Origin of the sequence: Anaerotignum sp., from assembly GCF_031981185.1 — a bacterium.
Classification (GTDB): domain Bacteria; phylum Bacillota; class Clostridia; order Lachnospirales; family Anaerotignaceae; genus Chakrabartyella.
Window position 1 is genome coordinate 25,244 of the sequence record NZ_DALYUL010000012.1, and the last position, 52,143, is coordinate 77,386.

Here is a 52,143-nt window from a genome sequence, read left to right on the forward strand (position 1 = left end):
ATAGTTGCTGAGCAATCATCATGGTTTTTTGCGTTGCCATATTCAAATGTTTGCTGGCTTCCTGCTGCAAGGTACTGGTGGTGAAGGGAGCCACAGGCTTTTTCTGACGCACGCCAGTTTTCACGTCTGTCACCAAAAAATCTTGCCCATCCACGCCTTTTACAACTTCATCTGTGATTTCACCATTGGGCAGTTCCATCTTTGTATCGTCTTTTCCATAAAACTTTGCATCCAGATGCTTCGCATTTTTATCTGAGAGTTTTGCTGTCAGCGACCAATATTCTGTGGGAATAAAAGCCAAAATTTCCTCTTCTCTGTCACAAATAATACGCAACGCCACTGATTGTACACGTCCGCCGGAAAGGCCTTTTTTCACTTTTTGCCATAGCAAATCGCTGATTGTGTAACCCACCACACGATCAAGTACACGTCTTGCTTGTTGGGCATTCACCAAATCCATATCAATTTCTCTGGCTTCTGTAATGGAGCGCTTTACAGCCGTTTTGGTTATTTCGTTAAAGGTAATGCGGCTGATGTCCTTATCTTCTGCTAAATTTAGTGCATGAACCAAATGCCAGCTGATAGCCTCTCCTTCACGGTCAGGGTCAGTTGCCAGGAACACTTTATCAGCACTTTTCGCATCTCTGCGAAGCTTGCTTAATAAATCTCCTTTCCCCCGAATTGTAATGTATTTTGGTTCAAAATCATTTTCTACATCTATACCTAATTGGCTTTTGGGCAAATCTCGAATATGCCCCATGGATGCCTCTATTTTATAACTGCTGCCAAGAAACTTGCCAATTGTGGTGGCCTTCGCAGGGGACCCTACAATAACCAGAAATTTTTTTGATGCTTTTGTCCCCTTACCGTTGGACTTTGTTGTTTTATTCTTTTTTTCAACGCTTTCTTTTGTCATACTTCACCTCAAATTAACCTTCCCTGATATATCCCGCTTGAGGAATTTTTCGAACATATCCCGAAATTTCCAACAAGGAAAGTATATACTGCACTTCCTGTATATTTTTATGCAGTTTCCTGCAAATGGTTTCTGCCAAAACAGGCTCTTTATCAAGAATCTGATCATAAATTTCTTTTTCTTCCGCCGATAGCTTCCCTGCTAATTGCTTAGAAAAAATTTGCTTTTCATATTCTTTATAAGTAATCCCCAATTCAAACAAAATATCATTACTTTCTGTTACAACAGGACAACCCTGTTTGATTAAATTATTTGTCCCTTCGCTCAAAGCACTGGTGATGTTTCCGGGGACAACAAAAACTTCTCTTCCGCTTTCCAATGCAATATCTGCTGTAATCAGCGTACCGCTTTTTTTCCCTGCCTCTACTACCACCACAATTTTTGACAAACCACTGATGATTCGATTTCGATTGGGAAAATGATGAGGCGCAGGCTCAGTGCCTGGCGGATACTCGGAAATTACACAGCCATTTTTTGCAATGTTTTCCATTAGCTCTCGATTCTCCGCTGGGTAACAGATGTCTACTCCGCATCCCAAAACTGCGATGGTTTGCCCGCCGCCGTCCAATACGCCCTTATGTGCCATAGCATCAATACCTTTGGCAGGCAGTGTGCCTTTTACATAAATACCAATGGGTGGATTGTATATCTCTTTCAATAGGCTGGGATATAATGGATGCAAGAAAGAATAAAATTGAATTTCTTTTCTTTCCAATTCTTCAATCCAAAAATTTAATTTTTCCTCATCCCTTCCAAAGAGAATTGCATCTATGGTTTTTTCAGGAATTCCTTTCACATTGATGAGCTGCATACGGTGGGCATTCCAAACTGCTTCCGCACTTTGAAAATAATCCAAAAGCAAATGAATACGTTTGATTCCAACCCCTTCCATTCTTGAAAGCCACATCAAATAGTATTCTTCCATGCAAGCACACCTCCGTACATCGAGTTACGCCCTTAACTATATAACCATTTTTTTAAAAATTCAATAAGAAAATGTATAATCGACAGAAATTTCAGTAATTATGGCTATTTATTGGTAGTAAATTACTGGAATCATTGCAAATTTTAGTAATTATTGATATGATAATTTCATCTACTATGAGAAATGAGGCGTTAACATGCTTTCTATGATTAAAAGTTCCGCTTTGCAAGGAATTGACAGCTACCCAGTTTCCGTAGAGGTTGATTTAAGCAGCGGATTACCATCCTTTGATATTGTGGGCCTGCCCGATTCAGCAGTAAAAGAATCCAGAGAACGGGTGCGAACAGCAGTAAAAAATTCGGGATTCTCTTTTCCTGTCAAACATATTACGGTAAACCTAGCTCCTGCGGATACACGCAAAGAAGGAGCTTCCTTCGATTTGCCCATTGCATTGGGCATTCTTTGTGCCTGTGGCGCATTGGAAAGCGAAGCCGCCACCGACTATTTTGTAACGGGAGAACTTTCTCTGGATGGTTCAGTAAGACCTGTGAATGGGGTGTTACCCATGGTTTATGGCGCAAAACAAAACGGAATGAAAAAATGCTTTGTTCCCGAGGAAAACATGGAGGAAGCCGCTCTAATTGATGGCATTTGCGTTTATCCCGTACATAGCTTAAAACAAATAGTAGCCCATTTAACCGGTAAGGATAAAATACCACCTTACTCCGTGGATTTAAAAGAGTTGTTTCGCCAAAAAAAAGAATCTGACATCTTAGATTTTGCCCATGTAAAGGGACAGGAAAATGCAAAACGAGCTATGGAAATTGCAGCAGCAGGTGGACATAACTTTCTAATGATTGGGCCACCCGGTTCAGGCAAAACCATGCTTGCCAAACGTCTCCCCACGATCTTGCCTGACTTGACCTTTGAGGAAAGCATTGAAATTACTAAAATATATAGTATAGCAGGTCTTTTGAGAAACAAAAGTTCATTAATTCGTACCCGTCCCTTCCGTTCCCCTCACCATACCATCTCCGCATCTGCTTTAACTGGTGGTGGACGAATTCCTAGGCCGGGAGAAATTTCCCTTTCCCATCATGGGGTGCTGTTTCTAGATGAATTGCCGGAATTTCAGAGAGCCGCATTGGAAATTATGCGTCAACCCCTTGAGGATGGACAAGTTACCATTGCCCGTGTAAATGGAACACTGACATTCCCCTCAGATTTTATGCTGGTTGCAGCCATGAATCCTTGTCCATGCGGATATTTGGGTGATGGAAACAAATGCCACTGTTCTATGAACGAAATCATACGGTATCGAAGCAAAATCAGCGGCCCTCTTTTGGATCGCATTGATATTATGGTAGAAATGCCGGGGGTTTCTTATGAGGATTTAGAAATTGTAGAACAAAGTGAATCTTCCTCTAACATAAAGAAAAGAGTGCTGACGGCACATCAAATTCAGCTGGAACGTTATAAAAAGGACGGTATTTATTTTAATGCCCAGCTTAGTGCGGCGCAAATAGAAAAATACTGTGCTCTGGGGACAAAAGAGAAAGAAATGCTGAAACAAGCCTTTGAGCGCTTAGACTTAAGCGCAAGAGCATATCACAAAATATTAAAAGTTGCCAGAACCGTAGCCGACTTAGCAGGCAGTGAAGAAATTGCCCTGCCACACTTGGCGGAGGTTTTGCAATACCGTTCGTTGGACAGAAAATATCTGCTTTAATCTATAAGGAGTTCAAAATGGGACAATGGAAAAATCAAATGTCGGAAAGCTTTCGAATTGGCGCCTTATTGGCCTTCGCTGGTGGGTTTTTCGATTCATATACTTATATTGCAAGAGGTGGGGTGTTTGCAAATGCGCAAACAGGAAATATGATTTTATTGGCAAATCGGTTGGTGCAAGGACAGTTTGTACATGCCCTGTACTATTTAATCCCTATAAGTGCTTTTGTTTGCGGTATATTCCTTGACGAATATATTAAACAAAGATTTTATCAAACTCATAAGCTACACTGGAGGCAAATTGTGCTTTTCATCGAAAATGTTGTACTCTTAATTGTTGCGTTTCTTCCTCTTGGAAAGGGAAATGTTTTAGCCAACGTACTTATTTCCTTCATTTGCGCAATGCAAGCACATAGCTTCCGCACATTACACGGTTTACCCTATGCAACAACCATGTGTACAGGAAATCTGCGAAGTGGAACCAACCAGTTGGTACACCTTGTATTTCATAAAAACAGTGATGCAGGAAAAAATGCGTTTCTCTATTTCGCCATCATTTTTGTTTTTATTACAGGTGCCGGCACAGGAGCAATAATAACGCCAATCATAGGCGCTAAATCAGTTCTTTTTTGCTGTATCCTTTTAGGCTTGGCATTTGTAATGCTTTCATTAGAAAGAAAAAGTTTAGAATAGCATGAATTAAAAAAAGATAGGGCCATTCTATGGTATCCCCTATCTTTTTTTATCACTTATATAAGGTTTTTAAGGCAATAATAAGTAAACTTTCATCCTTTAATTAAATTAAAGGGATTATTCAAACACGATAAAACCGCTTATCCCCTGATAGCAGAACAGGCCTCTTTTAGACAGTAAAATCATTTACAGATAGCTAATTTTTATTCTCCGTATTATCGTCATTATTGATTCGCTGCATGTCTTCAGAGAAGAGCTTGAATTTCCCTACAAGTTCTTTCAATGTTTCGGCTTGTCCACTTAATTCCTCTGATGTTGCGGCACTTTCTTCTGCCGTTGCAGAATTAGTTTGTACAACACTTGCAATCTGTTCAACAGCGAAGGTAACCTGATCTGCGCCTTGGGCTTGTTCATTAGAGGCTCCAGCAATGCGCTCAATCAATTTAGTAACCGCAGAAGTCCCTTCCACAACCACTTCCATGGCCTTCTCTGTTTTAGCTGCTATTACCGTTCCATCCTCTACTGCGTTGACAGTCTCTTCTATTAAAGTGGCAGTATTTTTTGCCGCTTCTGCTGATTTCCCAGCAAGATTACGAACCTCATCTGCGACAACTGCAAAGCCCTTTCCTGCTTCTCCTGCACGAGCTGCTTCAATAGCCGCATTTAATGCAAGAATATTTGTCTGGAAAGCAATGGCATCAATGATTTTTATGATTTCATTAATTTCATTTGATTTGGCATTGATTACCTTAATTGCCGTAACCATCTCTTTTAATTGCTCATTGCAATCTTCAACCTGATGTTCTGTTTTCGCTACCACTATCTTAGCATTTTCTGCATCTTCCGCATTTTGCTTCGTATGTTCAGAAATTATTGTAATTGTAGCAGAAAGCTCCTCAATGGAAGAAGCCTGCTCCGCTGCTCCTTGAGACAATGCCTGTGCCCCAGAAGCCACTTGATCAGATCCAAAGGAAACCTGTTCGGAGGCTTGATTAATTTCCGATAAAGTATTGCTGAGTTGGATTTTTATCCCTCTCATAGCAAGCAAAATTTCTCTGTAATCGCCCACATATTTATCCTCACATTGGGAGCCCACTTGGAAATCACCATCTGCCATTAGTCCAAGGAGATAACCAACATCCTGGATAATTGTCTTTAAATTCAATGCCGTCGTTTGAAATGTCTCAGCCAATTTACCAATTTCATCTTCAGAATTTGCTTCCAAATCAATATCAAAACAACCTAATGAAATATTTTCCGCCGCTTCCACTACATAATCAATTGGCTTTAACATCTTTTTCAGAAGTACCATAATAACAAGGATAATTGCAAACAGCGCCAGTACTGACAAAACCAGCATAATTGCCGTAAGTCGAAATACATCTTTATTTAAATCCTTCGTCTCCACAGATGTTTGTGCCCACCAAGTTTGCTGACCACATTCAATGGGATAAAAATATCTTGCGTATTCCTTGGTTTTCCCGTCCAAACCAATATATGGGGCGTCCATCTGAAAGGGTTCCCCCTTTGCAAACCCTGCCATTATTTTCTCATATACCTCAGCAGAGTTTCTTTCCTTCATGTCTGTTCCAGGCAACTCATCAGAGGTACTATCATAAACATAGACGCCATCCTGCGTCAATATATTGGCAAACATGGTGGGATACTTTTCGTTGACTGATTCAATTTTTGAAAAATTAGAAACAATGACATCAATATTGATATTTCCCTTTACTTCATTGTTATAAAGAATGGGATAACAAAGGGAACAGAGTTGTTTTCCTTCATATATAATAGGGTCAGTTATGTATTGTTGCTTTGTTTCCTTTGCAACACGATAATACTCTTCATTGGAATAGCTTTCATAATTTCCTTCCGATGTAACCACCTGATTCTGTGCATTCTCAGTATTAACATAAATTGCATAATCACGAATGCTAGGATCAAAAGCATATGGCTCAAAATAAATTCCCATTCCGGAGATATCCTGATTATTTTTTACCATAGGCCAAGCTGTATTTGCAAAAAAACTCTCTTTTGCAAAGTTCTTTTCCTGCAATGCAACGTTGTAAACAATGCTAGGCTTTGTAGGCACCTCAGCATCTGGATCTGGTGTATGCTTACTTTCTTTTTGGTATTGATCTTCGAAGTAGAATTGCAAATTTTTCGCAGTGGTATTTGCATCATCCATCATTGCTTGAACAATAAGTCCGTTTTGTGCTGCTAGTCCAGAAAATTCCTCGTTCGCTGTGGTTCTTAAGGCTTTATTGGCTTGAAAAACCGAGGTTGAGACCAATAAAGCAAGAAATACAATTAATGTGCCCCCAATATAAATTGCAATTTTTTTCGCCAGTTTCATCCTTCTTAACATTTTAGAACCCCCATTCCAAAAATAACAGGCACCTAATATTCAGCGCCCCAAAGTTGCTAGCATTCTTTTTAATCTACTTCTTATCTCTTGAATACCTTTCCCATATATTGAATAGTTCTGGCCATCTTCTTCAAAGAATTTTCAATACCACGCCCCTAAGCTTTTAGAATTTTTTTAAGCTTGAATTAGTCCTGCTAATTATTCATAATACAACTCTACCTCACCTCGCCTATTTGTTAAATACTTAGCAGTTTGGGAGTTTTGTAATCATGTAAAAACAGTCATACCTATCCCTTCCGAGAAAAGTTCGAAAACGAGTCGAATATTCTCGAAGTTTGTTAAATTATATATTATAGTATATACCTTTGTATGAATTATTTCAATATTTTCACAGTTAAATTATTCTATTTTTTGTATATAATGTTATATTTTTATAAAAAAAGATAAAAAAACACATAAAATATGAATGGAAGGAAGCTTTATTCTTTACTTCAAACCTCATATAATATGTGCCATAGCTCTGTCATTTTCCCTTAACAAACAGAGAATCATTTGCCACAAAAATTTGTATTAACATTGTGAAATATTATGTTATTATGTTTATGTTTTCTACCTATTTTCTTCAATTTTTTCTTTGTAATAGTATTATGTCTTTTAATTGTTCCTTTTTCCTATATTTTTCATATAAATGTGAAACAATATGCCATTGCTCCAATACCATTCTTCCAATTTCAAAATCATACATGACACCTAAATTCTTTTCAATTTCATTATAACAAAAATCGTAGGAATGAGCCTTTCGATAACTTCTATCTGATAACATAGCATCTATGGAATCGCAAACCGCAATGATTTTTGCTCCAAAAGGTATTTCATTGCCAAAAAGTCCTTCGGGATACCCTTTCCCATCCACTCGTTCGTGATGATATAAAACCATATCCTTTAGTTCATTCAAATGATGTGATTTGCTTAATATCTCAGCACCGATTTGGGGATGCCTTTTCATGCATTCCCATTCTTCATCTGTAAGTTTTCCCTCCTTATTTAATACAATGTCAGGAACACCTACTTTTCCGATATCATGAAGGTGGGCGGCGATATGTATTTTTTCTGCCTCTTTACTGCTTAATCCTAAAATTTTGCATACTTCTAAAGATAAATCGCTCACTCGTTGAGAATGTCCAGCTGTGTATGCATCCTTTGCATCCAAAGCACTGGTTATACATTCAATGATTTCATGATAATCTATTCCATTTCTATAAAAAGAATTTTTTTTTTTCATATTCACCCCGCCGTTCTATATAAAATTGAATACTTAAATTCAATAAGTAAAGGTTCTTGTAATAGTATTTAAGACCTTGCAGCAACCCTTTCCACAAATTTAAGTAAGAGTTCCCCGCCCATTATTATTTATCCAGTAAAGGTACAAATAAATGTCTAAATAGCAGTAAAAAGTCGTCGCTTTTTAGGAGAAAACATCTATCTATTTCATTGACTTGATTACGTAATCTCAAATCGAATACCTCAAAGGCTCTTTTAAGTAATTAGTTTATACTAACTTCCATGACATTGTCAATGTTTAGATTAATTTTTCTCAAAAAATCTAATTCTGCATTTCTATTTGCATTTGAAGATCTTAAGCTAAAAGGCCCCTTAAGCTAAAAGAAAAATAACAAATATCGTAAAGAATATTAAATTTACATGTAGACATAAAATGTATCAATCCCACTAAAGTTAAGAAATCCTATCAATACATACTCATTTTCAATTTCCCATAAACTTCACCAGCACATCCCTTCCCTCTATGCATGCATTTTTAAAGTTTTTTGCTAATATAATGTAAGAATACCAAAGGGAGGACGACGGTTATGTCATATCAATCATGCCATTTTAATGATGCCCAAAAATCTGTGTTAAAATATACGCCACAAAATCATCATCTTTTAGCTGAAAACTATATTTCCTTGCTAAAAAACCATACGAATACAATCGTTTACCTTACTTTAAAGAATAATTTAAATTACTGGTATTTCATAAAATCTTGTGACGACGATCAACTTACTGGCTTTGTAAAGCTTAATGAAAAGTGGGTTTATAAAATTATTCGTCTTTCTAACATCCTCGAATTCTGCTAAGCCAAGGAGTGAAATTTATGTCTAATGAACAAAGGAACATTCCCGCCTCTAAGAAAAACGATATATTTATGTCTGAACTGTCAAATGATGAATTTGAATTTCCTGAATTCATAGAAGCGGCCTCTGAAAAGATAGAGGTAATTGCAAAATTTAATGGCGATATCGTAAGGGTCGCACAATCTTTGGATGCAGAAGCGGAAATTATATACGAAAACTACGCAATCATCACAATTGCAAAAGACAAGATTAAAAGATTATCCTCCTATCCACAAGTAGAACACCTTGAGTTACCTAAAAACTTGTATTATGAATTAAGCAGCAGCCTTACAAGCAGCTGCATCCCTTCTGTGCAAAGAGTAGATGGATTCAATTTAAGCGGACGAGGCGTTATTGTGGCAATCATCGACTCTGGAATTGATTATATGCATCCGGATTTTCGAAACAGTGATGGCACCAGCAGAATTCTGTTTATTTGGGATCAAACGCAAACAGGAACGCCGCCAGTTGGATTTTCCAGTGGTGCGGAGTACAATAATCAGCAAATTAATAATGCCATCCTCTCTGAAACTCCATATCAAGTTGTTCCCAGCAGGGATACCAATGGGCATGGCACTGCTGTAGCAGGCATTGCCGCAGGAAATGGAAGGGCCAGCAATGGTACAAATCGTGGCGTTGCCTTTGAAGCGGATATTATTGCAGTAAAGGTTGGTTACCGAGGATACGAATCATTTGCAAGGTCTACAGAACTAATGAGAGCGCTGAAATATGTCATTGATAAGGCAAAACGCTTTGGCAAGCCTATCTGCATAAATATGAGTTTTGGTATGAACAACGGCTCCCATAGGGGGGATTCTTTGTTCGAAACTTTTATTACAGCGATATCATCAAATTGGAAAACGTCTATCGTTATTCCCACAGGTAATGAGGGTGCCGCTGGGCATCATTATCACGGTAAGATTCAGACCGATGAGATACAGGAAATCAATTTTTTCAGAGGACCCGGATTGGAAACATCTTATCTATCCCTATGGAAAAACTTTGCTGACAGCTTTGCTGTGGAACTCATTTTTCCAGATGGAAGCTCCTCCGGAGTAATCAATATTGAAAATCAGGCGAAAACAGTACGAAGGCCCGGTTTGGTTCTAAATATTTTTTATGGCCAGCCTTCTCATTACTCCTTAGAGCAAGAAGTTTTTTTCAATATCACAGCAACCCAAGGACCGCTACCTCAAGGAATTGTCAAGCTAAGATTAATTGCCAGAAACATTGTTGATGGAAATTACGATATATGGCTTCCCACAATTGAGGAGGTGGGTGAAGAGACTTTTTTTTCTGACCCATCCATATATAATACCATCACCATACCTGCAACCGCCGAAAAAGTAGTCCGTGTTGCAGGTTATAATGCGCGGGTGGGCAATATTGCGCTATTTTCAGGAAGAGGTGATCTTGATGACACTAACTCTTATCCCGACATTGCCGCCCCATCTATTGATATAATATCAACAAAATCCGGCGGTGGTTATGATTCCTTCACCGGAACCAGTGTTGCTGCACCCTTTGTTACCGGTTCAGCGGCCCTTATGATGCAATGGGGAATCATAAACAACAACGACCCCTATCTATATGGTCAACGAATTAGGGCATTCCTTCGTATTGGTGCAGAAAGAAAAGCGGGTATCATTTATCCAAATGCATCCTTTGGGTATGGTACCCTTTGCTTATACAATACAATGAACTATTTGGTTGAATATCAGTTAGGTGAACAATTCTGGTTAAATCTTACTTAGGAGGTGATTGTATTTGGCTGCAAATTTAGAGAATATCGATTTACCATTGTCAGAATTTGTGAAATTGCCCACAACAGTAGATTTCAGTATTATAAATACAGACCGTTTTAAGGTATATGTTAAAGATAAGCCTTTTATAAAGCTGGGGACTGAGATGGCGAATGAGCTGATTATTGTTTATACTCATAAAGATAATTTGCCCATTCTATTTGAAGATTTAGGAAATGACTTTAACGAATTTTTCCCTAAAATTATGTCTCCTTTAGATAGTAGAAGTAACGAAGACAGTGGAATCACCCAAATTCAGAACCAGCCTTTTCTAAGTCTTTCTGGAAGAAATGTGGTCATTGGTTTTGTTGATACTGGTATTGATTATACAAAAGATGCATTTCGCTTTGAAGATGGCTCCTCCAAAATACTCTATCTTTGGGATCAAACTATTGACGGAAACAGGCCCGACTATCTTTATTTTGGTTCGGTTTATACGCAGGAGGATATTAACCGCGCTTTGAATTCCGATGATCCACATTCTATCGTTCCTTCTATTGATGAGGATGGACATGGGACCTTTTTGGCATCTGTTGCTGCCAGTAATGAAAGAGGCGAGTACATTGGTGCCGCACCAAAAGCATATATTATGGCGGTTAAGCTCAAGCGGGCTAACGAATTTTATATTGAGCGATTTCTTTTGCCCAAGGATAATCCAAATCTTTACGAATCGACGGACTTTGTTTTGGGGCTAAAGTATATCTTTGACCGCGTTGAGGAACTTAATCTTCCTGTGGTTCAATGTATCGCAATGGGATCCAATAGCAGCTCACATGATGGAAATTCACTTTTAGAGGACTATATTACATTCGTTTCTCAGAGAGCCGGTTATTGCTTAGTAACAGCAGCTGGAAATGAGAGTAACGCAAGACACCATTCACAAGGAAAGCTACCAAGAACGGGAACTACGGAAACCATCAGCGTGAAAGTGGGAAGGCAAGGTGAGTCCTTCTCCCTATCCATATATGGGCCGGCATATGACAAAATGTCTGCCAGCATTACTTCTCCCACAGGAGAGGTTATTGCAAGGCTTCCTTTTAAAGTTGGATTAAAATATAGCGAGAAACTTGTATTCGAGGCCAGTACAGTTTCCGTTCAATATTATAGGAGTCATAGTAATCTAATATGGATTGGATTTAAAGATGCAACTCAAGGTATCTGGGATATCACCCTTTTCGGAGATGCTATTGTGAGTGGTGAGTATTTTGCATGGCTACCCATTACGGGTCAAGTGAGCGAATATGTGGAATTATTAAAACCCGTTCCCGAGTATACCATTGTTTATCCGGCGACTGCAATAGGTTCCTTAACTTGTGGGGCATACAACAGCAATGATAATAGCCTTTTTGTCTCCTCATCTTGGGGGCCAACAAGATTGCCTCGCATGGCGCCAGATATTGTCGCCCCCGGTGTTAACGTAAATGGAATTTATCCCACGGGAGTGGGCACCAAATCAGGTACTTCTGTGGCTGCAGCAATAACTGCCGGAGCAGCCGCCTTGTTATTTGAATGGGGATTGATTCAAGGGAATCTTCCTTCCATGGATGGAGACCTAGTTCGTACTTTCTTTATTAGTGGTGCCACCCGGGAGGAAAACATGCTCTATCCAAATACAAAATGGGGTTACGGAAGACTTAACTTATATGGTAGTTTTGCCGTTATAAGGGAATCTATCATCAACTACTATGTATTATAATTTTTTCTAAAGGAGGTTGTATATGGCAAACGGTAGGCTTTTTTTACGTGAAAATTATTTAGGCGGAACTGGTTTACTTAGAATCAATACCTTTCTAACAAATATCGCCAGACCTGCGGCAGGTGCAACGGTGACCGTAACGGATCCCTATGATAATACGGTGATAGAAGAGGCGGTCACCAACGCTTGGGGCGAAATTCCACCAATACCATTAAGCGCACCCCCCATTGAGTATTCCATGGCATATGACATGCCACGTCCATTTAATCAGTATAACGTGAGAGTTGTGTTAGAGGACTACGAAGAAGCAGTGATTAATAATGTACAAATTTTCCCGGAAACCACTGCGGTTCAAGAGGTAAAACTAACGCCAAGTTTTTCAGATATCAATATCCCCTATCCTGTGTTGTATGGAGATTATCCGCCGAAAATCCCGGAATCTGAAATCAAAAAACTTCCATTCCCTAGTAATCAAGTGGTACTTCCCCAACCGGTTGTACCAAGTATTATTGTTGTGCATGACGGCAGACCGGATGATTCCTCTGCGGCCAACTACACGGTTGCCTTTAAAGACTACATCAAAAATGTGGCCAGCAGTGAGATTTATGCTACATGGCCGGTGGAATCCATTAAGGCAAATGTTCATGTTATCTTGTCTTTTACACTAAACAGAGTCTATACAGAATGGTATCGGAACAAGGGCTACGATTTTACTATAACCAACTCTACAGCCTTTGACCAAGCCTTTACTTTTGGACGAAATATTTTTCAAGAAGTTTCTGATGTGGTGGACGAAATTTTTGCCACCTATATTGCAAAACCCGATATCAGACAGCCGTTATTTACTCAATATAGCGATGGAAAAAGAGTTGTGCGAGAAGGATGGCTTAGTCAATGGGGTTCAAAAAACTTGGGAGATCAAGGATTAAATGCTTTGCAGATTTTAAGAAATTATTATGGAAGCAATGTTTTCATTAAAGAGGCGGAAAAGGTTGAAGGAATACCCATATCCTTCCCAGGCAGTACCCTGGTAATTGGCTCAACGGGAGATAGTGTGAGAACAATTCAGCAGCAGCTAAATGCCATATCCAAAAACTATCCTCTCATACCCAAATTGATTGAGGACGGTTATTACGGCGATACCACTGCTGAGTCTGTACGGGTATTTCAGCAAATTTTCAATCTGGACCAAACCGGAACAGTAAACTATCCCACATGGTATAAAATTTCTGATGTTTATGTGGCAATTCAAAAGCTTGCCTAAAAAAGATTACCAAAACAAGCACAGATATATGATCCATCTAAAATAAAGAGGCCCGATGAAAGAATTTATTGATTCACATAAAATCCTTCCATCGGGTTTCTTGTCATAAAGCAAAAAAATTAATTGTGCGGGTTCATAAACATGATTCGCTATAGCACTATGAATGCATAAAAAAAGACCGAAAGATTAGAAAAGGGATTATTCTTGCATTTGATTCAAACTAAATGACCACAATGGAATTTCCCCTCTCCATTTTGGCTAATTTTTTTGTGTGGGCAATTACCTTGGATAATTTACTTAAATCAGAGAATTTTTCTTTACGATTTGTAACAACCGCGATGGAAATGGTTGCCAGAGAAAAAGTATCAACAAAACCATTTCGATTTCTGGAAAAGATAAACCCATTATCTGCATCTTCTTGTGTGTAAAGGGATTTGGTTCTGGTGGAAAATAAATCTATAATATTTTCACAGAAAGCCTCCGAACGATGACGATCTGATATGATTACAAAATCATCACCGCCTATGTGTCCCACAAATTCTCCTTGTTCTGCACACTCCTTTAAAATATTTCCTAAGTAGATAATCATTTGGTCACCCATACTAAATCCATAGGCATCGTTATATGGCTTAAAATTATCGATGTCTATATAGATAAAGGAAAAAGGCCTTGAATCCATCATTTTACTTGTAATTCTTTTTTGTATTTCTGTATTTCCCGGTAGTCCTGTAAGGGGATTGGAGCATTTTGCTCTGTTAACCTGAATGCTGATTGCAGAATTCAGTAAATCTTTTATTGTAACAATACCAAAATAGCGACTATTTTCAGTAACGACAATTGCATCATATACTTGAGAAAATGCTCTGGACATTGCAAGCTCAGCTACCTTTTCTATAGATGTTTTTTTATCTACCTCCAAAAATTCGTGATTCGTTAAGTTTTTTGCTTTCACTCTTTTGCTTAGGTTATAGCCAAATTGCCCACTAAATTTCTCAAAAATAAAACTACGGGTCAACATTCCCCGTATTTGATTGTTTTCATCTAATACACACACTTCGGTAATCTTTGGATCATTCTTCATGGATAAAAAAATATCAAATATATTGTCGTTTTCCAGAACACAATTCTTTTTTGTGGCCAGTACCCCTATTTCCCCAAGTACACCTATGGTATTTTTTTCATAGTTCGCATTCGCGATGTAAATTTGTTTCTCCTTGGAAATTTCCTGAAAACCCTTTTCAGGTCTGGCCAAAAAGTAGCCCTGTCCATAATCTATGTTCAAATCAATGAGGGTTTTTAGTTCCTCCTCAGTCTCTATTCCTTCTGCAATGGTTGCAATTCCTGATTCCTTACAGAACTTTACAATGGCAGCAACTGCTGATTTTTTTACCGAATCGGAATCAATATTACGAATGAGCTGCATATCAATTTTAAGAAAGTTAGGCGAAACTACACAAACTCGATTCATCCCCGAGTAACCTGACCCAAAATCATCAATGGCAATTTTAAATTGCTGTGATTGATAGTGGTTGACAGCGGCAGTGAAGGTGTCCATGTGGCTTATGGCGCTTTTTTCCGTAATTTCAAAGATAATATCATCGGGGCGCAATCCATATTGAATTAGTTTTTCCCATGTAAAGCCGGCAAAAACCTCAGGATCATGAATTACATTCGGATCTACATTAATAAATAATTTTGCATGATATGGCTTATGGATGGCATTTTCAAGAGCTTTTGAGCGACAAAGCCGCTCAAGTTCCCAAAGCTTAAATTGGCGTGATGCCAGTTGAAAAAGCTCTTCTATGTTTAGTTCACATTCCATCAACCCAATTCTACTAAGGGCTTCATAGCCAAGAATATTGCCGTTATCAAGGGATACAATAGGCTGGTACACCGTATGAATAGCCCCGATTGAAAGTATCTTGAATAAATCGTCATTCAATTTGTTTACATTCAACGTTGGCTCCCCCTTATTTTTTCTTCTCCCAAATTCCAAAGTAAAATATCTTTTTAATTTTATGTCAACCGATTTCAGTATCACCACTACAATCCTCCTGGCGTGCAAACTGCAGCATTTGTTTTTTCAAAATATGAACCTGTCGATATCCCTCTTCGCTTCCGTTAGCAAAGAGTTTTGCTGTCTCCGTGTTCATCCGTGTAATTTGTTGAATTTTCTCTGCCTCTGCAGAAATGCTTTCTATCTCACCTTGTTCCTCTAGCATAGCATCTGAAACCAAGGCAATCATTTCTGCAATTTCATCAGTACGCTGCACAACCGCATCTAAAGACTGGGATGTATTTATGACAATAGATCCACAATTATCGGTTAATTGCAAGGAATTATCAATTAACTCTGTAGTTTCCTTGGCTGCTTCGGCAACCTTCTTAGCCAAAAGCCTTACTTCCCCCGCTACAACGGAGAACCCCCTACCCGATTCACCTGCTCTTGCTGCTTCAATTGCGGCATTAAGGGCTAAAATATCAGTTTGAAATGCAATTTCGTTGATTGTTCGTATGATTCGTTTAATCTTATCCGTATGTTCCGTGACATCCTGAATGGCTTTTGTTGTTTCCTTCATATACTGCCGTGTAACACTCACTTTTTCATTCATTTCCATGGCGGCCAAATTCATATTCTGAATCTTTTGCCCACTTAGATTTATACCGTCAGATATGGAATTAAGTGTCGTTGAAAGTTGGGTAATGGAAGTATCCTGCCTTATGGCATGGTCAGATAAATTTTGTGCACCGTCAAAAACTTCCTTCACATGGTTCTCTACCTTTAATGTGGCGGCATTCACATTATTTAGTGCATGATTAATATATGCCTGCATATTTTCTGCCGCTGTCAGCAAACTTTGATAATCTCCAACGTAATATTCTCTGTTAGTGGTTTGATAGACCATATTGCCTTTTGCCATTTCATCTAACAAACATGCAACATCCGAAATAAGAATCTGCAAGGTTTGTACCATTTTCTCAGATGAACAAATTACCTCATCCAGTTCATCGCCTGATAAGTGCCCTTTTTCCAGAACGGCTAGTTCTCCTTTTTCTATAGAATCTGCAATATAAAGAATTTTACGTGTAGCTTTGCGTAATGTTTTCTCCAGGGTCCCCGCCGCAAATACCAAAATAGCCGCAGATATACCCATGACAAAGATCAGTAGCAACGTCATATGATTTCGCTGCTGTGCTGTTTTTTCTAAAGCTATATTTGAAGCTTCTTCTGCCTTTGCAGAAACCGAGTCCAAAATCAAATATAAATCATTTACGGTTTTTTCATAATCACCATTTATTACGGCGAAAGCCTTATCGGTTTGTCCCGCAAAAGCAAAAGACATAACCTTCATTTCTTGCGCTAAGAAGTTGTTAAGTGAAGTATTTAATTCTCGCATTAATTGTTCTTCATGAAAACTTTTTTTCAAAACATTTATATCCGATACTGTCTTTTGCACTGCAAGCTCCACATCCTGATTGCTTTGTGAGTGACCATTACCAAAAACAGCGGATAGAATTCCTCGATCAAGCATTGCCACATCATTGCGAATCTGCATTTGTTGAATGCTGTTTTTATACTCAATATTATAAAATGAGCGCATCCTATCCTCTGCTGATTTTAGGGCTCCAAAAACAATGGAAATCGTCAAGATATTCATTCCAATTGCTATAATACTGACAAGACGCAATTTTTGACTTATTTTTAACTTTCCTTTCATTGTAAATTTAAATTGAGAGGATCTCTTTTTCAACCCATGAAAGAACTTCAAATTTTCCAATAGATTCTTTTGTATTTTCAGATAATACTGCGTGATAAAATCAAATTTTTTTTTCATATTCTTTTCTCCATGATGTAGCTCAGACACTAATAATTGCATAACTTTACCATAATTATAACAATGGCAAATTTTTTCTACTATCAAAGAGGGGTAAATACTCCGTTAAATTTATGTTAATGGGATTTCATTTCAAACAAAGAGGATTGTGACAGAACAATTATTTTACGCATGGCATTGTAATTAAATGGATAACATATGAGTTTCCTAATTGGATATGGGAATTTATAAATAAAAAAAGGCTAAGTCCAAAGGCCCTTTTCAGTTGACCAAGACTTAACCTATCTATTTAAAGGTGTTCACTGATTCTTTTCAAAAAATCTGTATAACTACGTCATTTATTATTTGGTGTTTTTGCAACTCCAATTTTTTCTCCCATTTTCACCATGGTTTCAATACCTAAGGCAGTGTTTTTCAATATATCTTGATCAATGTTTATTGCTCCTTTTTCTGCACAAACAATAATTGTTGATCCGCCAAATTCAAATTTGCCTTTTTCTTCACCACGTGCAAAAGTACCTTCAGCATGATGATTTACAATCTTTCCTACAAACAATGCTCCAACTTCCATAATAAGCAAATTCCCAAAGTTTTTACTTTTCAGTATTGTAAATTCTCTGGTATTTTCTTTATAAATCTTCAATTTATCATTTGCAACTGGGTTTACCGTGTGCAATACACCTGGTATATGATAATTCTTGGACTTATAACCATCATCAATATAGCAATATCTGTGATAATCATCTACCGTTAAACGAAAGACCAATAAAGTACCACCTTCATATCTTTTGGCTAAATTCCTACTTCTTACCAAGCTTCTCATGGTATAAGAAGTATTTTTGATTTTGAAATGACTGGAGTCATCGATGGTATACACACTTAATTTACCATCGCTGGGGGCAATAAAATGCTCAGGTAAAAAATCGATTTTTCGTTTCTCTTTTTTTATCTCTCTGGTGAAAAAATCATTGTAGGATTTAAATGCACACCTTTTATATTCCGTCATATCAATCTTATTTAAAGCAATAAATGGTGGAATCAGCATTTTTGAAATCCTGAGACTAAGGAAACGGCCCATTAAAATTGAATATTTCGGTTTTACAAATTCTCGAAGGAGAAGCATTCCTAATCTGCTTCCATATAAAAAGGAAAGAATACCATCTTGCCCTCCATTTTTCTCAATGATGTTTCCATTTCGGTCAGCATATTTCATCTAACCCCTCCTCGCACTTATTTGTTTTCCTCTAGCGTCTGAATCAATGGTCTTTCACGTTCTGTGCTATGTTTTATGCGATACTCAGAAAAGAGCATATTTGTTACAACCGCACATGCAACAATCAGAACCAAAACAGTGAGTTGCTTGTTCGTTGGCTTCTTAAACTTAAAATCAATAATAAACAAAATGCCCACCAAAAGAAGGGTGCCCATAAGTACATATTCAATCATCCCTGTGGGCAATAAAAAGTTTAGAAGAAAAACCAAAGGCAAAATAACTGCAATTGAAGTAACCGGCAGGCCGTGATAGTACTTATTTCCGCCTCCTTCTGCTTGTTGTCTTCCTGTCTCCAGTACATTGAAAAAGCCCAATCGAATTACAGCCGCAATACAATAAAATGTAATAATAAGTCCGCCAAAAATCCCTTTTACCCCAAGCACATAACCAATCATCGCTGGAAATATTCCAAAACAGACAACATCGCTTAAAGAATCAATTTGTATCCCAAACATTTTTTCATCATCAGTACGATTTTTTTTCGTCCGGGCTATTTTCCCATCAAACATGTCACAAAGACCTGATAACGCCAGACAAAAAATAGCTGTTCTGAATCTGCCATCAATCACTTGTGTCATACCAAATACAGTGCTTGCTAAACCAATATATGTAGCTATGACTGTATAATCATAAAAACCAATCATCTTATATCTTCCCTTCTGTTTAAAGCCATTCTAAAATATGCAATAGCGGTTAATAAAGCACTTAGGAATAATTCAGTATAATAACTAAGTCCTCTGCTTACCACCATAGCCGGTAACGTAATATGTCCAAAGATTGGTGTAAAAATCAATAAAAATAGTTTTTCACTGATTCCAACGCCTCCCGGAAACGGCAACATATCTACCGCAACCGATATTACACCTTGTAAAATAATAATTGTTAAAAAGCCAGTTCCATGCAGATCAAATGATTTATACACTAAATAAGTAACATAAAACAGAAACAAGCGTTGCGCAACCGATATCAGAAAAACATTCCATACAACAACTTTATTTTTTTTGAAGTAGGAAGCGGCATCTTTATATTTTTCAATTGCCGTATGCACTCTGATTTTTAATTTATCCGTTTTCTTAATTAGTCTGAACTTGCCAAGGAATCCTATAATATTGTTTAATATGTATTTTGCTAAAGTTGTATCGAAAATCATAAAAATCATAAACCCAACTACCACAATATTAAGAGTTAACCCTAGATAAAAAATCCCTGTGATAGGAGCGATGCTATGTAGAATTTGATGTGGCCTAATGATTAAAACACCCACACCTAAAGCGATTAATACCATTTTGTAGGTGATCGTCACAATCATAAGTACTAATGTAGATATTTCTACAGGAATATTATCTTTTCTCATAAAATAAACTTGGGCAGGTTGACCCCCACTGGCCGAGGGCGTAATACAACTAAAGAAAAAGCCTATAAATGAGTAAAGAAAACAATGTGTAAGCTTAATCTTTTGCCGAATATTTCTCATAAGGTAAAATATAATGACTGATTCACATCCAATAAAGATAATAACGCAAACAATTGCACATATCCAGTAAAACATGTTTGCATTACTAATCTGTTCTAAAATTTTTTCCATGTCTTTACCATGAAAAACATAGTACGCCATTCCAATAAAAAGGATTCCCAAAAACAAAAAGTTTCCTATTATTTTTCTTTTGCTCATAATTTAGTCTCTTTCTCATAACCATGGCCCATGTATATCACGGTATCCCCGATTAATGTTTATTTATTTTATCCTATGTTACTTATAGCTATGTTAGGCTTTTGGAATGTAATGACGATATGTAGCATCCATTCATGTTTATAAGCTATATTAAAAGCAGTATTAATTCCGTTTTATCAAAACAGTGGCACTGCAAACCACAAGTTCTAATGGCTATTTTGAAACAATATCTTATTCTTTCATCACCTTTTCAAATCTAAAAAATTCGTGTCTGCCATGCATTGATTCTTCCCTATCATCCCCATGGTCATGTGGATCAGGATGATACGCATTAAAAAATTCCACGATACGGAATCCGCATTTGTTCACATAAAAGTGAATATTTCTTTTTTCAAAGTATGGTGTAACAAGCTCCCATACCTCTGTTTTTGGATATTTGGCTACTATGGCTTTCCATGTAGCAAAACCGATGCCACGACCACTATGCTCTTGAGATAAAAAAAGCAAATCCATGGAGTTATGATGGGTTTCATTGTTAATTTGTAATACCACGCCCCCTACCTTCTTGTCATTCCAAAGGATATGATACGTTTCTGCGTTTTTGGCGTTGAAAGATTCGTAAATTACCTCATCCGGTGGAATCGGTCCATTACTACTATCACCGAAGGTCTCAATAACCGCTTTCGCAAAGGATTCTTGTAATTTTTTTAGAAACTCCGGCTGTTCATCTTCCCCCGCCGGCACCAATTTAATGCTGTTTTCTTCTTCATTTTTCATAAATGTTTATTTCTCTCTTCCTTTGATATTTAAAAAATTTGAATCTAGTTTATTGAACGGAAAGCTCCTTATTGAGTATTTTTATCCTCTCATGCATTGCAGTCTCTGAAACATCGGTGACTAAAGGTATGATTACTCTTTATTTTATACTTGCTAATATCGATAGCCACGCGAAAAAGCCATGCTTTTTCATGGAATGTTGACTCAAAGCAGGGCTTAACTTTTAAAAATTGTATTATAGTTTCTTGTAATAACATCCTCTAAATCACTCATGTTTTTCAGATAAGTATAGATACTATAATGATTAAGCAATCTTTCGGCCTGTAAATTTATTTGTAATTTAACAATTCGTAAAAGTGGATTTAGAGATATCCAAAAAACCGACATAAAACACCTCACCGTTAAAATGGGCAATGCAAACTTGTTTAACATTACCCACACACTTGTCTAATTAAGATCTTTAATCCATTTTAGCTGTTCTCATTATTATACAAATGAAAAGAATGGAATAATGCACAAAATAAAATTTAATTTTTTACAACAATTAGCCGCAGACACTCTTCTTCTGTTTAGAACAGTGAATTCACATGACTTTTTATTCTTCTCTAAAGATTGAATAATATTTAAATAAAGTTTAGAATAACTTCATAATAATACCATATTTTTTCATATATTAATACCCTCAATCAGTAGGATGTTCATGAATATGACTTCAAAATTAAAATTATATTAAATTTTATTTAACCATAATTCCATTCTAAACTAAAATGTTTAATAGATTCTGACATATTTCTTAAAACATATTAAATATTTAACTTGATTTTATTCCACATACAATGTATTTGCTTAATTTCCTGCATAATGAAACGTTGGCAAGAAGGTCTGTATGAAGCTCTCTGCAAATTTACCGACTACCAAAAAAATAATTTTGCGCTGTAAACGGACAATTGCATACGAAGGAAACCGATATGTAATTATTTTTGCAACAGCGTTTGTATCTTCATATAAATGACAGGTAAAAAGAATGATATTCCCATAGCATAAAACCAATCAAATTTTCCATTCTGCATACAGAGCCATGCTCCAGTACCCCCAATTATACCAATGATAAAGGCTACTACTGCCGAATCACCAGTTGTTTCTTTAGAAAAAAGGCTATACAAAAAAATGCCAGCAGGTGTTGCAAAGAAAATCCCACTAAAAATATCAATCTTAAGCAACGATATGTTTTCTAAAGAAATAGCAATCATAGCACAAAACACACCAATAAGTACTGTTATTAATCTTCCATATTTCATTTTCTGCCCATCATTTGCAAATCGATTTCCGTAAAGAGGATAAATTCGGTTGATTGAAAGCCCTTGAATACCCATAAAACAATTAATCATTGTGGAAGTGCCAATAAACAGCATGACACAACAGAAAATAAATCTTAAAATAGTTGCATTTTCTCCTACCATAACTCTATTCACAATGGCCGTTATAAAGTGCGTTGTATTTCCAAAATCAACATTCATACCCACGGGCAAATACCCAAAAAAGAAGGAACTCAATATCACTATGGGAAACCATAACAAAAAACCACCAATGAAAAAGGAATCCCTAACCACAGTTTCATTTTCTGCAATGGTCGCCTTTAAATAGTAAATTGGATCTAAACAGCTTTGCGCCAAGCCAATAATCATGGCTGATAAAGCATAACGAATGCTCTGCATCACAAAAGGCAGCATTTTTCTTGAAGTCATTACAGTATGTCTTTCTCCCAGAAAAGCCAGTTGATATAGAATCCTCTTGAAACCAATATTTTTCGTAATCAGAAAAAAAAGTATTCCAAGCCCCGTTACTATGCAAAAAAACGAGAGAACATCGTGAAGAATTACACCTTTCATTCCAGACATAATAACAAAACTTAATGGCAAAATAATGGTAAGAAAGGCAGTTGTTTTAAAAGAAACACCAAATACCGCAGAAAATAACGCACTAATTCCCACCGCTTGCTCCATTACAACATAGACTATCAAAATCGCCGAAGCAATAATAAATATTTCTTGTGTCCTGCTACCAAATCTTGCTCCAATAAAATCAGTAAAGAACACCTTATGCTCTGTCAACCTTCTAAAACGCAATAGCATAAATATAAAAATAATAAATCCAATTCCCGTTCCAACAGCAAAAGCCAGCCCCCCAAATTCTCCATATAATAAACAGGCCTCTGCAGCGCCAATAACAGAAACAATCCAGAGCCATGATGTGAAAATACTTGGAATCATAATTCTTCTCTTTAACTTTCCGGGAAAAAACACAAATTGCGCTAAATTGTTTTTTTCTTTTCTACACAAGATATAAATAATTCCTAATATGATGGCATAAATAAACAGCAAGCCGATTCCTACCATTTCTGCCCTCCCTCTTAAGTAACAATAATTGATATCGTTAGCTTATCATGACTATGAGCTTTTCTTTATTTCTCTTAGCTTTTTTTACAAGCAACTGGTAAGGAGAGTATTTCAATGAAAACTACATCAATTATATCATAAATGTAAAAAGCAGGCATTCATTTTCTGCCTGCTTTTCATAAATTAGTATCTTCTTACAATTTCTTCATATGTATCAGGACGTCTATCCTTAAAAAAGGTATAGTAACGCACTCGTTCTGTTTGGGTCAATGATAAATCAATTTCCGCTGAAATAATTCCTTCAACCTCTTCATTCAAGGCCACAATTTCCTCTCCAACAGGGCTTATAATCTTGCTTCGCCCAAAGAAACCTAATGCTTTGTCATCTCCAATTCTATTGGCAGCTACCAAATGTAATGTGTTATCAAACGCCCTTGCCTTTGTAATCAAATCCCAATCCTTTTCATAGGGTTTTTCCCAGTTTGTACTGACAATTAGTAATTCAGCCCCCTTTAATGCATAGGTTCTAGCCACTTCAGGGAAGGCAGTATCCCAGCAAATCATGATACCTAATTTACCAATTTCCGTATCAAACACAGGAAAACTGTTTCCAGCACGGCACCACATTTTTTCCCCATCAAAGGGATGTACTTTTCGATAAGTCCCAAGAACAATCCCCCTGTTATCAATCAACACTGCAGCATTATAAAGGATATCCGTAAGCAATGGGTCTCTCTCTACAAAACCATATACGATATGTATGCTATACTTTTCTGCTAACTCACCCATAAATATTAGGCTTTCCCCGTAAGGAACCACTTCCCCCAAGGCCTGGAACTCCTCCTTCGTCGCCTCATAACCTGACGTTATCAGTTCAGGAAAAACAATTAGATTCGTGTTAGGATATTCCAGCATTGTTTGTTCAACGTATTCTTTCATTTTCATTAAATTATAAGCCTTATCTGCTATTTTTGGCTGAAGCTGGGCGCAAGATACTGTTATTTTCATACATGTCTCCCCTTTTATTTTTTTAATAATTTAAAAAACTCTTTAATTGCAGGAATACCTATTACTATAGCCCCTAAGCAAAACCATGCATAGGATCCCCAAAAATAAGCTGTTAAACTTCCTTGACTCATCATAACTTATCCCTCCATTTCATGTACTTTATGATCGGGTTCATATTTTAACAGTGTGTCAAAATCAAATTCATATTTTCCAAATGCGGAACCAAGAATTACAATAACTGCCGGTACCAATAATGAAAGCAAATTTCCAATAAACCAGTTAATGTCTTGATTTGGAATTACAAACCAAGCCGTTAAACCCGACGCAAGACCACAGAAAATGGAGATGGCAGCTACTCTAGGGGATGTTTTTTTCCAATACATACCTGCGATAAACGCACTAGCGGGAGCAGCAAAAAGGATACCGCTAAAAATATCCAGCATGAGCAAAGAAAAGCCTTTTAATAAAATGGAAACGACGATTACAAAAATACCAATCATATATGTAATGTTTCTGCCAAATCTCATTTGTGCTTTTTCATCTGCCGTTTTATTTACATATTTCTTATAAAAGTCAACAGTAAATAGTGCTTGTGCACCGGATAAGCAGTTACCTCCTGTAGTCATACCCGCCATAAAAATCATCAATACGAACATGATACTGCCAACACCACCGCCATAAATTAAATTCAAAATGTGAGGTGCAGCTTCCGAAGCCAACCCAATTCCTGCGCCTTCTCCAATCCCCATGGAAATCAAGGAACAACCAAACACACTACCACTCAAAATTGGAATGGGTGCCCAAGCAAGTAAAGTTCCAATAACGTATGCCTTCAATAATGACTTGGAATTTGTCGTAGCAATTGCCTTAGAGTAATAGCCTTGGTCCAACAAAACCTGACCCATGGCAATTACGATGGCTGTAATACCATAACGCAGCCCCGCACCGGAAGTGATAGACAAAGCCTCGGGATTAAAATTGACATTGTCAGGGTTATTAACAACATCTAACATACCTGTATAAATATTATCCATACCAATAAATTTAATAACCAAAGGTACAGTTATAATAAAAATAATTGAAATTATAAAGAATTGAATAACATCGTTAAAAATGGAGCCTCTTAAGCCTGCCTTGGCTATATAAATTGTAACAATACCTACTGCCAAAGTCGCCGCCACTTCGTAAGGAATTCCAAACATGGAATTAAAGGCAATACCAATTCCAACCCCTTGCGCAATAAAAACATATATGATTACCGCAATACCAAAACCAAAGAAAATCTTAGATACACCAGAACCATAGCGCTGTTCTACAAATTCCGTAAACGTAGTGCACTTGGGCATTTTCTTTCTCAGGTGCATAACCAGTGGAATAAATACGAAAAACGGTATGGAATTTCCCCATGCATAACTAAATCCACCAGAAACGCCATAAATTGTGCCAGCCTCCGCTGCACCCATAATGGTTGTTGTCCATACCCAGGAAACCATAACACTGGCGGCTACCAAAGCGTAAGGAATACTTCTGCCTGCCGCCACAAAATCGTCAACTCCTTCAATTGGAAACCGCTTTGATACAAAATATGAAATGCCGATAAATATAACAGCAAAACATAATAGTATCAAATAACCATAAAAAATGCCCATTATCATACACCCCTTCTTTTTATTGTACATTATTGTAAATTAACATGCACTAATGTTAGCACGTTGTCCTATTTTTTTCAACGGATATAATTAGATTTAGCCATTTTTTTACAAAAAAAATAAAGCAGCAATAAATTTAGATAAATTTACCACTACTTCATAATTAAAATATATTTAAATATAAGTAAAAATCATTTGGGAATATTTGAAACATTATCGAACTTGCTACTTTTATAAAATGTTTCTTCCACTGCTTTGCTGCTCTTTGGATAGAATAAAGAAACAATATAAGTAACTGCAAAATTCCCTATCATAACATACATAATGGAAGAAAGAAGAATTTTTTCATCTAAAATAAGAAATTTAAAGGCAAAAATCCCTCCAAAAATTATTCCTGCAATGGCCCCTTGGGTATTGACTCTTTTTGAAAACCAAGCATATATGTAAGCAGGCAGAATAACCATAACTGGTACCGATAATCCTGTAATCCAAAGATAGATTGGATCCCCGATGTTAATAGCAAAGGCAAAACCTACGGCACCAGAGAGCATGACTGCAATTCTTGTCCAAAAGATCAATTCTTTGTCTTCTGCTTCCTTATTGATAAATCGCTTTATAATGTCATTACTAAAAATGACTCCAGTTGCAAACATATAGGAATCTGCCGACGACATAATGGCAGAAAACAGAGTCATAATTAAAAAACCTGCCAGCACCGGCCCTAAGTTACTTAATAAAAATCTATAAATGATAAAACCTGAGTCAATGTGGGTCAAATTGGTTGCTCGTTGAAAAACCCCAATATAGGTAGGAGAAATCAAAAGCATTAAAGTAATAGTCAATGGAATTAAATAACCCCAAAACACTGCTTTGTCCGTTTTGCCAGAAAAAATCCTTTCCCAATCACACTGATCACCCATCAAGAAAAAAGCACCGAAAGAAAACAAATACACGCCTGTATCCTTTCCCCATTGTTTCACATCATTCCCAACAAGACTCAGTAAATTGCCTTGCTCCGTTGAAGAAAAAAATTGGTTTAATCCTGCAAAACCACCGGACAACTTAATGCATAAAAACAAAATAATCACAAGGCCTAGGGTTTGCAAGAATCCTTGAAAGACATCCGTAATCACCACACCCCAAAGGCCGCTTAAAAAGGTATACCCAGTGATAATAACAAAGGTGGCCAAAATTGCCAAATTTCTATCAATTTTAAAGCTATATATCAAAAGATACGATAATGCAGAAAACTGCATTCCAATCATTGTTACATTACGAATCATTAGGCTTATAGCTACTGGTATTCTGATTAACTCCATTTTATGGGGATACCTTAAAGACAGCATATCCCCTATGCTATTTAACTTTAATTTTCTAATTCTGGTGATAAATAAAAAGGCAAAGATGTAGCATACGATTGTTGGAATTGCAAAAAGCCAGTAGCTTCTTGCGCCCTCTTCGTATGACATCCCTGCCAATCCTATTATCGTTCCTCCGCCCACCCATGTTCCCAGGTAGGTAAAAATAATAAACCCAATTGTTAAGCTTCTACCGCAAAGTATGTATTCCTCATAAGAATTAAGTGCTCTTTTCACAAAAAAAGCACTTAATAAAAATAATATTATAATGTATACACACAATATTACACCGGAAACAAAACTCAAGTATAATTCCCACTTTCGTAGTAGATCCATAACAACAGCTTATTTTTCAGTTTCTTCTGTGCTACATCTATTGGAACGTACCCAGTCGACCACTTCCTTTTGATCAAAACGGATATTTTTTCCAAGTTTAATAAAAGGCATACCTTGCTTTTTCAAATTATACACGGTTGTCCTTGTTACTTGTAACATTTCACTCACATCTTCAATCGTTAAAAACTTAATATCAGCTGGCATATCCTTTTCACCACCTTTACGATCAATTGCACATGACATACTTATTTTATCCTCTATCATATAATCAAATAATAGTTCTTTTTACATCCATTGTCAATAGTTGTTCATAATAATCAAAGACAGTTCATTAAACAAAAAAAGTACAGAATTACCCTTGATATCTGTATGTTATACCTAAAAGAACCTAGAGGATATTTATTACTTATTTGACTGGATGATTTTATTTCAATTAAACCCAAAACGACGGCTGATTTTCAAATATTTTACTGAAATATTCAATCATGCAACCGTCGTATATGGAGTGCAAAATTTAGACCCTATTTTATCATTTCCTAAAAATACTATCCCCATTTGGCACCTTTACATGAAGAGGCATTGCAATTTTCGATACATTGATCAAATGGATATAATCCACATTACCAGCTAAAATATTATTTCCCCATGTACCACAACCTTCGGAAACCGCAGGGGACAAACCATTGGTTGCAGGGCCCCACGCATCCGGCGTAGGCTGATTAACTAATAACCGGGCCACCGGTAAATTTTCCCCTGCATATCTAATATGTTCTTGATTATGGCTGAACAAACCTGCTGTATGCCCTATGCCACCAGATTCCTTCATGTTTGTAATAGCCATATCCACTGCCTCTTCAAAAGTATCATAGCTTTTAAGAACCACAATGGGCCCCATAATTTCTTTATTTAAAACATCCTGTTTCCCTATTCCATCAATTTTAACGGCAATGACTTTTGTTGTTTCAGGAATAGCAAAACCAGCTTCTTTTGCAATGACTTGGGCATCTTTTCCTACTAAATTGGAATTTACTTTTCCATCTCTAAACAGTGCTGCTCGAAATTTATCTACATCATCTTTTCTATCATAAACAATAATGCCTTCCTCTGTTAAAGCGTGGAAAAATTCATCTTCCGTTTCTCGAGGATAAAGCAGTAAATTATCGCCATCACAAAGGATCCCATTGTCACTGCCAACTGCAATCAAGGTTAGCTCGGCTGCCGTTTCCAAGTCATACTCTCTATCCAAAATTACAGGAGGGTTACCTGGGCCTACACCATAAGCAGGTGTTCCGCTGGAATACGCAGCTTTTGTGAGTCCGGGCCCGCCGGTTGCTACGACCAAATCACACAATTCCATCAATTCTCTGGATTGCTCAATTGTGATTTCATCAACCACCTGAATCAAGTCTTTGGGTGCACCGTTTTTTTCCAACGCCTCTCGAATCAACTCTACTGTGCTTGTTGTTGTTTTTTCTGCACGGGGAGCGGGGGAAATTATAAGGGCATTTTTTCCTTTTAATGCATGCATGAAATTACCCAGTGGTGTTACTGTTGGATTTGTCGCCGGGGTAATTGCTCCAATAACCCCCACTGGATGTGCGACCTCAATGATACCCATTTCAGGAATCTCGTTCATTATCCCAACGGATTTTTTGTCCTTTAAGTAATCCCAAAAAACTGCCGCAGTATCTGTATTTTTGCTTATTTTATCTTCAAATTTGCCCAAACCCGTTTCCTCCACTGCCAGTTTTGCCAATGGCACTGCATTTATATAAATAATTTTTGCGCTTTCATAAACCAATTGATCCACTTGCTCTTGGGTATAGTCGCTGATTTGTGCAAAAGCCTTTCTGGCTCTTTCAATCTTCTCTTGAATTGTCATAATCATTCTCCTTTTTGTAAAAAATCCTATAGTTGTTTTTAAATTTTCTAAATCAATCCTGGCAGACAATTCCTTCTTTTATATCAATGGTATAAGTAATTTCCAATTCCTTTGCCCATGAAAGATACTGCTCCACCTGGGCATCATCCAACATATCAGAAGAAATTAATCCTTTTTGGGTAATCTGCTCATTTACAAACAACTTGGTAAACAGGAAAGCTCCCTGCCCTGTGAGATACATTTCACCGGACATTTTTGCTTTTTCATAAGCCTCAACCAAACCGGGAGCAAAAACATGCAAATCTACCATTACATTCTTTCCATCCTTTTGGCCATAAGCTTCACACACAAAAGCACCCTCATCAGCAATCAAGCCTTCCTCAATGATTTCTTTAATTACCTCAGGATCCTTAGGTGCTGGAGGAACATGGGCAAGTATCAAATCAAAAGGGACAACCTTGTTTCCGTTTATTTCTTCCTCTTCACGAGATAATAATCCGGCTTTGTAAATGGGTTCTGCAAACTGAATGCCAATGCCGCCATACTTGAAAAAAGCATTTTTGCAGTTTTTAAAATGTTTCTCTCGATTAAAACCAATATAAACAGGTTCATCATGGGCATGTTCCACCAAGGTTACTTCTCGATAGCCCATTTCTTTCCATCTTCTTTTCACAGGTCTGCTGAAAGGGGTTGTTCTAATTTGTTGGCAATTTTCAAAAGCATAAGCATCTTCTTCCATGTCGCAAAGAGCCACAAGGGGAGACCACCAATAAGGAATAAACCGCTTAGATTCAACACCCTCATATACCATCATATTAATAGTGTCACATTCATCCAATTCGTTTACTGCTTTTCTGGCCATAACACACATAACACCGGGTGCAGAACCGGTTCCAATGATTGCTGTGGTTCCGTTTTCTGCAAACCGCTTCCCATATTCGTTATACATTATTTTGATACCTTCCAGCCAGTTATCTCTGGGATCCTCACAGTCAGCGATATTTTCACAAGCGGCAAGATCCTGATAATTTGCCTTTACACGAATTGCCGCTTCAAGCACAGTCACCCCAAAATCCAAGGGCATTACGTTGACAATTAATTGGCATCCCTCTGCCGCCGCAACAATTTCATCCACATTGGATGCATCTACCTGCTTTGGGATTCCTTTTTTCATAAATTTGGAAACTGCCTCAGCTGCTGCAAGGCTATAATCTGCACACACAATTTCTTCAATGTTTGGCTCCTGATCCAACTTTCGGCAAATTGTGGAACCTTGAACCCCACAACCACATACCATTACTTTTTTCATGTAAAATCCTCCCTTAAAGTAAACAAAATTTTTATCAAAACCGAATAAATGGTCGGCTGATTACACTGTAAAAATCACTCTTATTTCATATCTGGAACGATTCCATGCAAGGCTTTGATCCTCTCATCTAGTTTTTTGTTTCTACACTCCTGAAGCTCTTTCAACTTTGGGCCCTCTGTTTTCTTGCCGATTAGCCAAACAATGACCCCCAACACAATTAAGATAAGACCAAGCCACTTACACATAGAAACCATCCCATAAAAGTTACTGAATAATCCTTTTTCATATTTCTCTAGATAGTATTCTGCACCATAACTGCCTTCATACAGTTGCAAAAATACAGAGCCTCCTAAAGAAATTGCGCCGGACAAAACTGTATAAACTCCAATATCAATTAAATCGCCAAATCCAAGTTTTGTTTTTGGATTGAGGGGATAAGTATCCCTATCATCTAGGTATCTCCCTTTGTAAATCCACTTACAAAGAGGATACGTAAGCAAACCTAGAAACAAAACAGCAAAACCTGTAATAAAATAGTCAATACCACTGGCATAAATGGCAAAAGTACAAATGGCTAAAACAGAACCGGAAAGAAGTACCAAACCGACAGAACCACCTGGCATATAAGTAAGACCCATTTTTCTTCTAACTTCCACGGGATAACGTTTTCGAATTTTTACTACGCAAGCAATGAGCATCAAATAAATATATAGTTGAATGGGCGTTGTGGCCATTACGAGGGTTGTAAAATCAAAACGGCACGTAATGATTGTAAAAATTGCCAGAAGTACGATGGAAACAGTTGGAACACCTCTTTTATCAACTTTCTTCATGATTTTCGGGAACATATGATCATCAGACATAACAAAGAATGCTCTTGAACCATGAGCGATATAGGAGCAGAAAATGGAGCAGTTTGAAATGATTGCAACAATAACAAACAACACCCCAGCCCATGACCCAACGTATTGAATCAAAACATCGGCATAGCCCACAGTTCCACCACCTGATTCCGTTGACCAAGCAGACCATGAACCAATTGCAGCTAAGGCAGCCAGTGTGGGCAATATATAGGTTAATGCAATCAACGGCTGGGATAAACGCATGGCCTTTGGAATAATCTGGGGGTTATCAACCTCCTCTGCCATGTTTGACATGCATTCATAACCACAAAACATCCAAATAATTATGGCAATACTATCCCCAACAGAGTGAAATAAACCCACGTCTTCATTAAAGAATGGCTTCACAGGATTATAATTCCAGTTCATAAAACCTACAACTACCACTACTGCAAAAGCCACCAAGATTAAACCAATGAATACAGTTTCCAGTTTTTCTAACCAATCCAAACCGATGATATTTATAACGGAAAACAATACGACTACTACAACTTTAACTATGTATTCTGTTGCCGGTGTCAGGTGTATGATTTTCGCAGCATAGCCTGCAACCAAAGCACAGTATTGCGCTTGGCAAAGCCATGTGGTTAAAGCCGACCATAAACCAACCTGCCATCCCCAAAATTCACCAAAGGCTTCTCTACCCCAAGAATAAATTCCACCCTCAGTGGGATAAATTGATCCTAATTCTCCAACCATTTCGCATAGGGGAAAAGACCAAACAAACGGGAAAATGATTAGCATTGCAAGGGTTACTCCGGGACCACTGGCAGAAATGGCTTCCTCAATACCGAACGCACCGGCGGCAATGAAAGAATAAATTAATGCAATCACCCCGATGGTTGACATTTTCGATCTCTTTAACGCCTCTGTGCTTTTTTGTTGCATAGCTTTCCCTCCTTTTGACTTTATATTGATAAAACTAGCTTATTCAACTTTGTCCATATATATCAAAAGTATCAGCTGCAGCTAATCTTGTTTAAAAAGTACGGAGAGTATCTTATCGTTTCCTTTGGTGAATATTTAATGGTAGACATTTCTGTAACTAATTATTGTAAAGAAAGCAAAATTTGAATGTTCATGATATAAAAAAGACAGAGAAAATTTACTAACGTAAATTTCCTCTGTCTTTTTGCCAGTTGGTTATCGCCTCATTGGCTCCATCTAAGATGGTCTTTCCAGGGTGCCGTCAAACAGCCTTTTCTTTACCTGTCAGTTTCGCCATACCACCCGTTAAATGGTTTAACTTTCCGCGTCGGTCCTCACGAAGGAGTGTTTCAGACTGTTGTCATACGGTTCATATTTAATTGATGGTTCAATATTGTTTATTATCAGAATGCAGTAGTATCATTAAAAAGGATAATTTAAGAATGTACTTCACCAATACTGTTTATAAATTATATTTGTATTTACAAAATTTTATACATAATAATATGGGATTTGATAATGTGAATTCTCTGTCCAAACCAGCATATCCTAATAAATTAATATGATCCTAATTGTACATATATTCCAATCTGCACTCTGCCATTTTTATTTTTTTCAAATTATTATTTTCATCTAGTATGCTATGCATCAAAGGAAAAGCATAAAAAAGATAGGCATTGTAAAAATACATAATACTGTGGTTACGAAAATATACTTACTGGCCAATGCTTCATCTGCACCAAATTCCGCCGCCAATATGGCACAAAATGCTCCAATAGGGGTTGATAATCCCACTACGATTACCCCCAAAATTAACCGATCGTGAATAAAGGGTTTTAATATTATGTAAGAAGTCAATGGCATGAAAATTAAACGAATAAAAGAGACAGGATATGCCCATTTTTCCGTAATTGTTTCCTTAAAGTCAAATTTACCAAGAATGGCGCCAATATAAATCATAGCCAAAGGCGAGAGCATCCCTCCTACCATACTAACAGTATCCTTGATGGGTGCTGGTAAACGAATATTTCCCAGAAAGAGCAAAAGACCGATCAGTGTTGCCACATTTACAGGTGCCGCCAACAGTTTTTTAAAATCCACCTTGCTTTGCGTTGGATTGTCACCACACTTTTGCAAAACAATCACGCCCAAAGTATAGGCTGTTGTGTTAAAAGCAAAGCTGGCAAATGCGCAGTAAAACACACTGTCCCCTCCAAAAATCATAGCAATAACCGGCACTCCCATAAAACCGATATTAGCAAACATACAGCTAAAAATCCAAATGCCCTTGGCTTTCTCTGGTACCTTCAAAACCCGGAAAGAAAGCCAGCCTACAATCAGCCCCCAAAAATGCATAATCACGCAAACCACAAATACCGTGGCACCGCCACGAAACAGCTCAGGGGTATAGTCAATTTGTAAAGAAGAAATCACAAAACACGGAATAATAATGCGAGTTAAAAAACCCGCAAAATCCTCCACAAAGCTATCTCCCATGATTTTTTTCTTCCGGCAGAAATATCCGATTAAGAGAAGAAAAAATATAATCATTAATTTATTCAGCACTGTTAAAACTGCACCCATACCATTGACCATCCCCTAAAATGTTTTTATGTAGATTTTAACCGATTATTTGTTTACTGTATAGGTGCATTTTCCTTTTTGAATAATATCTAAATATTCTGCGCTGCCATAAGTCCCATTTTACTGCTGGCTTCATAGGTGCACCTGCATGGGGAGTGATCGTACCCAATTTCACCACTTTTTAATGCGTCATACAGTGCATCTTCATCAATAATTCCCCCTCGAGCCGTATTCACAATCACTGCATTGTTTTTATTTTACTAGCCTAAAATCACTAATTGTATGAATTGTTCTACGACGAAACTTATCATGCAATCATTTTATGCCATTCAATTATCTTAGCCATTTCACAAAATCATTTCAAAACATAATTCTATTTACTTATATCAAAAAGACAGAAATCATATGCCCCTCAGAACATATTTTTAGCTATTCATATTATATTTCTTGGTCCTATTTCCCCCTTATCTTCTAGGTTTTTTACTTATATTTAAAAAAGGACTTGCCCTGCAAATTGCAGATAACAAGTCCTCATGGAAAGTCAGAAATTATGTACTTTAAATCATCAGAAAGCTAGTAATTCATGATTATAGGAAGAACAAAACAATGCAAGGGTTAATTAAACTGTATATATTCCTCCATCTTTACGCAAACGAAACTTTCCGACTTCTTCTTGTAAGGTTTGCGCCTGTGCCGCAAGTTCCTCACTAGCAGCTGAGCTTTCTTCTGCAGTTGCTGCATTGGTCTGAACGACGGCAGAAACTTGAGTTAGACCTTGACTAATCTGCTCAATGGCACTTGCCTGCTCCATAGAAGCATACTCAATTTGTTCAATTGAACTTGAAACCATTTGAGCTTTTTCTGAAACTCTATCCAGTACTTTAAGGGTTTCAGTGGCCAACCGTTCCCCTTCGGCAACGGTTTCCGTAGATTTTTGAATTAGATCAGCAGTCTGCTTTGCAGCCTCGGCAGATTTGGCTGCAAGGTTACGCACCTCGTCAGCCACCACTGCAAATCCCTTCCCTGCCTCGCCTGCCCGTGCTGCTTCAACTGCCGCATTTAGTGCAAGAATATTGGTCTGGAAAGCGATATCCTCCACAAGTTTTGTGATTTTTGAAATTTTTTGAGAGGACTCCCCAATTTCCCGCATGGATGTATTCAGATGCTGCATATAGGTGTTGCTTTCCATTACACCTTGTCCAGCCTGTTCCACATACTCCGATGCTTGTTTCACGTTTGTGGCATTTTGAACAGCCTGTTCCGATACTGTGGTTATGGAGGCATTGAGTTCTTCAATGGTTGCCGCCTGTTCTGTTGTACCGGAGGATAGTGCCTGGGCTCCGTCGGAAACTTGACCGGCACCTGCATTTACCTGATTGGCAGCATCATTAATTAGTAGCATTGTCTGATTCAGTTTTGTAGTGGTTTCTGTCATTGCCGTCTTAATTGCCGTAAAATCGCCAACATAATCCAAATCAATACATATATGCATATCTCCCCTAGAAAGCTGCCCTAACTTTGCTGAAATATCATCAATATAGGCACTGAGCATGGCATTTGTGTTGCGAATGCTGTTGGCCATATGTCCAAGTTCGTCATTACTTTCATACGATATTTGAGCATGCAAATTTCCTTCTGCCATTTCACGAAAAGCAGATTCAATTTCTCTAACAGGCGTTAAAATGGCTTTGGTTAGAACAAAAATCATGCCCAAAACAACAAGTAAAGCAATTGAAACTGTACTCGCCAACAAAATCCAAGCCTCCAAAACAACTCTATGAGAGGCTTCTTTTTGTTGCAGTGCTTTTTCAGCACCAACCACATTCATTTGCTCCATTATATCACCAATTTTATTGAACGTTGGCAGATAATCCTTTTGAAATACCACGTAGGCCTCTTTAGCATCTTGTTGCTCTGAACTTCTAAGCAATTTATAAATAGACTCTCTGGCTTCAACGGCCTTTGTTAGGTTTTGCTGAATTTCTGCAATATTATTATCATTTGCATTGTTGCGTTGATTGGTGCTAAATGCTTCAAAGTTTGTTTTAAAACTTTTCGCACTTTCATCTGCAAGTGTCAATGAATCTTCATAATTCTCACCAATGTTCTTTTGTATAATTGAAAGAAGCAAATAACGCTGACAAGATGTCATATCTCGCTGTGCAGACAAGTTTGCGCTAGTTAGAGGATAGGTAAATTTAGAATATAGTGTGATCTGATCACTGACGTTTTTAATTCCCCATACGGATGTGCCTATTGATGTCATCAGAATTAAAAAAACAACAAAAAATCCTACCGAAAGCTTCCACCGAACAGTAAGATTTTTCAACAGAACTTTTGACCTCTTTTTTTCCTTGTGACCCATAAAATTTCCTCCTTCGTCCTTTTAACATTCTCTCTTCTTTTAATTTGTTTTATTCAGAGTACACTTCAAACCTCTTCATAAACTATTGGAAAATATAGATTCCAATAGTTTCCTTTCAGTTGGTTGGTCATTGCACTCTAATTTAATTAATGCCTCTTTACAAATTGCGTAAAGAGGCATTTCTGCTTAAGAAATCTCATCACAACACTCTGTCTTGTCCAATACTGAAGTAGACCAAATATTTGGTGCTATAGGGTCACTATTTTGCATAATCATGCTGGGCTTTTATGATAGAAATCATAGTATATATTTTCTTATGATTACATATTATACCTTATTATGATATAATTTGCAATAATTCATTGTAAAAAAATGTTTAAATTTGAATTTTATTGTTATATATGTCATAAATTTCTTTATATTCAAGCAAAAACAGCTCAATCTTTTTTCATTTAGGTATGAGATAACGCACAGTTTTGCAAATCAAATTGAAAATAGTTACCCTGTTATGAGTGAACACTAACTTATATCTACTATATTCACGAAGGAGTAGTATTTTATGTAAACTCGAGAAAACATATAGAGATAGCGATGACCCAATATATAGAAGAGAGATAACTCCTATCAAGTCTATCGGTTTCAATTTTATGGGGAAAGCTTAGGACAAGTGAAAAGCCGAAGGAATTAAAAATCCAACGGCTTTTTTAAAAAATGAAACACACTTATGGGCCAAAAGACAATTTCAGCCTGCCCCTCATATTAGAATCATTAGCCTAAATTTATCTTTATATCACTTTTTTTCTTAAACATGCACCTATTGCACAGCCAATGATGGAGGGTAAAATCCATGCACAGCCGTAATTAGCAAAGGGAAGATGATTTACGAAATCCACCCCAACCCCATATTTCGCTGCAAGTTCCAGGGCGCTTGTCAAAAATGCAAAATACGCACCGAAACGAGGAATATTGTCATTCTTGAATATGTTATCAAAAAATGTCAGCAATACCAAAACCAAAATAGGCGGATACAGTAAACCAAGAATGGGCGCAGATACATTTATGATTTTAGTTAAACCGAAGTTGGAAACTACAAAACTGAAGATACAGATACCAATTACAAGATGGCTATATTTTATTTTATTGTTGAACAAGTTTTGGAAATAATCGGCGGCTACGGAAGTCAGCCCCACCGCAGTGGTCAGACATGCCAAGAATACAATCACAGCCAACAAAACCATGCCCGTCTGTCCTGTCAGAGCTTTTGCAATAGCCAACAGTAAAGCTGCTTGGTTTAAATCTTCATATCCCCCTCCAGACGAGGTGGCACCAAGGTAGGTTAGCCCACAGTATACCAGCATCAGCAAAACGCCTGCAATAATCCCCGCCATACCAACCATGCGACTTACTTCTTGTTTCTCTGTAAAGCCTTTATGATACGCCGCTGTTGTAAATATGCCCGTTAAAAGAAGTGCGCCAATGCCATCCATAGTCTGATAACCAGACAGCATTCCTTCTTTCAAAGGAACAACTTGAGATGTAGTAGTTATGGGGCCAATGGGCGATACGATTCCTAAAATAATTAAAGCCAACATAACGGCAAGCAAAACCGGTGTTAAATAATTCCCAACAATATCAACAACTTTTGTTGGGCGTATCGTTAAGAGTAATACAACTGCAAAAAACACTCCACCAAAAATCCATGGATTGATACCTGGTAACAGTGTGGAGACTCCCATTTCAAACGTAGTTGCTGCTGTTCTTGGAATGCATAAACCTGGGCCAATACAAATAATAATGATCCCCGCCATGATTTCTCCTGGGATTTTTCCAATTTTACCAACGACACCTTGAATATTTCCTTGGCGATTAAAAACTGTCGCTAATATTGCAAGAACGCCAAGGCCAACATCCATAATAAAAAATCCAAAAAAACCCAAAAACCAAGATGAACCTGTTTCACGCCCTAGGTATGGGGGAAATATCAAGTTCCCTGCACCAAAAAAAGTTGCAAAAAGTGCCAAACCCATAATAAGTATTGTTTTCCCTTTGCTTGTCTTCATCCAAATCCTCCTACTTTTCCATTTTAAGTAATGAGTTTCGTTTATAAGGCTTTCATTTCTTCCAACAACATTTTGAATTTAGGCAATGATCTCTGAACTGTTTCGGGACTGACGCAATAGGATAGTCTTATGTAGCCCTTACACCCAAAGGCAGAACCTGGAACTGTTAAAAGTAGATATTTCTTTGCTAAATCTACAAATTCATTATCGTTTTCAATTGGCGTTTTCATCCAAAGGTAAAAGGCACCATCAGGTTTGATACAGGTGTAACCTATTTCCGACAGACCTTGATAAAGAGCATCCCGATTCTTTTTATAAAAGTTTAGATCAGCTACTTCATCCACGCAGCGCGCAATCATTCTCTGTTGTAAGGATGGGGCATTGACAAAACCTAATATCCTTGTGGCCACATTCAAAGCACTCATCAGCTCTTTAAAATCAGCAATATTTTCTGAAACCGCAAGATAACCAATACGTTCCCCAGGCAGAGAAAGGGATTTAGACCAAGAATAGCCGATGATGGTATTATTATAATATTTAGTAATAAAAGGCGGTTTCACAGTTTCATCGTAAACCAGCTCACGATACGGCTCATCAGCAAAAATATAAATTTCTGTGTTATACTCTTTCTGCTTTTCCTCCAGCACTTTTGCAATCTCAATTATAGTACTTTCAGGATATATTACCCCTGTTGGATTGTTTGGTGAATTGATTATCACCATTTTTGTTTTGGCAGTAATATAGTTGGCAAGGATTTTCGCATCGGGAATAAAGGATGGGGCATTTGGAGGAACAATTACAAGCTTCGCCTCCACATTAGATACATAACATCGATATTCTCCAAAGAAAGGAGCAAAAACCACAACCTCATCACAGGGATTCAGTAATGCCCTCATTGCAACATTCATACCACCGGCAGCCCCTACTGTCATGACAATGGAATCCGCTGTAAAGTTCGTTTGAAACCGGCGATTTAAGGAATTTGCAACGGTATTACGTACATCTTCATAGCCTGAGTTATTCATATAGCCATGGAGAAAAACTGGATCCTCATCTTTTATAACAGCTTCCAGTGCTTCATTCACAGTATTCGGCGCCGCCAAATTAGGATTGCCTAAGCTAAAGTCGCATACATTCTCAGCCCCATGAATCTGTGCCATTTGTTTGCCTTCTTCAAACATTTTCCGTATAGCCGAACTGTTTGATACAAGCTCTTTCATTTTCTCAGCTATCATATGATTTTCCTCCCCTATTTTTTACCTCCGATTAGATCCACGCCAAATTTTCTGGCTTTCAGCCCCTTGAATTAGCTCATCTCTAAAATCAGGATGTGCCAAAGAAATCAGCATTTCAGCCCGTTCCCACGTTGATCGTCCTGCCAGATTCACACATCCGTATTCACTTACGATATAGGATGCCTGCGTACGTGGGGTTGTAATAATATCGCCCCCTGTGAACTTAGGTAGTATTCTGGAATGGGTCTGACCGTTTTTATCTGTAAATGCAGAGCTCATACAGATAAAGCTTTTGCCCCCTCGTGACATATATGCCCCTGTGGCAAAATCCAGCTGTCCACCTGTTCCTGAAATATGACGTGTACCCGAGCTTTCGGAAGATACTTGACCATAAAGATCGATTCCGATACAACTATTGATAGAAATCAATCCATCTATTTGGGACATGACCTCAGGGCTATTGACATAGTCCATGGGAAAAGATATAAGCCCCCGATTCTCCTTAACCCAGTCATACAACTTCTGGGTGCCCAGTGCGATGCCAAACACACCCTTATCTTTGTGGAGCGTTTTACAGCTATGATCCAATTTACCAGCCTCATATAAGTCCAGAAACCCATCAGACATTAATTCTGTATGCATGCCCAAATGCTTTAAATCAGAATCTGCAATTAACTTTCCAACAGAATTAGGCATTCCGCCAATCCCCAATTGAAGTACTGCACCATCAGACAAATGGGGCATAATTTGCATAGCAATCTTTTCATCAATCTGCGTTGCTTTTGCAATAGGTAATTGGGCAAGGGGTGGATGCTCTCCCTCCACTACCACATCCACCTGTGAAATATGAATGCAGTCATCTTTTCCGCCATATACACTAGGAAGGTTCTCATTGACTTCCAAAATAATAATGTCTGCTGTATCCAAAATGGCCTTTGTTGTGCAGTTTACAAACGAAAAACTGAAATAACCCAATCTATCCATTGGTGCAACAGAAATCATGGCTACATTTACAGTTAAATACCTTCTATAATAAGAAGCCTCATTGCGAAACAACATTGGCGTATAGTAGCAAAGTCCTTCCTCACACAATTTTCTTTCATATCCAGTACAATGCCAACTGTGGTAGGTGAAAGACTCCTGAGTCCTATCCTGCTCAACAATTTGGATTGGATTCAACGCCAAATTGCCCCTGACTTTAACATCCTTCAATGTTCCTTTTCTTTTGGCTAACGCATAATCAAGTAAATAAGGGGTACCCACACCTGTACTGTAGTCTACCCAATCTCCATCTTTCACTAAGCGTACAGCCTCATCTGGTATCCTTAATTTTGCTCTATATTCCTGATAAAACTGATTTGAACCCATTGTTGCTCCTCCATTTTCATTATTTTACAACGTTCATCCCACAGCGAACTGCTTTCAAGTTCACATCAACAAACCCAGGTTTCACCTGTTTCTTGATGATATTTTCCCAATCGATATTTTCTAGCCCCATGGCTTTAATAATTGTACCCAACAAAACAATATTTGCAGCTTTGACATTGCCTAAATCCAGTGCCATCTGGGTAGCATCCAACACAATTGTTTTCACATGCTTCTGTATTTCTTCCACGGCATTTTTCGGATAAACTGCATCCCCAGCCAATATTGGCATGGAAGGGATTTCATGTTCATTCACTACAGCCAAACCATCAGGTTTCAGATATGCCAGCGCCCTCAGGGCCTCCATTCTTTCAAAAGAAACCAACATATCCGCTTCACCGGGATCAATGGTGGTTGCTTCTACTTTCTCACCATAACGAACATGAGAGGAAACACTACCGCCACGCTGAGACATCCCGTGAATTTCACTCATCTTAACATCATATCCCGCTTCCATCAGCCCTTGGGTGAGAAGCTTTGCTGCCAAAATAGTACCCTGACCGCCAACACCAACCAGTAAAACATTCTTTGTCATAGCATTCACGCCTCCTTCCACTCAATCGCATTTTTAGGACACAACTGGTTGCATATGCCACAGCCTAAACACTGTATATCATCAATTACAGCCTGTTTCTTTTCACCATCATATCGAATTGCCGGACAGCCGCACTTCATGCACAGTTTGCAGCCAATACATTTTTCCTCATTAATAACCATTTTTCTAGTGAAAGCCCCTGCAAAATTATTGTTATCCTCCGTGGAGAATTTTTTGAGTGCGCAAGGCCATTTTGTAATAATAACAGAAGGTTCATCCAATTCCAAGAATTCATCCAAAACTTTGCTCACTTCATTTAGCTGGTTAGGATTTATTGTGCAGATATGCTGAATGCCCAATGCACGGACAATACCCTCGATGTCCACTGCTGGTGCATGCTCACCCTTGGCATTATAGCCTGTTCCGGGATTTTCCTGGTGTCCTGTCATCCCAGTGATACGGTTATCCAAAATCACACTCACTGTATTGCTATTGTTATAAACAACATCCATCAAAGATGTTATACCCGAATGTAAGAATGTTGAATCACCCAAAACGGAAACCACACGCATTTTTTCTTCTTTCTTCATATTGAAGATTTTCTGGGCGCCATGCCCAATACTAAATCCGCCACCCATACAAATTAATGAATCCATGGCATTATATGGTTTTGCAAAACCCAGAGAATAACACCCTATATCTCCTGAGACCATAACATTTTTACGTTTTCCCAGTTCATAGAAAAAACCTCTATGAGGGCAGCCAGCGCACAATGTTGGCGGTCTGTCTACTACCATTCCGTCGGGATAAGTAATCAACGGAATTTCTAAATTAAAAAATGCTTTTTTGATTACATCAGGGGTCATTTCCCCGTATTTGGGCAGTAAATCCTTACCATGGCAATCAAAACCTAGAAGCTTTACTCGTTCCTCGATATAGGGATCGTTCTCTTCTATGATATAAATTGTGTCCATTTGTCGGCAGAAATCAATAATTTTCTCATCCGGCATGGGATATGTAAAACCCAATTTTAAGTACGAGGCATTCTCTTTAAAAACCTCTTTTGCGTAATGATAGCAAGCGCCAGAGCTTATAACGCCAACCTTTGAATTATTCATCTCAGTAAAGTTAAAGGGCGTTGACTCTGCAAATATTTTCAGCTTTTCTAATTTCACTTCTAAATTCCTGCGCAAACCCTTTGCATTTGCAGGAACACATACATATTTTTTTACATCCTTTAGGTATTCTTTGATGGGAACTTCTTTTCTTTCACCCAATGTGACAATAGATTTACCATGACAAACCCTTGTTGTCATACGAATCAGAACAGGACAGTCATAAAGTTCACTGATGCGATATGCCTCAATCACCATATCTCTACATTCTTGGCTATTAGCAGGTTCAAACATAGGTACTTTCCCAGCCTTAGCGTAGTTGCGGTTATCCTGTTCATTCTGAGCAGAATGCTGTCCCGGCTCGTCTGCGGTAATAATAACTGCACCGCCATTGACTCCTGTATAAGCAAATGTAAAGAAAGGATCAGCAGCCACATTCAGCCCCACATGCTTCATTGCCGCCAATGCTCTCCCCCCTGCAATAGAAGCACCAATGGCTGATTCGAGCGCCACTTTTTCATTTGGTGCCCATTCAGCACATACCTCCTCATAACCTGAAATGCTCTCTAAAATTTCTGTAGAGGGTGTCCCCGGATAAGCAGACGCAAAATGGACACCTGCTTCAAATGCCCCCCGCGCAATTGCCTCATCCCCAGTTAATAACTGTTTCATCTTCATTCTCCTTCCCTAAAAAAGCAATAATTATTTCTGTTTTTTATATATTATGCATGATGCATTATGGATCATGCACGATTTATATTAAATAATTACCATATTATACTGTTTTTGTCAACATTTTTTTGCAAAAGTTGCTTTTGCATATAACTTCTGTGCTTTTTGAGGTGTTTTTGGTATTGATAGATCCATTTATTCATTGATTTTTTCTTTAAAATATGACATAATTTCAGTTACAAACATAAGCTTAAGCTAAGAAAGGAGGCTATTTTAAATAATGCCTTCAATAAAATTACAAAAATCAACGATGAAAGACCAAGTATACGAAATTATTAAAGAGATGATTTTGAATCAGACCTACCATTTAGGTGAAAAAATAAATATCGACACATTAGCTACGGAATTAAACGTGAGCAACTCCCCAATACGTGAAGCCCTTACCATGCTGGAAAAGCAAGGTCTGGTGGAATATGTTCCTAATGTGGGCTCACGAATTATTTCTTTTTCCCCTACCGCCTTTCGTGAAATTTGTTTTTCTTTATTTACCGTTGTTTACGGTGCATATGAGTTATGCTTGTCACAAAATAAAATAAATATCGCTATCGAAAAAATGCGCCAGCTTCTGCAAGTGCAAAAAGATATTGAAGATCATTCGGATATGCAAACCTCCATCAAATATGCCCTTGCTTTTGACAAAAGCATCGTTTACGCAACCCAAAACACTTATCTGCTTTCGATTTACGAACAAATGGAGGATATTTTCTTTTTGATGGCATTGCACATCAATCAAAGAAATGCCGAGGAACATCAAAGAAACATCTTTGAGCATTCCATGATTCTTGAAAGTATTGAAAAAAATGATATTGCTTCGGCAAAACATTGGTTCTTTATTCATTATGATAAGCATGTATAATTCTTAAAATGGTCTTCTTATTGAAAAAGCCATTCATTGTCTATTCCTGATTAGCATTTATAAAAAACCTCCTGCGCTCTATTTGATGTTAAGGCAATCTAATAGTGTGTAGGAGGTTCTTTTTAGTAATTTTAACATTCTAAAATTGCGTGATATCATTGAATTCAAAACACGAATATCTTTTTCGCAATCAATATTCCATAGCTCATTTTGCTGTTGGAAAACTGACTTCCACGTAAAGAAAGCTATCTTCAAAATACCTCCAAAGGAAAAATAAAACGACATTTTAAAATATTATTTTTAATTGATTGACAAGATATGCCATCGGCATTTATATTAAATTTATAAGGATATAATATTGCAGATTTTTAAGAAAGAAGGTTGAAGAATATCATATTTGAACCACAACATTTACATGGAAATGCAAAACAAGTAGTGTTATCTAAGATTGGATTTTTGGAAATGAAATGCTAGGGTTAAGTGTTCATACAAACATATTAAATGGGGGCTGCTAATGAAAAAATTATTATTCAGACAAACAATCGCACTTGCTTTAACAATGATTATGGTAATATCTATGATGCCCTTTACAGCATTTGCCGATGCACCAAATGCACCTACGGCGACGGCAGGTGAAGGTGCAATAGAGGTAAGTGATTTTAGCTCCGGTGCAATTCTTAAATTGTACGATAAGACACAAAACATAGTACTTAAAACGACAGACCCTATAACAGATACCACCTATACATTTGAAAATGTGGTACCCAATGTAACCATGTATTATGTTACACAAACAGTTGGCGAATTGGAAAGCCAAAATTCAAATTTTGTTAACCCGATTCTTAAAACTCCAACTGCAACAGCAGGCGTCGGTTTCATTGATGTAAGCAATGTTTACACAGGCGCTAATGTAACTTTGTATACTTTTTCAGGGTCTGAGGTATCTAGTGTTACTGCAAGCAACAGTGACGATTCTATTAGATTTAGCGGATTAACAGTAGGGGCACAGTATTACGTTAATCAAAGCATAAATGGGGTCGTGAGTGCAGAAGCATATGCCACAGTTTCAGCACCCAATGCACCAGCGGCACCTAAGGTAACACCAAAATTGGAAAGCATATTGGTAGAAAATTTTACATCAGGGGCCACCCTTAAACTATACGATATAGATAGTAACTCAGTTTGTGCAACTGCAACAGATGTAACCGAATCAACATATACCTTTGAAAATGTAGTTCCTAAAAAAACTGCGTACTATGTTACTCAAACAGTAAATGGAATTGAAGGAGCAAACACTGAATTTATTAATTCCATCCTTAGAGTTCCAACTGCAACAGCAGGCGTTGGTTTCATTGATGTAAGCAATGTTTACACAGGCGCTAATGTAACTTTATATACTTTTGCAGGGTCTGAGGTATCTAGTGTTACAGCAACCAACAGTGACGATTCTATTAGATTTAGCGGATTAACAGTAGGGGCACAGTATTACGTTAATCAAAGCATAAATGGGGTCGTGAGTGCAGAAGCATATGCCACAGTTTCAGCACCCAATGCACCAGCGGCACCTAAGGTAACACCAAAATTGGAAAGCATATTGGTAGAAAATTTTACATCAGGGGCCACCCTTAAACTATACGATATAGATAGTAACTCAGTTTGTGCAACTGCGACAGATGTAACTGAATCAACATTTACCTTTGAAAATGTAGTTCCTAAAAAAACGGAATACTATGTTACTCAAACAGTCAGTGGTATTGAAAGCGTTAATTCTACTTTTGTTAATTCCATACTTAGGGTTCCAGAGGCTGCTGGGGGATTTAACTATGTGGATGTATCTAACGTATATCCAGATGCCACAGTTAGCTTATACACTTTTGCCGGCAATTTAATTTCCAGCAATCCAACAAGCATTGGTAACGGTACGGTAAGGTTTAGCGGCTTAGAACAAGGAACAAGATATTATGTAATTCAGGGGATTAATGATGTCGTTAGTGAAGCATCCACCAGTGTCAGAACACTTACAATTCCATCAGCACCAACAAATGTTGTGGCAACAGTAGTAAACGGAGAAGTGTTCGTAAGCTTTACGCCACCGGCTGACAACGGGGGAAGCACAATTACACATTATTCAGTAACTTCCACCCCCGGTTTGATTATTGCAAATGGTACAGGCACTACTTTCTCTATTTCCGGACTAAGTCGTGGCGTTAGCTACACATTTACAGTATCTGCGACTAACGCCCTTGGAGTAAGTAACCAGTCAGCTCCATCAAATGCGATTATGCTTCATAAATCCAAAGGAAATTCCGGTGGTTCCACATCAGTTACCCCAACCTCAACAACGGCAACCAATAATGATGGTGTGGTATTCGTAAATGGTAAGGCAGAAACAGCAGGAACAATAACTAGCAAAACAGATGCAAATGGACAATCAATAAAAATCTTCACTGTGGATGTTACTAAGCTAGAAAAGAAATTAGAAACTGAGGGCAAAGGCGCAACTGCAACCATTTCCATAAATGAAGATTCTGGCATTGCTCAAGGTATCCTTACTGGTCAGATGATAAAGAGCATGGAGGACAAAAGTGCTACTTTAGTTTTGGAAACAAAAACTGCTACATACACCCTCCCCGCAGAACAAATTGATATTGACACCGTATCTCAACAACTTGGACAAGGGATATCCCTTGCAGATATAAAGGTAAGCATCAGTATTGCAGAGCCTTCAACAAGCAAGGTAAAATTGATTGAGAATACCGCTACCCACGAAGGATTTACTGTTATGGTACCGGGGGTAGATTTTGAAATTAATTGTACTCACAACGGTAAGACCGTAGAAATTGAAAAATTCAATTCTTATGTTGAAAGATTAGTAGCAATCCCTGAAAATGTCGATCCTAATAAGATTACAACGGGCATTGTAATAGATGAAAAAGGCAATATACGACATGTACCAACGCAAGTTGTCAAAATTGATGAAAAGTATTTTGCAAAGATAAATAGTGTAACGAATAGTACCTATACCGTAATATGGAATCCAATCACATATGCAGATGTTGAAAATCATTGGGCAAAGGATTCTATAAATAATATGGGCTCTCGCATGGTGGTTTCAGGTGTAGGCAATGGGAATTATAACCCCGATGCTGCTATTACACGGGCAGAGTTTGCAGCTATGGTTGTAAGAGCACTTGGGCTTGAACTTGGAAAAGGAACGGACAGCTTTACTGATATCGATTCTGCCGACTGGTTCAAACCTTTTGCAGAAACAGCGAGCCAATATGGCATTATCATGGGCTACAATGAAAAAACATTTGCCCCAAATGATAAAATCACCCGAGAGCAGGCAATCGCTATGACCGCCAGAGCCATGAAGCTTACAGGTAAAGAAACTGAGCTATCAGATCAAGAACTAAACTCCATTTTGAACACCTTTTCAGATGCGCAAGATGTATCAAACTATGCAAAGAAAAGCCTTGGAGTTTGCTTGAAACATGACATCATTTCAGGAACAGGAAATGGATATTTATCTCCAAAGAATGATGTTACAAGGGCGGAAGTTGCTGTCATTCTAGAAAAACTATTGAAAAAATCAAACTTAATCTAATGCATACGAAAGAAGCACTGTTCTACAAATAAGAACAGTGCTTCTTTTTATGGTTTACCATTTTATATTTTTAATTTAAAGATTACACATGATATGGGAAAAGTAACTGCTATTTTTTTAAAAACCTTGCCAGCCTTAAATTTTCATTACATATCACTCTAAAATTATATCAGTAACTTCCCTACTCTCAGTTTACAGGAAAAGACGATATAATTTAATTCTAAATATCAAATTAAGAATTACCATTTAATTCATCAAAGATTTCTTTTACAGTTGTAATCTTATCCACCCGCCATACATTCTCACCACAGAAAAGAAGAGAATTCTCTTGTTCTCCTACTGCTGCTTCCATGAGGGCACGAGAAATACAGTAATGGGTTGTTGCAGGATTGCAGTTCTCAATGCAATTAAAACATTTTACCACAGGTTGACGTCCTAATTCTCTTTCCTTCGTGAAGGTATTACGAATTGCTCTGCCCGGCAACCCAACAGGACTTTTCACAATCATAACATCCTCTTTTTTTGCATTAATATATGCTTCTTTGTATGCATCAGCTGCGTCACATTCTTCCGTTGCCACAAATCTAGTTGCCATTTGTACCCCACTGCAACCCAAACCTATATAATGGTCAATATCAGCTCTGTCATAGACACCACCAGCAAAGAAAACTGGAATATGACCATATTTTTCTTCAAAGCTATTCACGTATTCAACAATCTTTACAACTTCCTGATCATATTCTTCATTGGTCAGATTTTCTGCCTCTTCTGGTGTAAAACCCAAATGACCACCGGCTTTTGGCCCCTCTATAACCACAAAATCTGACACACGACCAAATTTTTTATCCCATCTTTTAAACATTAATTGAACGGCTCTCAAAGAGGAAACAATGGGTGCAAATTTCACCTTTGTGTCCTTAAGTAATTCGGGAAGCTCTAACGGCAGCCCCGCACCAGAAATTATAACATCGGCACCGCTATCAACGCAACATTGCACATATTGGTCAAAGTTTGTGCATACACGCATGATATTTACACCAATAACGCCATTCTTACTTATTTCTTTGGCCTTTCTTATATTTTCTGCCAAAGCCTCGAGATTCGCTTTCAAAGGCTCTTTGCCAAAGTTCTCTTTTAAAAAACCGGGTTGTGCCGCTGAAATGACACCTACTCCACCTTGCGCTGCAACCGCTCCAGCTAAACGCCAAAGGCTAATTCCAATACCCATTCCACCTTGAATAATGGGCACTTTTATTTCTAAGTCACCAATTCGTACCCCTTTGAGTTTAATCATTTTGCACCTCGTTTTGTATTTAATAATAACACGTTTATCTTATAATATGATAATATATACCATATCATCTGTCAATAGAAACTACATCATCTCCCCTGCCCTTCACAACAGTTAAACCGATCTAAATTAACCAATGTTAATGCTATATTCCCCAGTTAATTTTCAATTTATGAGTGATTTATTTGGAACTTTCATTCATGTATTTTAAAGCAATCACATTTGTACTTCATTGGCACCACAGCCTTCAATATTTTCGTCTCTTTTTTAAAGTAAAAATCGAGAGATGGAACATGCATTCCACCCCTCGGAAATCCCTTCTTCTTTTCAATTTTGGTATCTTATTTACGCATTCCGAATGTCCATTCTATGGGTAATTATGGATTATATTTCATGCATAAGATAAGGGCAAAAACATTATATCAGCGCACTATTCCATAGAAATCTTAAGTGTTTATGATTACTTTTCTTTAACATAATCAGCTACATCATTCACTTTTTTCATACCTGGCGAAATATGTTGCTACATCACAGCATTTCATCAGACCGCTCATGACACAACCACCTTTCGCCCCTGCCTCATGGACAGCGCCAATGTTGTCTTGGTCGATCCCTCCAATGGCATATACGGGGATAGACACACTGGCACAAACATGCTCTAAAAAGTGAAGCCCTCGTCCCTCTAAACCCTTTTTACAGTCTGTTGAAAAGATATGTCCTGCAATTATATAAGAGCAGCCAAGGCGCTGGGCCTCCAAAGCTTCCTTGATGGAATGACAGGAGCTTCCAATTACTTGAAAGCGGGTTTTTTTGGTTTCGGTCACATCTCTCAGGATGGGCAACGGGAGATGTATTGCCTGGGCGCCAAGCTCTATAGCAACATCCACAAAACTGTGTAGGATACAGGGGACTTGGTGCTTTGTACAAATTTGGAACACCTGTTTTGCCAACTGCTTATATGCTTCTTCTGATAAATCCTTTTCCCGTAGAATAATGCCGTTAGGATGATTGAAGGCAATTCTTTCTATGCGGTGTAGAAAATCCCCTTCACACAGCTGACGATTGGTGACACAAATAATATTATACATATAGATAATCATTGAGAACAGGTTGCAAGCCTTCCTCTGAAATATCCTGATACATTTGATCTAAACTGCGATTGTCATCAATCTCGAACTGTTCATCACCTTGTTCTTCATCCGATTCCTTTCCCTTATATTTGTTTTCATGGTCACCAATACCTGTTGAAACACCGGCAGAAACCTTGGTAGCCGCAATTTTCACGATGCCATTGCGAAAGGACGCACTCTCACGAGAAGACACAGTGATTCCAACGAATGGCAAAAAAATACGATACGCACATATCATTTGACAGAGTTGTTTTTCACCAACATCCATAGGATTAATTTTATCATTGTTGATGATAGGCCGAAGTCTTGGGCAAGAGAGAGACATCTCTGCTTGAGGATACTTTTTTTGTAAATAATATACATGAAGTGCGCTGGCAAGGGCATCTTTTCTAAAATCCGAAAGCCCTAATAATGCAGAAAATCCAACTCCTCGCATTCCTCCTCTAAGGGCACGCTCTTGGGCATCAAAGCGATATGGCCAAACACGCTTATGACCACAAAGATGAATAGTTTCATATTTCTCTGGATCATAGGTTTCCTGAAACACAGTTACATAGTCAGCGCCACATTGATGGAGATATCTATATTCATCAGTATTAACAGGATAGATTTCCAACCCAACCATACGAAAATATTTTCGTGCCAACTTGCATGCCTCACCAATATAGGCCACATCACTTTGACTACGACTTTCCCCAGTAAGTATTAGAATTTCCTCCATCCCACTTTCTGCAATCACCTTCATTTCATGCTCTATCTGCTCCATCGTCAGTTTCACACGTTTGATGTGGTTGTAGCAGTTAAAACCGCAATAAACACAGTAGTTCTCACAATAGTTAGCAATGTACAGGGGAGTAAAAAGATATACCGTGTTGCCAAAATGTTTGCTGGTTTCTAGCCTGGCTTTTCGAGCTAACTCCTCTAGGAAAGGCTCTGCCGCTGGGGATAACAAAACCTTAAAATCTTCCATAGAACAAGTCTCATGCTCTAGTGCCGTTTTTACATCAGATGCAGTATATTGGGTATAATCATAAGATTTCATTTGAGCCATAACACTTTCGCAAATATTGGACTGAATTTGCTCCATCCCAGGTAAATATTCCATATGATTTTTACGACAGGATGGCTCTGTTTCTAGTAAGTGCTTCTTTTCAAGGGCAGTTTCAGATAAATGTTCTGAATCCACAAAAAATTGATTTTCCACCAAATTCACCTCCTAGTTATGTAAAAAGCCCGTCAACGGGTCGGAAGAAGATG

General features: G+C 37.8%; 36 protein-coding genes. 7 read left to right on the forward strand and 29 right to left on the reverse strand.

The genetic code is table 11. The annotated features are described in order from the left end of the window. Together RTK36_RS08400 and RTK36_RS08405 are read right to left on the reverse strand one after the other, a co-directional pair. On the reverse strand, window positions 1–916 hold a 916-nt coding region (locus RTK36_RS08400), incomplete at its 3' end, for a type IA DNA topoisomerase (protein ID WP_312046157.1). Between the two features lie 13 nt (window positions 917–929). Then, a complete protein-coding gene (locus RTK36_RS08405; RefSeq protein ID WP_312046159.1) occupies window positions 930–1,901 on the reverse strand; it encodes a DNA-processing protein DprA in 972 nt (323 codons plus the stop codon). A 196-nt stretch (window positions 1,902–2,097) separates the two neighbouring features. Here RTK36_RS08405 and RTK36_RS08410 point away from each other — a divergent pair, with 196 nt between their 5' ends. Then, the gene (locus RTK36_RS08410) at window positions 2,098–3,630 is read left to right on the forward strand and encodes a YifB family Mg chelatase-like AAA ATPase (protein ID WP_312046162.1); all 1,533 of its coding nucleotides are present in this window, start codon (window positions 2,098–2,100) and stop codon (window positions 3,628–3,630) included. Between the two features lie 17 nt (window positions 3,631–3,647). Continuing rightward, window positions 3,648–4,322, forward strand: coding sequence for a YoaK family protein (locus RTK36_RS08415; RefSeq protein ID WP_312046164.1), 675 nt, complete (start codon window positions 3,648–3,650; stop codon window positions 4,320–4,322). Window positions 4,323–4,518: 196 nt separating this feature from the next. Here the strand turns inward: RTK36_RS08415 and RTK36_RS08420 are convergent, their stop codons facing one another. Both RTK36_RS08420 and RTK36_RS08425 read right to left on the reverse strand, forming a co-directional pair. After that, window positions 4,519–6,693, reverse strand: coding sequence for a methyl-accepting chemotaxis protein (locus tag RTK36_RS08420; RefSeq protein ID WP_312046166.1), 2,175 nt, complete (start codon window positions 6,691–6,693; stop codon window positions 4,519–4,521). 622 nt (window positions 6,694–7,315) lie between these two features. After that, window positions 7,316–7,975, reverse strand: a complete 660-nt coding sequence (locus tag RTK36_RS08425; protein WP_312046168.1) for an HD-GYP domain-containing protein — start codon at window positions 7,973–7,975, stop codon at window positions 7,316–7,318. 870 nt (window positions 7,976–8,845) lie between these two features. On the opposite strand from RTK36_RS08425, the gene RTK36_RS08430 reads away from it, so the two are divergent. The 3 genes from RTK36_RS08430 to RTK36_RS08440 are packed head-to-tail and all read left to right on the forward strand — an operon-like array spanning window position 8,846 to window position 13,626. Continuing rightward, the gene (locus RTK36_RS08430; protein ID WP_312046170.1) at window positions 8,846–10,618 is read left to right on the forward strand and encodes a S8 family peptidase; all 1,773 of its coding nucleotides are present in this window, start codon (window positions 8,846–8,848) and stop codon (window positions 10,616–10,618) included. 13 nt (window positions 10,619–10,631) lie between these two features. After that, window positions 10,632–12,362, forward strand: a complete 1,731-nt coding sequence (locus RTK36_RS08435; protein WP_312046172.1) for a S8 family peptidase — start codon at window positions 10,632–10,634, stop codon at window positions 12,360–12,362. Window positions 12,363–12,384: 22 nt separating this feature from the next. Continuing rightward, window positions 12,385–13,626 carry a peptidoglycan-binding protein gene (locus RTK36_RS08440; protein WP_312046174.1) on the forward strand — a complete coding sequence of 414 codons (1,242 nt, stop codon included), beginning with the start codon at window positions 12,385–12,387 and terminating at the stop codon, window positions 13,624–13,626. Between the two features lie 220 nt (window positions 13,627–13,846). Here the strand turns inward: RTK36_RS08440 and RTK36_RS08445 are convergent, their stop codons facing one another. From RTK36_RS08445 to iorA, 22 genes are all read right to left on the reverse strand, one after another. Next, a complete protein-coding gene (locus tag RTK36_RS08445) occupies window positions 13,847–15,667 on the reverse strand; it encodes a GGDEF domain-containing protein (protein ID WP_312046176.1) in 1,821 nt (606 codons plus the stop codon). After that, window positions 15,648–17,462 carry a methyl-accepting chemotaxis protein gene (locus tag RTK36_RS08450; protein ID WP_312046178.1) on the reverse strand — a complete coding sequence of 605 codons (1,815 nt, stop codon included), beginning with the start codon at window positions 17,460–17,462 and terminating at the stop codon, window positions 15,648–15,650. Before RTK36_RS08450 ends, RTK36_RS08445 begins: the two co-directional genes overlap by 20 nt. Window positions 17,463–17,796: 334 nt before the next feature. After that, window positions 17,797–18,675: a phosphatidylserine decarboxylase gene (locus tag RTK36_RS08455; RefSeq protein WP_312046180.1), complete on the reverse strand. Its 879-nt coding sequence runs from the start codon at window positions 18,673–18,675 to the stop codon at window positions 17,797–17,799. A 17-nt stretch (window positions 18,676–18,692) separates the two neighbouring features. Next, window positions 18,693–19,379 carry a CDP-alcohol phosphatidyltransferase family protein gene (locus tag RTK36_RS08460; protein WP_312046182.1) on the reverse strand — a complete coding sequence of 229 codons (687 nt, stop codon included), beginning with the start codon at window positions 19,377–19,379 and terminating at the stop codon, window positions 18,693–18,695. Then, complete coding sequence (locus tag RTK36_RS08465; RefSeq protein WP_312046184.1) at window positions 19,376–20,407, reverse strand: lysylphosphatidylglycerol synthase transmembrane domain-containing protein; 1,032 nt, start codon at window positions 20,405–20,407, stop codon at window positions 19,376–19,378. Before RTK36_RS08465 ends, RTK36_RS08460 begins: the two co-directional genes overlap by 4 nt. Window positions 20,408–20,638: 231 nt before the next feature. Then, a complete protein-coding gene (locus RTK36_RS08470) occupies window positions 20,639–21,184 on the reverse strand; it encodes a GNAT family N-acetyltransferase (RefSeq protein ID WP_312046186.1) in 546 nt (181 codons plus the stop codon). Window positions 21,185–22,158: 974 nt separating this feature from the next. Beyond that, the gene (locus RTK36_RS08475) at window positions 22,159–23,580 is read right to left on the reverse strand and encodes a sodium:solute symporter family transporter (RefSeq protein WP_312046188.1); all 1,422 of its coding nucleotides are present in this window, start codon (window positions 23,578–23,580) and stop codon (window positions 22,159–22,161) included. A gap of 183 nt (window positions 23,581–23,763) precedes the next feature. After that, a complete protein-coding gene (locus tag RTK36_RS08480) occupies window positions 23,764–24,588 on the reverse strand; it encodes a carbon-nitrogen hydrolase family protein (RefSeq protein WP_312046190.1) in 825 nt (274 codons plus the stop codon). A gap of 137 nt (window positions 24,589–24,725) precedes the next feature. Beyond that, a complete protein-coding gene (locus RTK36_RS08485; protein WP_312046192.1) occupies window positions 24,726–26,237 on the reverse strand; it encodes a sodium:solute symporter family transporter in 1,512 nt (503 codons plus the stop codon). A 191-nt stretch (window positions 26,238–26,428) separates the two neighbouring features. After that, entirely contained in the window at window positions 26,429–27,832 is a 1,404-nt protein-coding gene (locus tag RTK36_RS08490) for a sodium:solute symporter family protein (RefSeq protein WP_312046195.1), read from the reverse strand. Between the two features lie 108 nt (window positions 27,833–27,940). Next, a complete protein-coding gene (locus tag RTK36_RS08495; protein ID WP_312046197.1) occupies window positions 27,941–28,174 on the reverse strand; it encodes a helix-turn-helix domain-containing protein in 234 nt (77 codons plus the stop codon). Between the two features lie 286 nt (window positions 28,175–28,460). Continuing rightward, complete coding sequence (locus tag RTK36_RS08500) at window positions 28,461–29,813, reverse strand: aldehyde dehydrogenase family protein (RefSeq protein ID WP_312046199.1); 1,353 nt, start codon at window positions 29,811–29,813, stop codon at window positions 28,461–28,463. 52 nt (window positions 29,814–29,865) lie between these two features. Then, complete coding sequence (locus RTK36_RS08505) at window positions 29,866–31,122, reverse strand: saccharopine dehydrogenase family protein (protein ID WP_312046201.1); 1,257 nt, start codon at window positions 31,120–31,122, stop codon at window positions 29,866–29,868. A gap of 80 nt (window positions 31,123–31,202) precedes the next feature. Continuing rightward, the gene (locus RTK36_RS08510; protein WP_312046203.1) at window positions 31,203–32,912 is read right to left on the reverse strand and encodes an APC family permease; all 1,710 of its coding nucleotides are present in this window, start codon (window positions 32,910–32,912) and stop codon (window positions 31,203–31,205) included. A gap of 687 nt (window positions 32,913–33,599) precedes the next feature. Beyond that, window positions 33,600–34,535, reverse strand: coding sequence for an AEC family transporter (locus RTK36_RS08515; protein ID WP_312046205.1), 936 nt, complete (start codon window positions 34,533–34,535; stop codon window positions 33,600–33,602). An 89-nt stretch (window positions 34,536–34,624) separates the two neighbouring features. Continuing rightward, the gene (locus RTK36_RS08520) at window positions 34,625–34,771 is read right to left on the reverse strand and encodes an NAD(P)-dependent oxidoreductase (RefSeq protein WP_312046207.1); all 147 of its coding nucleotides are present in this window, start codon (window positions 34,769–34,771) and stop codon (window positions 34,625–34,627) included. Window positions 34,772–35,154: 383 nt separating this feature from the next. Continuing rightward, window positions 35,155–36,900, reverse strand: a complete 1,746-nt coding sequence (locus RTK36_RS08525; protein WP_312046209.1) for a methyl-accepting chemotaxis protein — start codon at window positions 36,898–36,900, stop codon at window positions 35,155–35,157. 785 nt (window positions 36,901–37,685) lie between these two features. Then, window positions 37,686–38,960: a branched-chain amino acid transport system II carrier protein gene (gene brnQ / locus RTK36_RS08530; RefSeq protein WP_312046211.1), complete on the reverse strand. Its 1,275-nt coding sequence runs from the start codon at window positions 38,958–38,960 to the stop codon at window positions 37,686–37,688. A gap of 41 nt (window positions 38,961–39,001) precedes the next feature. Further along, the gene (locus tag RTK36_RS08535) at window positions 39,002–40,195 is read right to left on the reverse strand and encodes a pyridoxal phosphate-dependent aminotransferase (RefSeq protein WP_312046213.1); all 1,194 of its coding nucleotides are present in this window, start codon (window positions 40,193–40,195) and stop codon (window positions 39,002–39,004) included. A 21-nt stretch (window positions 40,196–40,216) separates the two neighbouring features. Beyond that, complete coding sequence (locus tag RTK36_RS08540) at window positions 40,217–41,563, reverse strand: acetyl-CoA hydrolase/transferase family protein (RefSeq protein WP_312046215.1); 1,347 nt, start codon at window positions 41,561–41,563, stop codon at window positions 40,217–40,219. Between the two features lie 19 nt (window positions 41,564–41,582). Further along, window positions 41,583–42,155, reverse strand: a complete 573-nt coding sequence (locus tag RTK36_RS08545; protein ID WP_312046217.1) for an indolepyruvate oxidoreductase subunit beta — start codon at window positions 42,153–42,155, stop codon at window positions 41,583–41,585. A 5-nt stretch (window positions 42,156–42,160) separates the two neighbouring features. Then, a complete protein-coding gene (gene iorA, locus RTK36_RS08550; RefSeq protein WP_312046219.1) occupies window positions 42,161–43,942 on the reverse strand; it encodes an indolepyruvate ferredoxin oxidoreductase subunit alpha in 1,782 nt (593 codons plus the stop codon). Window positions 43,943–44,222: 280 nt separating this feature from the next. On the opposite strand from iorA, the gene RTK36_RS08555 reads away from it, so the two are divergent. Beyond that, window positions 44,223–44,858, forward strand: a complete 636-nt coding sequence (locus RTK36_RS08555; protein ID WP_312046221.1) for a GntR family transcriptional regulator — start codon at window positions 44,223–44,225, stop codon at window positions 44,856–44,858. 514 nt (window positions 44,859–45,372) lie between these two features. Next, on the forward strand, window positions 45,373–48,465 hold the full coding sequence (locus RTK36_RS08560; protein WP_312046223.1) for an S-layer homology domain-containing protein: 3,093 nt from the start codon (window positions 45,373–45,375) through the stop codon (window positions 48,463–48,465). Window positions 48,466–48,697: 232 nt separating this feature from the next. Here RTK36_RS08560 and RTK36_RS08565 read toward each other — a convergent pair whose 3' ends face one another. The 3 genes from RTK36_RS08565 to thiH all read right to left on the reverse strand — a co-directional run bounded on the left by RTK36_RS08565 (window position 48,698) and on the right by thiH (window position 52,090). Beyond that, window positions 48,698–49,759, reverse strand: coding sequence for an NAD(P)H-dependent flavin oxidoreductase (locus RTK36_RS08565; RefSeq protein WP_312046225.1), 1,062 nt, complete (start codon window positions 49,757–49,759; stop codon window positions 48,698–48,700). A 485-nt stretch (window positions 49,760–50,244) separates the two neighbouring features. Then, on the reverse strand, window positions 50,245–50,844 hold the full coding sequence (locus tag RTK36_RS08570) for a thiamine phosphate synthase (RefSeq protein WP_312046227.1): 600 nt from the start codon (window positions 50,842–50,844) through the stop codon (window positions 50,245–50,247). Beyond that, the gene (gene thiH, locus RTK36_RS08575; RefSeq protein WP_312046229.1) at window positions 50,837–52,090 is read right to left on the reverse strand and encodes a 2-iminoacetate synthase ThiH; all 1,254 of its coding nucleotides are present in this window, start codon (window positions 52,088–52,090) and stop codon (window positions 50,837–50,839) included. Before thiH ends, RTK36_RS08570 begins: the two co-directional genes overlap by 8 nt. Between the last annotated feature and the right edge of the window lie 53 nt (window positions 52,091–52,143).

Excerpts from the sequence above, each read along its gene's own strand:
- RTK36_RS08515 (WP_312046205.1), bottom strand. The coding sequence starts at position 34,535 with ATGGGTGCAGTTTTAACAGTGCTGAATAAATTAATGATTATATTTTTT.
- RTK36_RS08540 (WP_312046215.1), bottom strand. The coding sequence starts at position 41,563 with ATGGGTTCAAATCAGTTTTATCAGGAATATAGAGCAAAATTAAGGATA.
- RTK36_RS08535 (WP_312046213.1), bottom strand. The coding sequence starts at position 40,195 with ATGATAGCTGAGAAAATGAAAGAGCTTGTATCAAACAGTTCGGCTATA.
- RTK36_RS08565 (WP_312046225.1), bottom strand. The coding sequence starts at position 49,759 with ATGATTAAACTCAAAGGGGTACGAATTGGTGACTTAGAAATAAAAGTG.
- RTK36_RS08430 (WP_312046170.1), top strand. The coding sequence starts at position 8,846 with ATGTCTAATGAACAAAGGAACATTCCCGCCTCTAAGAAAAACGATATA.
- RTK36_RS08475 (WP_312046188.1), bottom strand. The coding sequence starts at position 23,580 with ATGGTAGGAATCGGCTTGCTGTTTATTTATGCCATCATATTAGGAATT.
- brnQ (WP_312046211.1), bottom strand. The coding sequence starts at position 38,960 with ATGAAGACAAGCAAAGGGAAAACAATACTTATTATGGGTTTGGCACTT.
- RTK36_RS08455 (WP_312046180.1), bottom strand. The coding sequence starts at position 18,675 with ATGAAATATGCTGACCGAAATGGAAACATCATTGAGAAAAATGGAGGG.
- RTK36_RS08495 (WP_312046197.1), bottom strand. The coding sequence starts at position 28,174 with ATGTCATGTGCAATTGATCGTAAAGGTGGTGAAAAGGATATGCCAGCT.
- RTK36_RS08500 (WP_312046199.1), bottom strand. The coding sequence starts at position 29,813 with ATGACAATTCAAGAGAAGATTGAAAGAGCCAGAAAGGCTTTTGCACAA.
- RTK36_RS08405 (WP_312046159.1), bottom strand. The coding sequence starts at position 1,901 with ATGGAAGAATACTATTTGATGTGGCTTTCAAGAATGGAAGGGGTTGGA.
- RTK36_RS08470 (WP_312046186.1), bottom strand. The coding sequence starts at position 21,184 with ATGAAAAATGAAGAAGAAAACAGCATTAAATTGGTGCCGGCGGGGGAA.
- RTK36_RS08555 (WP_312046221.1), top strand. The coding sequence starts at position 44,223 with ATGCCTTCAATAAAATTACAAAAATCAACGATGAAAGACCAAGTATAC.
- RTK36_RS08415 (WP_312046164.1), top strand. The coding sequence starts at position 3,648 with ATGGGACAATGGAAAAATCAAATGTCGGAAAGCTTTCGAATTGGCGCC.
- iorA (WP_312046219.1), bottom strand. The coding sequence starts at position 43,942 with ATGAAACAGTTATTAACTGGGGATGAGGCAATTGCGCGGGGGGCATTT.
- RTK36_RS08560 (WP_312046223.1), top strand. The coding sequence starts at position 45,373 with ATGAAAAAATTATTATTCAGACAAACAATCGCACTTGCTTTAACAATG.
- RTK36_RS08485 (WP_312046192.1), bottom strand. The coding sequence starts at position 26,237 with ATGGGCATTTTTTATGGTTATTTGATACTATTATGTTTTGCTGTTATA.
- RTK36_RS08420 (WP_312046166.1), bottom strand. The coding sequence starts at position 6,693 with ATGTTAAGAAGGATGAAACTGGCGAAAAAAATTGCAATTTATATTGGG.
- RTK36_RS08480 (WP_312046190.1), bottom strand. The coding sequence starts at position 24,588 with ATGAAAATAACAGTATCTTGCGCCCAGCTTCAGCCAAAAATAGCAGAT.
- RTK36_RS08425 (WP_312046168.1), bottom strand. The coding sequence starts at position 7,975 with ATGAAAAAAAAAAATTCTTTTTATAGAAATGGAATAGATTATCATGAA.
- RTK36_RS08570 (WP_312046227.1), bottom strand. The coding sequence starts at position 50,844 with ATGTATAATATTATTTGTGTCACCAATCGTCAGCTGTGTGAAGGGGAT.
- RTK36_RS08525 (WP_312046209.1), bottom strand. The coding sequence starts at position 36,900 with ATGGGTCACAAGGAAAAAAAGAGGTCAAAAGTTCTGTTGAAAAATCTT.
- RTK36_RS08510 (WP_312046203.1), bottom strand. The coding sequence starts at position 32,912 with ATGCAACAAAAAAGCACAGAGGCGTTAAAGAGATCGAAAATGTCAACC.
- RTK36_RS08450 (WP_312046178.1), bottom strand. The coding sequence starts at position 17,462 with ATGAAAAAAAAATTTGATTTTATCACGCAGTATTATCTGAAAATACAA.
- RTK36_RS08465 (WP_312046184.1), bottom strand. The coding sequence starts at position 20,407 with ATGAGCAAAAGAAAAATAATAGGAAACTTTTTGTTTTTGGGAATCCTT.
- RTK36_RS08505 (WP_312046201.1), bottom strand. The coding sequence starts at position 31,122 with ATGAAAAAAGTAATGGTATGTGGTTGTGGGGTTCAAGGTTCCACAATT.
- RTK36_RS08545 (WP_312046217.1), bottom strand. The coding sequence starts at position 42,155 with ATGACAAAGAATGTTTTACTGGTTGGTGTTGGCGGTCAGGGTACTATT.
- RTK36_RS08410 (WP_312046162.1), top strand. The coding sequence starts at position 2,098 with ATGCTTTCTATGATTAAAAGTTCCGCTTTGCAAGGAATTGACAGCTAC.
- RTK36_RS08440 (WP_312046174.1), top strand. The coding sequence starts at position 12,385 with ATGGCAAACGGTAGGCTTTTTTTACGTGAAAATTATTTAGGCGGAACT.
- RTK36_RS08460 (WP_312046182.1), bottom strand. The coding sequence starts at position 19,379 with ATGATTGGTTTTTATGATTATACAGTCATAGCTACATATATTGGTTTA.